Source organism: Lysinibacillus sp. NPDC092081, from assembly GCF_044755845.1.
Lineage (GTDB): Bacteria > Bacillota > Bacilli > Bacillales_A > Planococcaceae > Lysinibacillus.
The window spans coordinates 55,222-103,132 of the sequence record NZ_JBIVRU010000015.1 but is presented as its reverse complement, the minus strand read 5'-3'; the positions used below and the strand labels follow the sequence as shown (position 1 = coordinate 103,132).

Annotated in this window: 54 protein-coding genes and 2 pseudogenes (1 of these 56 cut by a window edge); 16 read left to right on the top strand and 40 right to left on the bottom strand. The window is 35.4% G+C overall.

Going from position 1 to position 47,911, the window contains the following annotated elements:
- Positions 1-397: 397 nt before the first annotated feature.
- Genes ACIQLB_RS18880 through ACIQLB_RS18870 form a run of 3 tightly spaced genes read right to left on the bottom strand, consistent with a single transcriptional unit; the run spans position 398 to position 1,728 of the window.
- Positions 398-778 (bottom strand): VOC family protein, encoded by a 381-nt coding sequence (locus tag ACIQLB_RS18880; RefSeq protein WP_400729193.1) that lies wholly within the window; start codon positions 776-778, stop codon positions 398-400.
- A 57-nt stretch (positions 779-835) separates the two neighbouring features.
- Positions 836-1,354: an SRPBCC family protein gene (locus ACIQLB_RS18875; RefSeq protein ID WP_400729190.1), complete on the bottom strand. Its 519-nt coding sequence runs from the start codon at positions 1,352-1,354 to the stop codon at positions 836-838.
- 29 nt (positions 1,355-1,383) lie between these two features.
- Positions 1,384-1,728: an ArsR/SmtB family transcription factor gene (locus ACIQLB_RS18870; RefSeq protein WP_400729187.1), complete on the bottom strand. Its 345-nt coding sequence runs from the start codon at positions 1,726-1,728 to the stop codon at positions 1,384-1,386.
- A 581-nt stretch (positions 1,729-2,309) separates the two neighbouring features.
- On the opposite strand from ACIQLB_RS18870, the gene ACIQLB_RS18865 reads away from it, so the two are divergent.
- Entirely contained in the window at positions 2,310-3,224 is a 915-nt protein-coding gene (locus ACIQLB_RS18865; RefSeq protein ID WP_400729184.1) for an alpha/beta fold hydrolase, read from the top strand.
- 158 nt (positions 3,225-3,382) lie between these two features.
- On the opposite strand, the gene ACIQLB_RS18860 is transcribed toward ACIQLB_RS18865, so the two are convergent.
- Positions 3,383-3,598, bottom strand: coding sequence for a hypothetical protein (locus ACIQLB_RS18860; protein WP_400729181.1), 216 nt, complete (start codon positions 3,596-3,598; stop codon positions 3,383-3,385).
- A gap of 568 nt (positions 3,599-4,166) precedes the next feature.
- On the opposite strand from ACIQLB_RS18860, the gene ACIQLB_RS18855 reads away from it, so the two are divergent.
- Positions 4,167-5,420, top strand: coding sequence for a nucleoside permease (locus ACIQLB_RS18855; RefSeq protein WP_400729178.1), 1,254 nt, complete (start codon positions 4,167-4,169; stop codon positions 5,418-5,420).
- Between the two features lie 235 nt (positions 5,421-5,655).
- Here ACIQLB_RS18855 and ACIQLB_RS18850 read toward each other — a convergent pair whose 3' ends face one another.
- Both ACIQLB_RS18850 and ACIQLB_RS18845 read right to left on the bottom strand, forming a co-directional pair.
- Positions 5,656-6,117, bottom strand: a complete 462-nt coding sequence (locus tag ACIQLB_RS18850) for a VOC family protein (RefSeq protein ID WP_400729175.1) — start codon at positions 6,115-6,117, stop codon at positions 5,656-5,658.
- A gap of 602 nt (positions 6,118-6,719) precedes the next feature.
- Positions 6,720-8,207 carry a methyl-accepting chemotaxis protein gene (locus ACIQLB_RS18845; protein ID WP_400729172.1) on the bottom strand — a complete coding sequence of 496 codons (1,488 nt, stop codon included), beginning with the start codon at positions 8,205-8,207 and terminating at the stop codon, positions 6,720-6,722.
- Between the two features lie 140 nt (positions 8,208-8,347).
- On the opposite strand from ACIQLB_RS18845, the gene ACIQLB_RS18840 reads away from it, so the two are divergent.
- Positions 8,348-9,304, top strand: a complete 957-nt coding sequence (locus ACIQLB_RS18840; protein WP_400729169.1) for an MBL fold metallo-hydrolase — start codon at positions 8,348-8,350, stop codon at positions 9,302-9,304.
- 41 nt (positions 9,305-9,345) lie between these two features.
- Here the strand turns inward: ACIQLB_RS18840 and ACIQLB_RS18835 are convergent, their stop codons facing one another.
- Positions 9,346-9,846, bottom strand: a complete 501-nt coding sequence (locus ACIQLB_RS18835; protein ID WP_400729166.1) for an NUDIX hydrolase — start codon at positions 9,844-9,846, stop codon at positions 9,346-9,348.
- A 329-nt stretch (positions 9,847-10,175) separates the two neighbouring features.
- Here ACIQLB_RS18835 and ACIQLB_RS18830 point away from each other — a divergent pair, with 329 nt between their 5' ends.
- The gene (locus ACIQLB_RS18830) at positions 10,176-11,096 is read left to right on the top strand and encodes an MBL fold metallo-hydrolase (protein WP_400729163.1); all 921 of its coding nucleotides are present in this window, start codon (positions 10,176-10,178) and stop codon (positions 11,094-11,096) included.
- 156 nt (positions 11,097-11,252) lie between these two features.
- On the opposite strand, the gene ACIQLB_RS18825 is transcribed toward ACIQLB_RS18830, so the two are convergent.
- A complete protein-coding gene (locus ACIQLB_RS18825; RefSeq protein WP_400729161.1) occupies positions 11,253-11,696 on the bottom strand; it encodes a PH domain-containing protein in 444 nt (147 codons plus the stop codon).
- 255 nt (positions 11,697-11,951) lie between these two features.
- Complete coding sequence (locus ACIQLB_RS18820) at positions 11,952-13,775, bottom strand: DNA ligase D (protein ID WP_400729158.1); 1,824 nt, start codon at positions 13,773-13,775, stop codon at positions 11,952-11,954.
- A gap of 104 nt (positions 13,776-13,879) precedes the next feature.
- Here ACIQLB_RS18820 and ku point away from each other — a divergent pair, with 104 nt between their 5' ends.
- Entirely contained in the window at positions 13,880-14,698 is an 819-nt protein-coding gene (ku, locus tag ACIQLB_RS18815) for a non-homologous end joining protein Ku (protein WP_400729155.1), read from the top strand.
- Between the two features lie 44 nt (positions 14,699-14,742).
- Here the strand turns inward: ku and ACIQLB_RS18810 are convergent, their stop codons facing one another.
- Positions 14,743-15,246, bottom strand: coding sequence for a P-loop NTPase family protein (locus tag ACIQLB_RS18810; protein WP_400729152.1), 504 nt, complete (start codon positions 15,244-15,246; stop codon positions 14,743-14,745).
- Between the two features lie 401 nt (positions 15,247-15,647).
- Here ACIQLB_RS18810 and ACIQLB_RS18805 point away from each other — a divergent pair, with 401 nt between their 5' ends.
- Entirely contained in the window at positions 15,648-16,691 is a 1,044-nt protein-coding gene (locus ACIQLB_RS18805) for an ArsR family transcriptional regulator (RefSeq protein ID WP_400729149.1), read from the top strand.
- On the top strand, positions 16,688-17,914 hold the full coding sequence (locus tag ACIQLB_RS18800) for an MFS transporter (RefSeq protein WP_400729147.1): 1,227 nt from the start codon (positions 16,688-16,690) through the stop codon (positions 17,912-17,914). The genes ACIQLB_RS18805 and ACIQLB_RS18800 overlap by 4 nt, the downstream gene beginning before the upstream one ends.
- 251 nt (positions 17,915-18,165) lie before the next feature.
- On the opposite strand, the gene ACIQLB_RS18795 is transcribed toward ACIQLB_RS18800, so the two are convergent.
- Positions 18,166-18,699, bottom strand: coding sequence for a dihydrofolate reductase family protein (locus tag ACIQLB_RS18795; RefSeq protein WP_400729144.1), 534 nt, complete (start codon positions 18,697-18,699; stop codon positions 18,166-18,168).
- Between the two features lie 100 nt (positions 18,700-18,799).
- On the opposite strand from ACIQLB_RS18795, the gene ACIQLB_RS18790 reads away from it, so the two are divergent.
- Both ACIQLB_RS18790 and ACIQLB_RS18785 read left to right on the top strand, forming a co-directional pair.
- Positions 18,800-19,744: a helix-turn-helix transcriptional regulator gene (locus ACIQLB_RS18790; RefSeq protein WP_400729141.1), complete on the top strand. Its 945-nt coding sequence runs from the start codon at positions 18,800-18,802 to the stop codon at positions 19,742-19,744.
- A 93-nt stretch (positions 19,745-19,837) separates the two neighbouring features.
- Positions 19,838-20,890: a DUF418 domain-containing protein gene (locus tag ACIQLB_RS18785; protein ID WP_400729138.1), complete on the top strand. Its 1,053-nt coding sequence runs from the start codon at positions 19,838-19,840 to the stop codon at positions 20,888-20,890.
- Between the two features lie 244 nt (positions 20,891-21,134).
- On the opposite strand, the gene ACIQLB_RS18780 is transcribed toward ACIQLB_RS18785, so the two are convergent.
- The 6 genes from ACIQLB_RS18780 to ACIQLB_RS18755 all read right to left on the bottom strand — a co-directional run bounded on the left by ACIQLB_RS18780 (position 21,135) and on the right by ACIQLB_RS18755 (position 25,846).
- Positions 21,135-21,527 carry a RidA family protein gene (locus ACIQLB_RS18780; protein WP_400729135.1) on the bottom strand — a complete coding sequence of 131 codons (393 nt, stop codon included), beginning with the start codon at positions 21,525-21,527 and terminating at the stop codon, positions 21,135-21,137.
- 193 nt (positions 21,528-21,720) lie between these two features.
- Positions 21,721-23,232 carry a serine hydrolase domain-containing protein gene (locus ACIQLB_RS18775; protein ID WP_400729132.1) on the bottom strand — a complete coding sequence of 504 codons (1,512 nt, stop codon included), beginning with the start codon at positions 23,230-23,232 and terminating at the stop codon, positions 21,721-21,723.
- 198 nt (positions 23,233-23,430) lie between these two features.
- On the bottom strand, positions 23,431-24,042 hold the full coding sequence (locus ACIQLB_RS18770; RefSeq protein ID WP_400729130.1) for a flavin reductase family protein: 612 nt from the start codon (positions 24,040-24,042) through the stop codon (positions 23,431-23,433).
- A 253-nt stretch (positions 24,043-24,295) separates the two neighbouring features.
- Complete coding sequence (locus ACIQLB_RS18765) at positions 24,296-24,598, bottom strand: YciI family protein (RefSeq protein WP_400729127.1); 303 nt, start codon at positions 24,596-24,598, stop codon at positions 24,296-24,298.
- 24 nt (positions 24,599-24,622) lie between these two features.
- On the bottom strand, positions 24,623-25,315 hold the full coding sequence (locus tag ACIQLB_RS18760) for an SDR family oxidoreductase (protein ID WP_400729124.1): 693 nt from the start codon (positions 25,313-25,315) through the stop codon (positions 24,623-24,625).
- 192 nt (positions 25,316-25,507) lie between these two features.
- Positions 25,508-25,846 carry a hypothetical protein gene (locus ACIQLB_RS18755; RefSeq protein ID WP_400729122.1) on the bottom strand — a complete coding sequence of 113 codons (339 nt, stop codon included), beginning with the start codon at positions 25,844-25,846 and terminating at the stop codon, positions 25,508-25,510.
- 208 nt (positions 25,847-26,054) lie between these two features.
- On the opposite strand from ACIQLB_RS18755, the pseudogene ACIQLB_RS18750 reads away from it, so the two are divergent.
- The 5 genes and pseudogenes from ACIQLB_RS18750 to ACIQLB_RS24650 form a co-directional block, all read left to right on the top strand.
- Positions 26,055-26,392: pseudogene (locus tag ACIQLB_RS18750) on the top strand (ATPase).
- Positions 26,393-26,879: 487 nt separating this feature from the next.
- Positions 26,880-27,968, top strand: a complete 1,089-nt coding sequence (locus ACIQLB_RS18745; protein WP_400729120.1) for a hypothetical protein — start codon at positions 26,880-26,882, stop codon at positions 27,966-27,968.
- 5 nt (positions 27,969-27,973) lie between these two features.
- Positions 27,974-28,363 (top strand): hypothetical protein, encoded by a 390-nt coding sequence (locus ACIQLB_RS18740; RefSeq protein ID WP_400729117.1) that lies wholly within the window; start codon positions 27,974-27,976, stop codon positions 28,361-28,363.
- A gap of 125 nt (positions 28,364-28,488) precedes the next feature.
- The gene (locus ACIQLB_RS18735) at positions 28,489-28,821 is read left to right on the top strand and encodes a hypothetical protein (protein ID WP_400729114.1); all 333 of its coding nucleotides are present in this window, start codon (positions 28,489-28,491) and stop codon (positions 28,819-28,821) included.
- 56 nt (positions 28,822-28,877) lie between these two features.
- Positions 28,878-29,068 (top strand): annotated as a pseudogene (locus ACIQLB_RS24650) (IS5/IS1182 family transposase); the annotation flags it as partial.
- A 554-nt stretch (positions 29,069-29,622) separates the two neighbouring features.
- On the opposite strand, the gene ACIQLB_RS18730 reads toward ACIQLB_RS24650, so the two are convergent.
- From ACIQLB_RS18730 to ACIQLB_RS18690, 9 genes are all read right to left on the bottom strand, one after another.
- Entirely contained in the window at positions 29,623-30,828 is a 1,206-nt protein-coding gene (locus ACIQLB_RS18730) for an EAL domain-containing protein (protein ID WP_400729111.1), read from the bottom strand.
- A gap of 592 nt (positions 30,829-31,420) precedes the next feature.
- Positions 31,421-32,524, bottom strand: coding sequence for a TFIIB-type zinc ribbon-containing protein (locus ACIQLB_RS18725; RefSeq protein WP_400729208.1), 1,104 nt, complete (start codon positions 32,522-32,524; stop codon positions 31,421-31,423).
- A 14-nt stretch (positions 32,525-32,538) separates the two neighbouring features.
- Positions 32,539-33,855, bottom strand: coding sequence for an SPFH domain-containing protein (locus ACIQLB_RS18720; RefSeq protein WP_400729109.1), 1,317 nt, complete (start codon positions 33,853-33,855; stop codon positions 32,539-32,541).
- 1,206 nt (positions 33,856-35,061) lie between these two features.
- Entirely contained in the window at positions 35,062-35,436 is a 375-nt protein-coding gene (locus tag ACIQLB_RS18715) for a DUF423 domain-containing protein (protein ID WP_400729106.1), read from the bottom strand.
- Between the two features lie 11 nt (positions 35,437-35,447).
- A complete protein-coding gene (locus ACIQLB_RS18710) occupies positions 35,448-35,873 on the bottom strand; it encodes an acyl-CoA thioesterase (protein ID WP_400729104.1) in 426 nt (141 codons plus the stop codon).
- 337 nt (positions 35,874-36,210) lie between these two features.
- Positions 36,211-36,507, bottom strand: a complete 297-nt coding sequence (locus ACIQLB_RS18705) for a hypothetical protein (RefSeq protein ID WP_400729101.1) — start codon at positions 36,505-36,507, stop codon at positions 36,211-36,213.
- 614 nt (positions 36,508-37,121) lie between these two features.
- Positions 37,122-37,613, bottom strand: a complete 492-nt coding sequence (locus tag ACIQLB_RS18700; RefSeq protein ID WP_400729099.1) for a hypothetical protein — start codon at positions 37,611-37,613, stop codon at positions 37,122-37,124.
- Positions 37,614-37,736: 123 nt separating this feature from the next.
- Complete coding sequence (locus ACIQLB_RS18695) at positions 37,737-38,021, bottom strand: YolD-like family protein (protein WP_400729096.1); 285 nt, start codon at positions 38,019-38,021, stop codon at positions 37,737-37,739.
- Positions 38,022-38,096: 75 nt separating this feature from the next.
- On the bottom strand, positions 38,097-38,372 hold the full coding sequence (locus ACIQLB_RS18690; RefSeq protein WP_400729094.1) for a YolD-like family protein: 276 nt from the start codon (positions 38,370-38,372) through the stop codon (positions 38,097-38,099).
- A gap of 160 nt (positions 38,373-38,532) precedes the next feature.
- Between ACIQLB_RS18690 and ACIQLB_RS18685 the strand changes: the two genes are divergently transcribed.
- Positions 38,533-38,679 (top strand): hypothetical protein, encoded by a 147-nt coding sequence (locus ACIQLB_RS18685; protein WP_400729092.1) that lies wholly within the window; start codon positions 38,533-38,535, stop codon positions 38,677-38,679.
- Positions 38,680-38,911: 232 nt separating this feature from the next.
- The gene (locus ACIQLB_RS18680; RefSeq protein ID WP_400729089.1) at positions 38,912-39,115 is read left to right on the top strand and encodes a hypothetical protein; all 204 of its coding nucleotides are present in this window, start codon (positions 38,912-38,914) and stop codon (positions 39,113-39,115) included.
- 20 nt (positions 39,116-39,135) lie between these two features.
- On the opposite strand, the gene ACIQLB_RS18675 is transcribed toward ACIQLB_RS18680, so the two are convergent.
- The 14 genes from ACIQLB_RS18675 to ACIQLB_RS18610 form a co-directional block, all read right to left on the bottom strand.
- Positions 39,136-39,882, bottom strand: coding sequence for a lysozyme (locus ACIQLB_RS18675; protein WP_400729086.1), 747 nt, complete (start codon positions 39,880-39,882; stop codon positions 39,136-39,138).
- A complete protein-coding gene (locus tag ACIQLB_RS18670; protein WP_400729083.1) occupies positions 39,869-40,147 on the bottom strand; it encodes a hypothetical protein in 279 nt (92 codons plus the stop codon). The genes ACIQLB_RS18675 and ACIQLB_RS18670 overlap by 14 nt, the downstream gene beginning before the upstream one ends.
- Positions 40,148-40,149: 2 nt before the next feature.
- Positions 40,150-40,524 (bottom strand): hypothetical protein, encoded by a 375-nt coding sequence (locus ACIQLB_RS18665; RefSeq protein ID WP_400729080.1) that lies wholly within the window; start codon positions 40,522-40,524, stop codon positions 40,150-40,152.
- A 130-nt stretch (positions 40,525-40,654) separates the two neighbouring features.
- The gene (locus tag ACIQLB_RS18660) at positions 40,655-40,864 is read right to left on the bottom strand and encodes a hypothetical protein (protein ID WP_400729077.1); all 210 of its coding nucleotides are present in this window, start codon (positions 40,862-40,864) and stop codon (positions 40,655-40,657) included.
- Between the two features lie 76 nt (positions 40,865-40,940).
- The gene (locus tag ACIQLB_RS18655) at positions 40,941-41,096 is read right to left on the bottom strand and encodes an XkdX family protein (protein WP_400729205.1); all 156 of its coding nucleotides are present in this window, start codon (positions 41,094-41,096) and stop codon (positions 40,941-40,943) included.
- Positions 41,096-41,311, bottom strand: coding sequence for an XkdW family protein (locus ACIQLB_RS18650; protein ID WP_400729074.1), 216 nt, complete (start codon positions 41,309-41,311; stop codon positions 41,096-41,098). Before ACIQLB_RS18650 ends, ACIQLB_RS18655 begins: the two co-directional genes overlap by 1 nt.
- Positions 41,311-43,806 carry a sialidase family protein gene (locus ACIQLB_RS18645; RefSeq protein ID WP_400729071.1) on the bottom strand — a complete coding sequence of 832 codons (2,496 nt, stop codon included), beginning with the start codon at positions 43,804-43,806 and terminating at the stop codon, positions 41,311-41,313. The genes ACIQLB_RS18650 and ACIQLB_RS18645 overlap by 1 nt, the downstream gene beginning before the upstream one ends.
- Positions 43,807-43,808: 2 nt before the next feature.
- Positions 43,809-44,408: a hypothetical protein gene (locus ACIQLB_RS18640; protein ID WP_400729068.1), complete on the bottom strand. Its 600-nt coding sequence runs from the start codon at positions 44,406-44,408 to the stop codon at positions 43,809-43,811.
- A complete protein-coding gene (locus tag ACIQLB_RS18635; protein WP_400729065.1) occupies positions 44,401-44,709 on the bottom strand; it encodes a hypothetical protein in 309 nt (102 codons plus the stop codon). The genes ACIQLB_RS18640 and ACIQLB_RS18635 overlap by 8 nt, the downstream gene beginning before the upstream one ends.
- On the bottom strand, positions 44,706-45,374 hold the full coding sequence (locus tag ACIQLB_RS18630) for a hypothetical protein (RefSeq protein ID WP_400729062.1): 669 nt from the start codon (positions 45,372-45,374) through the stop codon (positions 44,706-44,708). Before ACIQLB_RS18630 ends, ACIQLB_RS18635 begins: the two co-directional genes overlap by 4 nt.
- The gene (locus ACIQLB_RS18625) at positions 45,367-46,545 is read right to left on the bottom strand and encodes a baseplate J/gp47 family protein (protein ID WP_400729059.1); all 1,179 of its coding nucleotides are present in this window, start codon (positions 46,543-46,545) and stop codon (positions 45,367-45,369) included. Before ACIQLB_RS18625 ends, ACIQLB_RS18630 begins: the two co-directional genes overlap by 8 nt.
- The gene (locus ACIQLB_RS18620) at positions 46,523-46,879 is read right to left on the bottom strand and encodes a contractile injection system sheath initiator (protein WP_400729056.1); all 357 of its coding nucleotides are present in this window, start codon (positions 46,877-46,879) and stop codon (positions 46,523-46,525) included. Before ACIQLB_RS18620 ends, ACIQLB_RS18625 begins: the two co-directional genes overlap by 23 nt.
- 10 nt (positions 46,880-46,889) lie before the next feature.
- On the bottom strand, positions 46,890-47,429 hold the full coding sequence (locus ACIQLB_RS18615; protein ID WP_400729053.1) for a Gp138 family membrane-puncturing spike protein: 540 nt from the start codon (positions 47,427-47,429) through the stop codon (positions 46,890-46,892).
- Positions 47,426-47,911, bottom strand: partial view of a phage protein gene (locus tag ACIQLB_RS18610; RefSeq protein WP_400729050.1) — the 3' portion only. Its footprint extends 351 nt past the window's final position; 486 of the gene's 837 nt are visible here — the last part of the coding sequence; the start codon falls outside the window, past its right edge; the stop codon is at positions 47,426-47,428. Before ACIQLB_RS18610 ends, ACIQLB_RS18615 begins: the two co-directional genes overlap by 4 nt.

Genomic DNA, 47,911 nt, shown 5'->3' with positions numbered 1-47,911 from the left:
TATCTGGAGACAACATAAAAAAATAGAGAAATCCGAATTTGAATTCATTCAAATTCGGATTTCTCACTAATTGAAGCTAGTTATGTCCCAGCCTCGGCTTATTTATCTTTTATTTGAAGTTTTTTGCACTAGAACCTCTTTTGCTAGCACCCCTTCTTTTCCTATCTCCCCCTCTTTTTCTTATATTTCTCCTTTTGTATCGTTTTCAAAAGTATCATACATTTTCTCTTCAAAGAATAGAGCAGGAAATGAATATAGTCATCAATCGCTTGTTTTAACTTTCCATTTGAATCGGTACTTATATAACCTAAAATGCTTTAATCGATCCGTTATCAATACATCAGCCAACACAGAAAAAGTGGGATGCTTTTATTCAAGCATCGCACTCATAAATTATTTATTTTGCTTCCATTACTGCATAGTAATTGTTTTCATTATCCGCAAAATTAAATACCCTACCTGAAGGCATATTTACGATTTCTCCGACAGTAACGTTTTTGTTTAATAAGTTATTATATAATTTATCGAAATCTTCCGAGAAAAACATCAAAGAAGGTGTACCCAGATTCATTTCAGGTTGCATTTTAGCAATTAATTCCTTGTTGTGGAGATTAATTCTTGTCTCAGCTTCTTTAGTTGGAGCAATTTCAATCCATTTCATTCCTTGGCCGTTATCTTCTTCTGAAATTACACTAAACCCTACTTTTTCTGTCCAAAACTCTTTTGCTTCATTTTGGTTATTAACATACAACATGATTTGACCGATTTTATTAATCATTGATTTTTACACTCCCTTAAAAATGTTCTTAAATTTTACTTATCTAAGAAGGCTTTACTATTGCTTTAGAGATTGCACATGCTCATTCAAACGGTCCCAAGTTTCTGTGATGCCTTGTAGCATGCCCATATCCATAACGGTCTTAAGGGCTTCTGCAGATACATATTCTGCACGGTTTATCAGCTTAGTTTTTCCTCCCAAATCGACGAATTCCAATGTAATATCGGTCGACGGCATTGAGTCATCCGAATTACCTTCAGCATCCGAAAAGTAATCAGTATAGCTGATCTTCTCAGGCTCGATAATCTCCTTATAAACCCCTTTTCCCCACGCTTCCATACCAAAAAAGTCACCTAGGTTTTCATCCACGCACTTCATACAGTAGTGCCAAACGCCTCCCGGACGGAAATCAACGGTGCAGACTGGAATTTCCCATCCTCTAGGCCCCCACCAATGTTTCAGATGCTCTGGCTCTTTAAACATATTGAATAATAAATCTCGTGGAGCTTCGAAAACGCGCTCCAGGATAAGTACGCGATCGTTTTCTACTCTTGATACCATTGAATTGTTTGACATTGTAATTCCTCCTTGATGCTGAAATGGTTTTATGATTTTTCTTTTTTCTGCAATTCCTTCAAATATTCATCTAAATTATCGAATCTTTCTTGCATTACACTCTGGAATGACTGTATCCATGAATCCAGCGCTTGGAATGGCTCTGGCCGGAGTTTGTAGATTCGACGGTTAGCTTCAGCCTGCACTTCCACAATCCCGTTGTCGCTTAGTACTTTTAGATGCTTTGAAGTTTGAGGCTGCCTCAATCCCAGTTGGTCGGCAATCTCACCCACGGTTAGAGGACCCTGGCGCAGGAGTTCAACGATATTCATACGATTTGGTTCAGACAAAGCGCTCAACGTCGTTATGTTTACTCTTGGAATTTTCCCTGACATGTCGCTCACCTCGTAAAATGATGGTTGCCGGTAAAATATCATCTACATCAGCACAGGTTTTATGATCCTGTTAATCACAATATAACTAAAGGAGAATATTCTTGTCAAGGAATATTGAAAAGTATCTTTTTGAATAATTCATCATTTGAACCAAAATATTGTTTCTCACTCTAAGTTGTACTAGAAAGCTTCATGTGCTTGCCAATAGCTCGCATACTATTCCAATTAAAGAGTATACGAAGTACTTCAATTTCTCTATCCATGTACCACTTGTATCTACAAACCACACTAGGGTTACCTAATCAGAGCGGTAGCATCGTCACATATGACTTGATATCGACAACTAGCTATATAGTTAATGAAGTAGACTATCCATTCCTAATTATTTTTATATACAATCCTTGTTCTATTTCCTAAAATAGGAATATAGAGGGGCTATCTCTACTTTATTACTTTCTCTTTAAGGTGTAGAAATAGTAGAAGTTTTCAAGGGTTCAGGAACATGCTCAAAATTCTCTGCTGTCTAGACCCATATTCTTTACTAGAGTGTTCCAATACTTTTATATGATGGAGAGGATAAGATGGCGTTCAAAACACCGGAAGGCGAGGAACTTTTTCAGCAAGCCTATAGCAATAATTTAAAACGTTGGAATGTTTCATATGAAATATTAAATATACCGACAACATACGGAAATACGTATGTCATAGCATCTGGAGAAAAGGAACTTCCGCCAGTTATTATGCTACACGGGGCTGGAATGGGATCAACCATTTGGTATGCAAACATTAAAGCGTTGTGCAAGATTCGACGCGTTTATGCAGTTGATGCAATCGGGGATATAAACAAAAGTGAACCTCTTCGTTCCATCAGCAATCCTGAGGACATGGGGAAATGGATGACAGAAATTCTGGATTATCTTGATATTGAAAAAACAGATTTTATCGGACATTCTGCAGGTGGGTATTTAACATTGAATATCGCGACATCCATACAAAGCAGGATAAACAAGATGGTCCTCTTAGCCCCTGCTGCTTCATTTGTCCCGTTTCATAAACAATTTTTCCTTCGTCTTGCTTTTATAAACGCCATAAGACGTAAGGGATTCATCCAGCGATTTTTTTGTGATTGGTTCATCGCAAAAGGGAATACCATCGATAACGAAGTCTTTGATCAATTCATTTACGGGGTGTTGCATTACAAATGGAAGGTAAAGCCAGTCATCCCGAAAGTGATACCAAAAGAGAATCTGGAGACTATTAAAGTTCCAACCTTATTATTGATGGGTGACAAAGAGGTCATCTACAATCCTAGACGTGCTCTAAAGCAAGCAAAAGCCTGCATTCCCCATATAGAAACCATGATGTTGCCAAATACAAGTCATTGCTTATTTATAGAGGATGCTAAAAAGGTAAACGAGTCAATCATTATTTTTTTACATAAAGATCCGCCATGTGAACTCTATTTAGTAACTGGTGCTAAGGTTCAAGAAGTATAAGCAATTTAATCATTTTTGATCTTCTAAAATCGACCGCTTTTCTGGAGTAAAAAAAGCCCGATTTCTCAATTTTAATACTGAGAAATTGGGCTATTTGATATTGCTGAAGCTGCCACAATATTTGTCCTAGCTAAGCTGTTTTATTTTTTGTTATAGCATTAAATTGTTCCCGCAACGATTTGAATTGCATGTGTAATAATAACTAAAAATCCTAAAACAATGCAGCAAGTTGCTAGCGTACTCTTTTTATGATTTTTTTGCTTTACAAGACCAAAAATAATCAGACATAATCCAATCGCGATAGATACTATTGATAAAAATAAATAAAATGGTGTATCTGATGATGTTAAAGAAAAAATACTCTCTAATTGCATGTCAACTTCTCCCTTATTCAGACTCTAAAATTAAATAAAGTTTTTCACCAAAATATGTACTTTCCTGCTCATTTCACTTAGGGAGGACGCTTAACGAGGACGTTGCCTAAACCACTTCGTCCCACAAACTTCATTCCTACTATTCCTACGGAGTCACCTTCCCCGCTCGATATGCTTTTAGCAGGCAGTGCAACCACTCATTTAATTTCCCTTATATTTTCATTGTACGAATCAATTTTCTCTTTTTTCTTACTCAGTCCTTACAAATTTATAAATTTCAAAGAGATTTTCACAATATAACCTCCTTTGTAGCCAAAACCAAATTTCACCATAATGGCAACACAATTAAAATTCGTATGAATCTGACATTAGGAGCAAATGCTTTAGTTATGTCACCATTTCTAGAGTCCAATGTAGCGATTTTGGTTCTTATTTCCTCATATAAGAGAAAAAAATTTTTAATTGAATGATTAATGCATAATGAAATTATTAAAACAGACATTATAGTATTACCCTAGTTATTTTTCACCAAAATAAAAATAACTCCAACATCTTCTAGGAGGAAAAAATGAATATAAAATTACGTCTTAAAACAATGATTTTTCTTCAGTTTTTTATTTGGGGATCTTGGCTTGTGACATTTGGTTCTTATATGATTAATACGTTGCATTTTACAGGCGCACAAGTTGGAATCGTATATAGTTCTAACGGTCTTGCAGCCATTATTATGCCAAGTCTGATAGGCATTATTGCGGATCGTTGGGTAAAAGCAAATGTTTTATATGGAATATTACACTTCCTCGGTGCAATTACCCTTTTTACAGCTGCTCAAATTTCAGATCCTACCATGATGTTTTGGGTAATGCTCTTTAACTCAATCGTTTATATGCCAACACTTGCTTTATCGAATACAATTTCTTATTATTACCTGGAAAACAAAGGCTTTGATGTTGTTAAGGACTTCCCACCTATTCGTGTCTATGGGACAATTGGATTTATTCTTGCGATGTGGATTATTAGTCTTGCCAAAATTGAATTAAGTAATATTCAGCTATTTATAGCTAGCGGCTCTTCGTTGTTACTTGCACTATACACAATTTCTCTTCCTGCCTGCCCTACTTCTAATGCAATTAAGGACAAGTCGTTAGTAAGCCTTTTGGGACTAGACGCTTTTGTTCTTTTTAAAAATAAAAAAATGGCTTTGTTTTTAATTTTTTCAATGCTATTAGGTGTTGCGCTTCAAATTACCAATACATTTGGAGATCCATTTTTACACGACTTTGCATTGAACCCTGATTATAAAAATAGCTTTGCTGTTAAATATCCAGCTATTTTATTATCAGTGTCACAAATTTCAGAGGTATTCTTTATTCTGACCATTCCATTTTTTTTAAGTAAGTATGGCATTAAAAAAGTAATACTAATTAGTATGGTGGGATGGACATTACGTTTTGTTTTCTTTGGGTATGGCAGCCCGATTGGCGGAGGATTTTTACTATTGTTGTTATCAATGATTGTTTACGGCTGCGCCTTTGATTTCTTTAATATTTCGGGAGCCATTTTTATGGAAAAAGAAGTCGACCACCGCATTCGCGGTAGCGCTCAAGGTTTATTTAGTACAATGGTCAATGGCGTAGGCGCCTATTTAGGAGCTATCATTAGTGGAAAAGTAGTTGATTATTTCACAGTTGACGGAATAAGAAATTGGCAAAACATTTGGTTGGTTTTCGGGGCGTATACGCTTGTTTTGGCATTCATTTTTGCAATTACTTTTAAATATAATCATGACAGTAATGCAATGAAAAATGTAACAACGAAATAGTGATTTAATGGAGATTATACTTTCTAGTAATAGAAAGAGGCTGGGACAAAAGTGTTTCAGCCAACAAAAATACCGAACTATCCAATGAAACGCTCATGAAGTGTTTCGGAATAGTTCGGTTTTTCTATTTATCGTGTTTTGTTAATTTAGAGATTATTCGGCTTTATGAAGGAACCATTTAGTTATGTCCCAGGCTCTTTTGCTGAAGTAATACTTGTCCAAAAGAATTTAAAGGTTAAAAGGATTGACGTTTTCTCCACTCTTCAAGAGACATCTCATTAAAACTCTCAACATCATCTAGTCTCAATGGTGTAATGAATTCTAATGAATTACCATCTGGGTCCGAAAAATAGATTGCTGCATGTGCATGAGGATTATTTGATAATACTAAAGGTTGTTGTTCGGAAGTATGGCCAAATTCAGTTCGAACTTCAATGTCAATTGAGGACAACCACTCTTTTACATGCTCAAGATCTTCTTCGTCAATTTTAAACGCCAAATGTCGGATAGATGGATGGTATTTTAAGTGAACACTATCGCTCTCCCATAATCCTAACCAGCTTTCTCCTTTAACGATCCAAAAGAAAGCAACTTTTCCTTTTTGATAGGCGAGTTCTAACCCTAATTTTTTATAAAATACAATCGAGTTTTCTAAATTACTAACTGGTAAATGTGCTTCATATAAACCTTTTATCATGTCAACATTCTCCTATTTCATCATTATTTATGAAATAGTATATTAAAAGCACAACCCATTTACATCAATCATTCGTCTGAAATATCAATAATTTCTAAATAAAATTAAATTTCTTCATAGCTCCAGCTCAAATTCGATAGAACAATTCACTAGGAAGATAACTGTGTGAACAAATTAAGTATCAAGGCCTAAATGTATCAATTGCCACAACAATAAGATAGATTGTGAAAACAATCATCGCGACCGCTACCGATTCTAATCAATTTGATTTGAATATCTGATAACTCAGGGATTTCTTTGTATCGCCATCGATCAAAGAAGAAATAGCTTTCCTCCGGCTGATACAAACTCCAAATACAAAAGCCGTATATAGGTATGGATAATACGATACTTATGAATAACACCTCTTCATCCCCTTTTAAAACCTTTTCTATTTATTACGACTCTCTACAGTGCGCTTAACTAAGAATCTATGAAGAGAGTGGAACCTATAAGTTGACAGTATGTGTCCATGCTAAGGAATATCGATTATACCAAAGCCAATGTTTGATTCATACACAAAGGCCTACAATCAAGTACATTGACTGTAGGCTTCTCGTTTATTAAAATGATTCCGTTTCGTTTTTCATAACAAGCGACTTTAATGTATTGCTTAATTCCTGAATACGACTTGTTGTGTTCGTCATCATTTCTAGCATATTATTTTCGTCCTCCACCGAGTGCACAATCTCTCCTGTGGAAGTTGCATTTTGTTCGGTCATGTCATTCAGTTTTTCAATCTGTACTTGGATGGTTCCAAACTGGGTAATGGCGCTACTTAATTCATTCATCCCTCTAGTTAAATCAATATTGGCCTTCGTAAATGAATCTTTCAAAACATTGAAGAAGTTGCTCACATCTTGTAAAAGCATTTCACCTTTTTGTAATGCTTTTTCTCCGTCATCAGAGCGTTGATGAGCTTCTGTTGATTTTTCGAACAAATTTCTAGTTACATTCGTAATACTTACCGTAATAGCAGCACTTTCTTCTGCTAATTTCCGCACTTCATCTGCAACGATGGCAAATCCTTTACCATGCTCCCCTGCTCTTGCCGCTTCAATTGCAGCATTAAGAGCAAGTAGATTCGTCTGTTCTGCAATATGCTGTATGCCCTTTAATAAGCTATCTACAGTTTTCAAGCTATTCTGTAGCTCATTCACAGTTTCGGCTGTAGAACTCATCGCTTGATTCATCACGCCCATCTGCACCATCGCATCCTGCATTTTCTCCCACCCTACTAAAATCTCCTGCTGCAAATCAGTAGATTTAGAAACAGTATCCTTAGAAATAGCGAATGTTTCGGTAACAAAATACACAGATTCCTTCATCGTGCCATGAATCATTTGTAGGCTAGATGACTCCTGCTGAATACTTGCGGAAATATCCTCAGTAGCTAAAAGAATTTGTTTACTCGTTCCTGTTATACTCTGCATATTTTGTTGGAATTGTGTAACGTGCTCATCCAATTCTTGACTACTTTTTTCAATTTCATGAAACGTATTCTCTAGATGATTTAATGACGCCTTCACTTCATTTTGCTGAATGGCAGCATGCTCAATTAGTTCATTGCCCCATTTTGCGATTAAATACAATGCAATAATAACGCCATTCATGATTGCTAGAAGCGTAATGAATACTGTTAGATCATCAAATGGACCTAATAATGATTCAGACTTAGTAATATAAAGTATCAGGAAGCTGATGTTTGTTAGCACACCAAAAAATAATAGTAGTTCTTTCTTAAAATAAAGGGCAATAATGGCCACCGAACAAAGTAAAATATAATGTTTATTTAATGAGAAGCTATCGACTAAAAATAACGTAAAGACAACATTCGAAGGAATCATTCCAAAAATAAAGCCTTTAACGTATGTATTAATAGGTAAAAAATAATTACAAACTGCTAATGCCATAACGGCAAGTCCAACGAATAAGAACATAATGCCCTTTGAAAGTATCAACGGTCCACAAATTAGCACTGCCAAAATTGAAATGATAGCTAAATTAACACGATGGACTTTTCGTGTATCGTAGCGAATTTTTTTCTCCATTAATAGATCCCCCTAAAAAAATGAATGGACATTCAGTATATTTTTCTATTATTATAAAGTATAACCACTACTTTTTGTAGATAAAAATTGTATATAAGAGAATATTTCACGCTCAACAGAAACAAAGGGGGATTATTTACATGGGGAGAGTCCAACAACTTGCACCAAATTTTTATTGTATTGATACACATGATTTAAATCGGGAACAGCGTACAAGCTCTTATTTGCTTATCGATGAAAAAATTACATTAGTCGAGACTTCTGCTAGTCCTTCTATGCCATATATTGTAGAAGGTTTAGATGAGTTACATATTGATCTAGAGGATATTCAATATGTAATTGTTACGCATATCCATTTAGACCATGCTGGAGGTGCAGGCTTGTTTTTACAAAGCTGCCCAAATGCAACATTCGTTGTTCATCCACGAGGTGTATCTCATATGGTGGATCCTAGTCGCCTAATCGCAAGTGCAAAGAGTGTTTACGGGACAGAGTTTGATCGTCTATTTGATCCGATTTTACCTATCGATGCTGAACGTATTATAGAAATTGGACATGAGGAAGTACTATCTTTAGGTCAACATCAGCTAACGTTTTATCATACAGAAGGTCATGCAAAACATCATGTATCCATACTTTATTCTGCTACGAATGGATTGTTTGTTGGAGATACAACTGGTGTACGTTATCCAGAAATGGAGAGCGAATCAATTGATCTAATTATTCCCTCCACTTCACCGAATCAGTATGACCCAGATACAATGGAGCAATCTATTCAGCTTTACGAAAAATTAAATGCTACAGAATTGTATTTCGGTCATTTCGGCGCTTATAAAAACCCAGCTGAAGCTTACAGACAAGTGCGCTACTGGACACCACTATTTCTAGCTGAAGGAAAAAAAGCGTTATTGGTATCTAGTGATTTTAAAGAACAAGTACAATTTTTAGATAGTCGCTTAAAGGCACTTTTGTACAACTATTTACAGGAAAATGACATCGCAGAAAATCATCCGGTTTATCAAACAATCCCATTCGATACAATTGTTTCGTCTATGGGGATTCTGGATTACTTAGAGAAAAAGAATGCCCAAAATTAAAGCAGACTTAACTGGAGAGGAGTAATCCTCTCTGTTTTCTTTTATGTTCGTTTTTCTTCAACGGTTACGAAATGTTTGATTTCAGCAGGCAAGCAAGTGAGTTCTGATTTAAAGAACTCTGGGAATAGAAAGGCATCCTGAAGATTCGAAATAGGTAACCATTCTAAACTTTCTACAATACCATCACTTGTATAGCTTTCACTCATGACTTCGACTTCATTTGATTTCATTAAATAAAAGAATGATATTTCATGAAATTGCGTTTCTCCATATGTACCACTCTGAAGGGGAAAAAAGTTTTCATGAATAAACACTAAACGATCAACTTCAAAATGCACTTTTGTTTCTTCAAAACATTCACGGATAACGGCTTCTTCCAACGTTTCCTGTAATTTCACTCTTCCCCCAACGGAGTAGTAGTAAGAGTCACGATTATTTTTAACCATCAGCACTTTACCATCTCGGAGAATGATTGCGCCGACCCTCATATTGAACACACCATCTTTAGTTGGGAATGTGATGTCTTGCTTTTGTTTATCCATCAAAATCTCCTGCCTTTCAAATGTTAATTCTATCACTCTATATAGCCATCTTTTCTCGATATTGCACTGGACTACATTTGCGTTTATTTTGGTTTGCTTTTTACGAGCCTTAAAGATTCAAAACTAGAGCAAGCTGTCCTCTCTCCCCTGATAAACATTTGGCTAAACTTATGAAATTTCATCACATTTTACCATATAAAAATACCATGTATTACTGGGCAAGACGAATACATATACAGATGTAGTAACTTTTGAATCTTAAAGGTATTGTTTTAATCATTATAGAATATAGAAAATATAGGAAACAAAATAAATAAGAGGTGAGTTAATTGAACAATCCATTTTGTAGTAAACACTTTCAGCTAGAACAAATTGGTAAAGGTGTTTATGCAGCAATAGCTAAAGGAGGTGGCGGGGCTGTAGCAAATGCGGGTTTTGTCGATTTAGGCGATAAAGTTATCGTTTTTGATACATTTAACACCCAACAAGCATCTGAAGACTTAAGGCTAATTGCTGAAAAAATAACAAACCACACTGTTACATGGGTTGTTAACAGTCATTGGCATGGCGACCATATTCGGGGCAACCAAACATTTAAAGAAGCTATTATTATTTCAAGCCATATTACATACTCAAAAATAAGAGACGTTCACCCCTCAAGATTTAGTAAACAGAAAAATGATATTCAAGGCTTAAAAGACTATATTCAATCCTTAAAAGAACAGCTACATCAAACTAACGATCCCACAATACAATACCAAATAAATTCTCTAAATGAATTAAAAGAATCATTACCAACTTTGGAATTAGTCTTACCGAACCAAATGTTTAACAATGAAATGACCTTTCAAGGAACGGAACGCAGTGCAAAGCTCTTTACGTTAGGAGGAGGCCATTCCTATTGTGATGCAATGCTTTATATTCCTGACGAGAAAGTAATATTTATGGGTGATTTATTATTTGTGAATTGTCACCCAACATTTTTTGAAGAGTCTGACCTTGTGAAATGGAGCAATATTTTAAAAAAAGTTGGACGACTAGAAATTGACGTAGCTGTACCCGGACACGGTCCAACAGGTACAAAAGAAGATATCTCAAAAATTATAAATTACATTTCAGAATTAACTTTCATTGCAGAAAAGAGCAATCAAAACGAGGTTCCAGAAATACCTGAAATCTTTAAAGATTGGAGTTCACCGGAGATTTACCAGCAAAATATAGAACGACTAAGGGAATTGGCAAATCCTTAAAATTTAAGCTGTTGTTGATATAAATTAAAGAGAGGGCTTATTAATTTGACCCTCTCTTTCATCCATTTAAATGATCCAAGACATATTGAAAATCCTACTCCATCCCTTTCAATCAGAATAAAAAGTAGGGATTACTGATAAAACAAATTTAACCAATTACTCGAATTGTTGATTCTGAGGAATCTGTGCATTGGGACATCGTTTTTTTAATTCTAAAATAAACTTCATTTTATCTTCTGGTAAAATTTTTATACTACCGTGAGCTGCTGTTTTATAAAATATTTCCAGACCCTTATCAGATGATGAAATTAGATAACCAGTATACTTCTCTGTCGTTGGCAAAACCCTTGTTATACTTTGATACGGAATCTTACTTTTGAATGGGCCACCTTTAACTAATAGATAATTTTCACAGAAAATAAACCGAATAGAATTTGCGTACCACCAAAAATAAACTACTGAAACAATAAAGGACGTTGACATAATAATAACAGTTGATAAAGATGTGATGAACACCAACAGTGATATAGCCCCAAAGATCCAAACCAATAAAAACATAGTTATTCCTAAAATAATATCTGTTTTTGCATGATAAACCATAAGAGTTATCCCACCTTTCTTATTAATTTTCGCTAAATAATCCCCAATTTAACGAACAGAAATAATAAGTAGATCAAGTCAACCTTATAAGTAATTTAACATTAATTTTTGATCAAATAAAACTAAAAACTATTCAGAGACATAGATTACAAAAAGAAATAATAAGTTTGTTAAAAAGCACCGACACTAAAATCGACGCTTTTTACTTTTATCGAAGTTTTGCTCCTATCAGCCTGTTCATACAAAGTAAGCACATCATTGCTCTTTTAAACGCTCTAAAGCTGATTGAAAATCCTGTCTCTCCCCTACCTGACGGAAATCTTTAAATGGGTTGCTCACATTTTTCATTCGCTCTAGTACAGCGGGAATAGTAAAGAGGTCTGGTGTTAAATGCTCATTGACTTCCTCCCAGTGTAATGGCGTTGCCACTAAGCCCTTTTCGTTGCCACGAGTTGAATATGGAGCAATAATCGTCTTGCCTTCTGCATGCTGCACATAATCTAAATATAATTTTTGATGTCTATTCTTCTTTAAACGCTCAATTGTATACAATTCCGGTTTTTGCTCACATAAAAAACGACAGACAAATTCAGTAAATACTCGCACCTCTTCATAAGTAAAGGCATTTTCAGGTAACGGTATATAAAGCTGTATTCCCTTACCTCCCGACGTTTTAACAAAAGATTGTAGCTTAAAATAATCGATAATTTCTTTTAAATCCAGTGCTCCGGTAACAGCAAGTGGAAATTGCTCAACAGAAGGAGGATCTAGATCGAAAACAATCTCAGTCGGACGCTCTGTTTGTAACGTTTGGAATGGAATATGCAGCTCTAGTGCAAGCTGATTGCCTAGCCACAATAAAGTTTCAAGATTGTTACATACTAGATAATGAATATCGTCCATCCATCCAGTTGCAACAAACGCAGGTATGTTCTCTGGACTACTTTTTTGATAAAAGCTTTCACCTGGGACTCCATGAGGAAATCGAATTAACGTAAGTGGTCGATCTCGCAAAAAAGGTAATAAATACGGAGAGATCATTTGCAAATAGTGTAAATAACCATCCTTCGTAATACCGATTTCAGGCCAAACAGGCTTATCAGGGTGCGTAATCTGAACAGTATCTGGGATAGGAAAAAGTTGTCGCTGCATATGCTGCCAATGACAATCCTCTGGCAACATCTCCAGTCGAAATGCATGGAAACGAGGTTCTCGACATTTGCTTCCATCGAAATCAATACAGGCGATATCAAGACAAATGGATGGCTCCATCTCCCAAGTTTCATTATTCCTCTGTCCATTTGCTTGAAAAAAAGCAATGAGTGTTTTCCGCTCTTCCTCTGACATTCCATGTTTAAAAATAACTACTTCAACTAGCTCCCCCTGTTTACAAATACTGCCATGAAAATAACCATTTCCATGATCATATTTCGTCACTATGACCGTGACATATCTCCAATTCTTTATTTTCAACCAATGTGTCGAGCGTTTATCGCCAATCCATTTACTTGTTATCTTCTTTGCAACCATTCCCTCTCCATCGTAAACCTTAATAGCCTGCCAAAGAGGCTCACTATGCTCCACACTGCTAATCGCTTGCAAAGGACATGGATCCTCATAACTGACGGTCACAGGGAGCTTTAAAGTCGAAAAAAGCTTAGAAAGTTGCTGTTTGCGTGTTTTTAAATATTTATTTGTCAGCGACTCCCCTTTATAGCTCAGTAAATCAAAAGCAATATAATGACAAGGAAAGGCTTTTGCGTGAGTAGCAATAACTTCTTTGTTTTGCATGCGCCCTCTTTTTTGGACAAGCGAAAAATCGCTTTTAAAGTTATTCGTTAAACAAACTAATTCACCATCAAATGTTAATGGTAAAAACTTTTTAATTTTAGTAAATAAGCTCTTACAAAAATCAAGTATCTCTGGAAACAAGTGAGTTAAGTTATTGCCATTTCTGCTTATTAACATCGGCTGTTCGTCCCATACTAACATACATCTAAATCCATCATATTTTGTTTCGTATATCCATTCCTCACCAATAGGCGTTTCGAGCACTTCCGTTAATAGCATTGGTTTCATTTGAATTCCTACTTTGCTTTTTACCTTCAGTTTTTGACGATTTCACTTTACGATACATAAAAATAAGCAAAATATATCATAGTAAGAAAAACGAGGTGATACAAATGCATACAGTTTGGAAAGGCAGTATCTCATTTGGTCTTGTCAATATACCGGTAAAACTTCATGCCGCAACAGAAAATAAAGATATTAAATTGCGACAGCTCCATAAAGAATGTCATACACCTATTAGCTATAAAAAAGTTTGTGAAGGCTGTAACCAAGAAGTAAAAGATGAGGATATTGTCAAGGCTTATGAATATGCCAAAAATAAGTTTGTCGTATTAGATCAAGAAGAATTAGAGAACTTGCGTAAGGAAAATGAAGATAAGGCCGTTGAAATCATTGATTTTGTGAAATTAACTGAAATCGATCCTATTTATTTTGAACGCACTTATTTTTTATCCCCTGATTCGACTGGCGGAAAGGCTTACTCCCTGTTACGTCAAACGTTAGAGCAATCTGGAAAAATAGGCGTTGCTAAAATTATTATCCGTTCCAAAGAGCAATTAGCGATTGTCCGCGTTTATCAAAATGCTTTAGTGATGGAAACGATTCATTACCCAGATGAAGTAAGAAGTGTTGGTGATGTTCCAAATATTCCAAGCGAACAAAACATTGTTCCAAAAGAGCTAGAAACTGCATTGATGCTAGTCGATCAATTAACAACCGAATTTAATCCTGAAAAATATACAGACGATTATCGCAATGCTTTAATGGAGCTTATAGAGGAGAAAAAAGCTACGAATACAATTTCAGCTAGCGATAAACGGCCAGTACCTGATAATGTCACGGACTTAATGACAGCACTTCAAGCTTCCTTAGAAAAAACGAAAAAGCCTGCAACACGAAAACGAGCAACGAAAACAAAGAAAAATGCTTAATAAATACAAGTAAGAAGCGTATCCATTGGTTTTGGATACGCTTTTTAAAATAATTCTCTTTTATTTGTTATAACTAATAGCTTGTCACTATACATTCCATATTTGTGATAAAAATTAAGTTTGCCAATCTCCTCAAAATGCCGGTTCCATTTAAACATTTTAATAAATATCGCAAAAGATGGTGTGTAATTGGACTTTTCCAAACCAAGTTTTTGTAATGTAAATCTCTTTATTATTCGAAAGGTTCGTATGAAATAATGTGTATCTAAGAAAATAATTAAGTCAGCATTCGAAAAACTTTGCGCTACCCAGTCTTCATTATGAACACCCTCAATAATCCATGCATTCGTAAGAATAATATTATTCAAATAATCTACTTTTTGTGGATCGGTTCTTCTAATATCACCAGAATTTTGTCTTATCCAAACAACATTATCTAGTTCATAATAAGGAATATTTAATGTCGCGGATAATTCTTTCGCTAAAGTTGTTTTCCCACTTCCAACAGAGCCTATGATATGTATTCTTCGAGGAAATTTATTACTCAAATGAACCCTCCTATTCATCTTTATAGATTTAATATTACGGATCATTACTCAAATTTTAAAGAACATTTGTTAAAAGAGCCATTAAAGTTGATTAGAGTGAAGGCTGAGGACTCCTAGGGGATCAGTAAGGCTAAAAACATCACACGTTCTGTGATAACGCCTTCGTGTCCAACATCCATTTGGCCGAAGCGGCTCATCGGATGACCCCAGGAAAGCTCCCAGCCGGAATGGAAATCAACCCAACGCGTCACTTTAGGTTCATCAGATGGTATTCACTTCCAAGGGTCGATATATATAGATACAAACTTTGTTACAAGAGAATCTATTTATATTTCCAAATTAGTTGAATTTAATATTCGATTTATTTAGAATAAAAGAAATACATAATGAGGAGGTTTTTTATGAAACATCTTTATACCCCACAGCCAATTGAAACCATTTCCTTACAAGTAGAATCCTCACCTGTTTGGGAAGTGATTCTTGGTATTGCAGGATACACACATGCACAACTTCGACATACATTCGATTATGATGAAAAGTGGACATCAGAGCAAGATTCAATGCCTTCATCATTATTAAAGCATTTGAAGGTGATTGAGGAGACCAATTTATGGTATGGGTTGATTATGCTTCAAGACAAACTATCTGCATCGTCTGTTCAAGATTTTTCGAATCAGCTTTCAAAAATTCCAATCGATTGTTTTTATGACATACTTTTGCCTTACAAAGATCGGAATACAGAGTCGATAAGAAAAGCGACAGCCACAGAACATCATCAAGGTGAATTGTTTGAGAAGTATGCTACATATTTTGAAGACCACGATTATTTAGGTGGATATGTGCGTAATCTTAGTCACTATTCACAACAAGAAATTTGCGACCTATTCAACAATACATTGGATGAGTGGTATAAGTGGGTAAGCCAACAAGAAGAATGGGAAAAATGGACTCAGGCACTTGCTTTCGAGCAGAGGCAATACAGATTATTGGATATTACAAATCCTACTGAGGAAATCGAACGAATTACGGGTGGAATCAAATATTTCCCTGAACCTTCTGTCTGGAATGTCAAATTAATTCCGCATGTATCTTACCGTCCGTGGGTCTTAGAAAAACGCACACCTGATACTAAACTTTTCTTTTATCCTTTGAAGGAAGAATATTTGTTGGAGCCAGGTGTTCCATCGAATGAATTAATCCGTGGTCACAAGGCGTTAGGCGATGAACTTCGATTGAAATTGCTTTATCAGCTTCTAAAGGGACCTTTATCACTGCAAGAGATGAGTGTGCAGTTTAATACTTCTAAAACAACACTGCATCACCAACTATCTATATTAAAAGCAGCAAAGTTTATTCGCGTTGATAAAGGCATCTATTCGGCAAACCTAACGCAGATTAACACTTTTTCTGGACAGCTCACTCAGTACCTTGGAGTTCATATATGAAGAAGTTCTCTAAGTCATTTAAAGCACTTTGGATAGGTGAAGTCATATCAGAATTTGGTGGAGCAGCTGGGGGAATCATTAATGGATTGTTACTGTATGAATTGACAGGATCAAAGGAATGGATGGGTGTACTCTGGCTTGTTTATTTTATCCCTTCTTTAATTTTGCAAGGTATCAGTGCACCGCTCCTAAACCATGTTGTGAAGGAAAAAGTGCTTCGAAACATACAGCTGATTCGTGCTGGAGCCTACATTCTACCACTAGTTGGTTATTTATTTGGTTCAGACGTGGGAACTATTTTAGGATTAGTCGCTTTGCAGTGTTTATTAGGTTTGATGCAACCGATTTACGCAAGTCTATCTTTTTCACTTTTACCTGACCTTTGTAAAGAGAATGAACTTATTGAAGCAAATGCATTACTAGATGGAACTATTCGACTTATGAGTTTTATCGCTCCTGGGGCAACTTCATTATTTCTGATGGTCAGTCCTATACATTACATATATGGATTTTCATCTGTTATGTTCCTTGCTAGCTTTCTCGCACTTTCACGTATCCCTCAATCAAGTACGAAGAAAGTGGCAACTTGGACAAAGAAATTTTGGTTGGCAGAAATGAAGGAAGGCTATCGAACATTCTTTAAATATCCGCAACTTTTGCGACTCACCATTCTTTCTTCTACGGTACAATTTGCGGTTGGAGCAACGATGGTTTTAAGTATTCCTTTCATACGTGGAGACCTTAATGGTCACTCGTGGGAATATGCAATCTTTTCTGGGTCTTTCCCAGTCGGTTATGCCGTAGGTACGGTACTACTTACGAAATTACCGAAAACCTATCAAACGATGTATCTCGGTTTAATCGGAGGAGGCCTTTCATTCGTACTCTTGTTTTTTGTAAATTCAATTCCTATTGCATGGATGTGTGAATTGTTTGGGGGAATGATATTTCCTTTATTCAATGCCCAAAGTACAGCAATTTTTCAGCGTGAGGCTCCTAGAGATCGTTTAACCCAACTAAGTGCAGTTCGATTACTATTCCTTCGAGTTACCATGCCTTTAGGGATATTGTTTGCTTCCTCAACATTTTTAGATTTAAGTACGCGTCAAATATATGCGATTGTTGGTATGGTGATTGTTTTACCTGGATTATTTCACTTCTTTGCTTCATTTTCTCAATCTGATAATGATTTACTCGCAAATAAAAAACAAAAAACAAGTTAACGAAAAAGCGTATGTTCAAAATCTGTAACATACGCTTTTTTTTGAAAATATAATCTGTTTAACTCTATCAGACTGTCAAAGGCTCCTTCATTAGGTGATTTTAGCCCATTGAATTGTTATATTTATTCCCCTAAAGTATGAAAAATCGTCTTTCTTCATTTCGAGTTAAACACTTGAAATATACGCAATTTATCGATCAAAGTGATACGGGAACGGAAATCAACCCCAGGTTCATGGTATAATCTAATTAATCATTTAGCCTCTTTCTTCACCTTATAATGCATTTGCACCATTTGTCCATAGCGTTGTGTATTGACTAACTTCAAATCTTGATATGGATTTTCACCCTTAAACAATGGAATTCCAGAGCCTAATAGGTGCGGTGTAACTGTAATAATTAATTCATCTATTAACTTCTCTTTCATATAGGTATCGAGAATTCCTGCCCCGCCAACCATCCAAATTTTCGAGCCTTCCTGTTCCCTTAATTTTTTCGTAAACGCTACAACATCTTCATTTACAAACTCAACATGTTCGTTTTTTCCATTTTGTGACGTTGTGAATACATAACATTTCTTATCGGGATATGGAAAAGACTCAATATGGTCTACAACCCAATCATACGTTCTTTTACCCATAATAATGGTATCAATGGATTGATACATGTCGGAATAGCCAGCATCCCCTTCCCCTTCTGTTTCTTCTAGCCATTGTAAATCATCATTCTCTTTCGCAATAAATCCATCCAAACTAGTCGCAATATATAAAATGATTTCTCGTGACATAACGTCATCTCCTTTTCTCTTTTGTAAAACTCATGAACAATATCTATAATATACATAAAACGTGACAACTACTGTCATGATTAAAAGAAAAGGTGAGAAAATGTCAAAAGCAAAACGTTTATTAGATATCCTTCTGTTTGTTAGTGCAAAAAAGAAATTTACTGCACAGGAAGTTGCTGATGAATTCAATATTTCGATTCGCACAGTTCATCGATATATTTTAGATTTAAGTGATATGGGCTTGCCTATTTACGCTGAACAAGGACGAAACGGTGGCTATTCTGTCCTAACGAGCCGACTTCTTCCCCCTATTTTATTTACAGAAGATGAGGCGGTTTCGATTTTCTTTGCGTTCCAATCACTGCATTATTACCGTGATTTACCTTTTAATACGGAAATGAAGTCCGCTTCTCATAAGCTTTATAGCTCACTTCAGGAGGAGGAGAAGCGGAAAGTGGATAAACTTCAATCCTATATCGCGTTTTGGAATCCTAAACGAGCGATTGAAACACCTTTATTGAAAGCTGTTTTAGAGGTAGCTATTGAAAACAAAAATCTACATATTCAATATGAATCCAAATCAGGTACAACAACGAAATATATTCACCCTATTGGTGTTTATGCTCATGATGGATTATGGTATATGCCAGCTTTCGATCTCACTAAACAAAAAATATTATTGTTTCGTGTAGATCGTATTCTTTCTATCGTAGAAAGCGAAGAAAACAAAGAGGAATTTATAAATTTGGAAGAGTGGTTTGGCAACACCTATGAGATTAAACAACCCATTCGTTTACATGTACTATTATCAAGGGAAGGTGTACGACAATGCAGAAGTGAACCAAGCCTTCAAGACTTAGTCGTCATAAAAGAAGATGGCACAGGTTATATTGATTCCATTGTAGACAAAGGTGAACTACATTTTATTAGCCCCCTCTTCTATCGACTTGGTATGCATGCTCAAATTGTAGAACCGAATGAATTAATCAATATTTTACGACAGCAGGCAAAAGATATTTTATCTATGTATCCAGAAAATGAATAATGTTATATGACGATTTTGTAAGATTGGCGTAACATTCATCGTTACTACTTTATGGACAATTTTCTTATACTTTGTAAGGGAGGAGGAGATAACATGCAACCAATTGAATTAAACAAACGAATTGATACACTAGATTATTTAAGAGGATTTGCTTTATTAGGAATTATTTTAGTAAATATTCCGGCATTATTATGGATAAATACACCGGACACATCTATAGATATTGCATACAATAGATTTTTAATATTATTTGTGGAAGGTAAGTTTTTCTCGATTTTTTCATTTTTATTCGGTGTAGGCTTTTATATTTTTATTTCCCGTGCAATGGCTAAAAATAATAACGCCTATCTTTTATTTATTAGAAGAATGATTATTTTATTGTTAATCGGGCTTGTACATTTTTATTTCCAACCTGGAGAAGCATTAACCGTCTATGCAATTTTCGGGCTAATTGCTTTACCATTTTACAAAGTCCGAAAAGAAATAAACGTTACTATAGGACTTATACTATTAGCGGTAACTGCTTATTATGGCATCAAAATTGCTATGCCGTTTCCACTTATTTTACTAGGATTAGCTGCTGGGCAGTATCGAATTTTCGAAAAGATCCATGACAATCGTAAAAACATATTTATCTTTACAGTGATAATGTTCTTTTTTAGCATAGTGGGCTTGCTGTATCAATGGCATTATGTCCCAGAGGCAATGGCGAACGTTAACAATATGACAAAAGATGAATTTACAGAACATGTGACAAACATTGAAAAATTTTCATTAATCGGGCTTCAATTTAGCCCATTTGTATCTGCATTTTATGTAGGTTTATTAATGTTATTACTCAAACATCCTTTATGCCAGGCCTTGCTTTCACCATTAAAAGACTATGGCCGAATGGCATTAACAAATTATTTAGGGCAAACAGCGCTAATCTTACTAATTGGCAATGCCTTTGACCTTATTGGCAATATTCGTTTTATCCAATCTCTTTGGATTTGCATAGGCATTTACATTTTCCAATTACTGTTTAGCAAGATTTGGCTGCAATTCTTTAAATTTGGACCATTTGAATGGTTGTGGCGCATGGGTACTTATTGGACTATACCTTCATTGCTTAAAGCTTCTACTAATTCTAAGGAACGTTCCTAACCCAAAAAACTTTAAAATGACAAATACCTAACAAAAAGCTTTTTTCCTTCATAAAATAGTAGTGTACTCAATTCGCTTCCAGCTTGCTCATACCTTGAGCAAGAAACACACCCCCATCATTAAATCTTTATTTTTTGGTCACTTTCCGCTTAGGAAAAGTGACCATTTTTCTCTTATCATATACCCTAAAATTTACTTTATAAAAAAAACGACAAGATCATTTAAGATTTTGTCGGTTACTCTCTTATTTAGCAGCCCAAATATCTATTTCCAATTTAATATCATGGAGTCCTAAAGCAGTAATATAAGCTATCGTCATAGAAGGATAAGGATTTCCAAACATCGTTTCCCATTGTTGATCGAAGTCATCCCAATCTATTTCTTCAGTTGCCCAAATATTAGCTTTCACCACATTGTCTGCGTTAAGTCCCTCTGCCTCCAATATTAATTGGATATTTTTTAAAGTATTCTTAACCTGCTCTGTAAGTGATGATGGCATTTCCCCGTTTACCCCAACTCCAATTTGTCCAGATAATGCGTATATTGTTGCATCCTTTGGAAGTATTGTAAGATGGCTATAATTGCCAACAGGGCTAGGTACTTGGATTGGATTTTTACGTGTTATTTTATTGTTCATGGTTAATCTCCTCTAGGTTTTTATTTATTTTTCTAAAAAAGGGCAGACTCGTCCCTATAAACTTAATTTTAGAAAAAAACAGCAGTTGAGAACCCAATACCCCTACTTAAAAAACGTAATGATCTTTTTTTCATTTGGATTCTCCCCTTTCACCTAAAGTTATTTTCGTATTACCATGTTTTTCATAAAATAATCAAATCTCTACATTTTTATTTCTTTTTCCTTTTTTGGTTAATATCTTCACTAATCCCAATAAACAATAAATCACACCTGACACTATAACACTATAAAATAGCACAGTGATTGAGGTTGGACCCCATACTTTAATAAACTCCCAATTTGATTCCTCTGGTAATAGTTTCGGGAACATAATGATAAGTGCAAAAATTATTGCAACACTTAAAGAATGAACGATTAATAAAAAAGTTCTTTTTATATTTAAAGATACTCTAATTCGTTGTTTTTTAACAATTTCCCTTAAGGTTGTAAGCAATAGAATACTTAAAAACATCCCCAAGCCTACAACAATAACACATATAAGTGAAATAATTTTATCCAAATTCTGAAAGATGTCAGAATGAATAGTATTTACCGTTTTCCCTTCCCACAAATCTATCACACCTCGCCCTATCGCAGTTGTATAGCTCGAGTTCATATTGGATAATACGGCTACTCCTAATTGTTCATCGGGATGCATGATGAAATAAGATGAGAATGTTGGATTTTCACCAGCATGGGATATATATTGTTCTTCTTTCCCCATAACTCCCCATCCACTTGCATAATATGTGTCCTTATCGAAAGGCTCTACAGATTGATCTGGGATATGCGATTCTTGAATAATTTTATGATCAATCGAATCAATTTGGCTAGTTCCTAACTGTAGCTTTAACCATTTTGCTATATCGCTTGTGTTACTTATTACATAACCCGCAGGTACATTTCCACGGTAGATCGGTGGAGTATATTCCTGCCCTCTCATCAGTCCTATTTTATATCCCGTGGCCATCTCATTAGATTTAACTTGATGAATCCCAACAAATGTATCATTCATAGAGAGTGGCTTTAATATTTGCTGTTTGATATACGTATCAAAGGGTTGTTTTGAAACCTTTTCAATAACGAGTCCCAAAACATCATAATTGACTGTTGCGTATTCAAATGAGCTACCTGGTTGTCTATTTAATGGCTGATCAAGCAATTTTTTCACAGTTAACTCAAGAGCATTCGGTTCGTTACTTTTTGGGATATTAGATATTGTGTTAGTAGCTATTCCACTTGTATGATACAGTAATTGATTAATAGTAATTGACTGAGGCTTCCCATTATATTTTAACTTTAACCATGGGATATACTTTTGGACATCATCAGAACGTTTTAGTAAGCCTTCCCGCTCCAATTTTAGAATGGCTAGTCCCGTGAATGCTTTCGATGTAGATCCTAGTTCAAATAATGTATTAGAGGTAACAGGTGTTTTTGACTGAACATCAGCGTATCCAAAGCCTTTTTCATAAACCGTTTTCCCCTTTTCTACAATTACTAACGATATTCCTGGAATTTTACTAATCTCCTTTTGCTCTTTAACAAATTGTTCAATCTTTTGAATTTTTTCATTTGAGTCTGCATGTACGATTGTTGGCGTTAAACTATAAAAGGCAACAATCATAGCAATTAGAAGCGTATAGATTTTTAATGATGGCTTCATTTTCATTTCTCCTTTAAGCTGGTACAAGGTTATTAAGTTCCTTAATTTAACTATAACAAGGAATTAATACCACAACCATCGTTTTACATTAATAAAAACAGCTCAATATGACAGTTTTGTAACTTAGAATCTTAATAAACACAAAAAGACCAGATTCCCATTCTAAAAAGAGAACTGATCTTTGTTAAAGATAGCAAATTAAATTTCTGCCCTAAAAGCTTTCCCCAGTTGATGTCCAAGTCCAAAATAATGGCGGAAATTATAAATAAGTGGGCTCCATTTATTTGGATCAATATAATTTTCTTCAACTATAATTTCCTTATGAGCATGTACATGTATTACTTGTGTCTCAACAATGGCAAAAAAGGGAGCATATTCAGGGATTCGAATATGTTTTACTCTTGCCTCAAGTTGAATTGGACACTCTGCAATTCTTGTAGGCTTTACTGATTTAGACTCGGTTGGCGTTAAATTACTAATTTCATATTTTTCTTTTTCAAATGTAAATCCATTTGCTCTCTTATATTCAGGGACGGGGCTTTTTCCTGTAAAAGGAGCTAACTTTTCTACATTCTCCCATAATGAAGGACCTGGGACATTGATTACACATTCAGGATGTCGTTCTAAATTTTCAATAGCCTTTCCCCCAAGCCCAATCCCTAATATAATACAATCCCCTAACGCCCATGATGATGAAAGTGGACTAATATTTACTGTGCCATCTTCATTTTGCGTAGTTAATAAAATCACAGGTGTCCCGTAGTATAGAATTTTTGGATTAATCATTTCTGTGTTAGCAATTTGAGTCATTTAGTCTCCTCCTATCCGTACTTTCAATTTTTATAGTACAAGATAAATATTTCAATTTTCATCGAAATATGGATTGCATTTCATTTTTCTTTATAGATGTACTTTGTCACGGAGAAAAAGACAATGTTCGGCCAATATGAACTAAGTTTTTGATGCAATAAAAAATGACCAGGCTCAAAAACGAGTTGAGTATCTGGTCATTGCCTATTAACGCACCTTATGGGAGTATATTTATGAAAAATCTATACTTTTTCTAATTAATTGGAACATTTTTTATAAATGTTGAAAACTTCTCATCAAATTTAGTTGGTGAAAACTTAATTAATTCGTATTCAGCAATTTTATTTATATGAAAAGGATCTTCTTCTATGATTCCTTTTACAGTGTCTTCTTCATGACAATTTACTAGAATAACACCACCGACTCTAGGCTCGCGACGTCCAGAAAAGATAAAATGGCCTTCTTTATAATGTTTATCTAAAAAGTCAATGTGCTGTTGCATAAAAGCATCTACTACACTTAATGGTTGTACATATTTTACAAGAACAATGAACATTATTATAACTCCCTTTGTTAACGTTTATCTTCGATTTTTAATAACAACCTCAGTTACAGCTAACGCTTTTCTTGGTTTAATATTATTCATAATAATATCCGCAATGTCATTAGGATCCATTAATGTCTTAGTTTTTTCCTCAGTAAATATCCCGTCCCAAAATTCTGTGCTCATACCACCCATGTATACAGCACATACATTAATAGATGTATCGCTTAATTCTAGTGCTAGACTCTCTGTAAATCCTCGTACACCAAATTTACTAGCACAATAAACAGACTCCGTTACTTTTCCTTCTAGACCAGCTGTAGAAACGATATTGACGATTGTTCCTTCATTTCGTTCTTTCATACCGTTTAGCACTTCTTGTGTGCAAAAAATGGTTCCCTTTAGGTTAATGTCAATCATTTGATGAACTGAATCCTCATTCAAGTTTTCAGCATTCTCAAAATAGCCGACACCTGCATTATTAATTAATAACTGAATTGATCCAAAATCCTCGTGTATAGAATGAATTACTTGAGCGACCATTTGTTTCGAAGTAACATCAACCTCGTAAATAGAATAGCCATTGGTTAAAGTTTTAGCCGTATTCTCAAGCTTTGATTTCGTTCGACCGAGTAAACAAATGTGATTGCCTAAAGACGAATATTTTTTAGCAAGTGCTGCACCTAAACCACTGCCAGCCCCTGTTATAACAACGATATTTTTGCTCATACTGATCATCCTCTCTCTCAGCTAATTATACCAGAATAGGAACTCTTATCAATAAGAGGATCGTTGGGTATCATCACTCCTGCCCAATTTAATAAAGCATCGAGAAGTGTTGCGCGTATTGTTATCGATTTCAGTCACTCTTATAACTCGCAATAACTTAGACCTAAACTAAGAGGTCTATTTCAAGTGAAATTAACATATTGAGGTTTCACCATTTATTATTTTGCCGTTTTCGTCATTAATATAGTCCGTTCCGTTCTCACAGTTTTCTTTATTTTCCCATTTAACAATATACTCGTTTCCTTTATGACTAACTGACTTAATTTCAACTTTACCAATGTTTTTTGCGTGGCTTTTTAACACAACTGATTTTGCCTGTTCTTCAGAAATTTTTGGTATCGAATTATGATTACATCCGCTCATTATCAAAATCAAGGATATACACAATATTGTAACTATCTTCCTCAAAATATTTTCACCTCCATATTTCCTTAGACGCGAAGTTATTCTTGAAGTTTCAAATATATCCATAATACACCATCATTAAAATAGTAGAGAGAATATAGGAGATACTCCGAAAGGTTGAATGTAATAGTTCAATCGCTTGCTAAAGCAGAAATATTTTAAATAGTTCTATTAATCAATTTCTACATTTTTATAGAAAATTGATTAAAGCGTTTAGAGCATTTGTGTTATCTGCAGATTATAAATCTTTTACTTTGAAGGAGGTGAATATTAATTGCCTTTAAATACTGGTCCAATTGAAAATACAGGAAATCACCAGCTAATGCAGCTAGCGTTCATGTCAAAATTCTCAATCTAACTGGAGGTTTACTAACTGGAGTAGTAAGAGTTTTTAGACTTAACGGTTCAAGACAATTACTATCCCAACTGCATTTAGCGCAAATGCCAATGCCTCTAATTTTGTAACTCCAAGTAGGAAATTCGGCTCAATATGAAGTTGAAATCGTTCCTAATCAAACTGGCGGATTATATAGTGTATACGGAAGAACAGCTTCAGGAGTTCTTATTACTGCACAAAGGTTTGTGAATTCAGAATTAACAGAGATTCTTTAATAGTAGGAACAAATCTTTACTTACATTTCTTCATTTAAAGTATTTAAAGGAAAATCAACTGGGGTACATTTGAGATTAAACTTCTCCTTTGTATCCCCATTTACACAATGCTGAATAATTAAGTAACAAGTTGAGGATCTTAATTCAATTTCTTTGTTCTCTCCTGATCAAGACACTTCTCAATTTAATAATTCCCCCCGCTCTATTCACTTTTCACAAAAAGAATTGAAGATGATACCTAATAAAAGCTCAATACTCCCTAATAAGTAGTATATATTTCTTTCAAAAACCGTTGACAACACACAGGAACAAAGAATTATACTGTTTTTTGTTCATTTCGACGCATATAAGTTCCAATTCATTCATACTTCCATGTCAATCAACACTTTTATGTTATTTTCTGGGTATTACAAACATATACTATTATATTTATTAATAAAACGACATAATTTCTTCGAATACAGAATATAATTCTGGAGGGTGTTAAATGAATACAATTAAATCTTTAATTTTCCCCCAAGACTTGAATAAATTAAACAAAACTCAACTCAAAGAGATTTGTAATAAAATGACTTTAGAATCTACCGGCAATGTAAATGAATTAGCAAGTAGAGTGTGGGACGCTTTTGAGCATATAGATGGCGAAGTACTTAAAATGATCAGCAATAATATTTTCTCTGGAGCAGTTTCTTTAGCTTGGTACCAGGCGACAAATAGTACTGGTTTAATAGGATTTAAACAGAGTATTATTGGTACAATGCCATTTAACCCGTTCGAAACAGTAGTTACTCCAATTAGCGAAAGTGTCCCTATTGATCCTACAATTATTGCTGCTGCTGAAATTGAAGGTTCTCAAGCTTATTATTTAAGATTTATTCATAGAACTGGTGTTAATGTTGATTACTTTTTAACTAATCGAAGGGAATACATTAAGCACGAAATTACAACAGTTTATATTGATGAAGACATGGGAATAATTGAAGTACGAGCAAGTTCAGCTGTTGCCAAAAAAATTATTGCTTGGTTAACTAAAATTGTCGATGAAAAATATGAATTCAAACAGTATGATTTGTTAGAGAAATATGGTGGTACACTTGAGTCTTTAGCTGATACCCTTCAAGGAAGGCTTATTGATGCTACAGGTAGACCATCAGGATCAGTCAATACATTTGAAGAAACACAGGGTCAATCAATTGTGAGTATACTTTCTGCAATTGACGAATACTATACTAATGGTGAATTATCAGTTCTAGAGCAAAATTTAAATAGCGAAGATATTACAGGCATTTTAGAAACAACACCTTTTACTTTGTTACTGTTAAGTGGTCTTGAAACAATAGGATTAGGTAGTATTAGAGAACTACGAGGTTTACCATTATACAATTATTTAGAACCTTATCTATCCAAACAAAAAGGGTCCATATTATTTGAACATAGTGTTGATGGTGTGAAACAAGAATATTCTATTCGAATCGGCGTAAATACAAAGACATTTAAGTTCAATGTATTTGCGTCTGAGCCTGTATTGGATTATATTAGAGAAAAATTGATTTACCAAATTTATTCTGCGAGGTAAAAGTATTGAGCAATTTAAAGCCATGGGAAATTTCTCAAAAAATAGATAATGCACTTGAGGCAATTGCTATTAGTAAAATAGGAAAATTTTACCATAGTTATATTGCAAAAATAACTAACTTACCTCTTGGAGTAGTTATTGATACATTATCGGAATTAGAAAAAAAAGAAGCGCTCGTTATAAAATTAGAATTTCACTGCGAGGAATGTAGTAGAAGTATTTTAACTGCTAATAAATCTGAACTCGAAAATATTGATTCCATTCCCTGCAAGTATTGTGGTACGGAAAATTGTTTTGATCCTTTAAACGCTATTCCAATAATCGAATTAAGTGATGATTTCAGACAAAGTTTTTCAAAAAAAAAATTAATAACAAAAAAGAAAATGTCGGGTTAAGGTATCAAAATAAACCTGAGAGTTTAAGAGAAATTATCGATATTTTAGCCAAAGAAAATTCTGATCAATTATTAGATAAAGTATCAAAGCTTGGGAAAGTTACTATTATCTTAGGAGATGGTTATATGGGTGATTCTAGTAAATATGGTGGTTTAACTTTTGGAGAAAACAAAGGTAATATAACTATTGAAAACAATGGTACACTCAATCAAGGGATAGCTAGCTTACCTAATGACATTATTAATGCTTTACAACAACTTCACGAAGAAATTCAACACCTATCAGATGAACAACGTGATATTGCAGAAGCTAATTTTGAACTTCTTCAAACTCATATAGAAAATGGAGATAAAGAGAAAGCTAAAAAACCATTAGAGAAATTAACTAGTATACTAGGTGTTATTAGCTCTATTGTATCCATCGCTTCTGCCTTAGGACTTGGAATTCCTTTAAAATAATAAATAGAGAACAAATCGGGGGTACAAATTATTTTTGTACCCCTGTAATATTATGTGTAAGAACAAAGCTTTCAGAAGAAAAACGGGTGCCATCTATCGACAACGAAAAATCGATGTAGAACCAGTTTTTCGATTACTCGATTTTCTGTCCGAGGAAAATTGTTCGAAGGTAGAAAACGAATTGGGCTTTGCGTTAAGAGCAGGACATCTTCGTAAATACACGGCCATTAACAGAAAAATAGGATAGAGTAAATAAAGAGTAAATAAAGAGTAAATAGAGTAACTTAATGAATTCAAGAAAAAAGAGAACTCGAAAGACATCGATTTCTCTTTTTTCTTGGATATCAGCTAGTTATGTCCTTTGAAAAAATTAAGTTTTTATTTGATATTCCCTTAGATAGGGTAAGTATCTCATTAAAAATTTTTATATCACAATTTAATTACCTATTGGATTGGACATGGCTTGCCAGGAATACACTTAGGTGGAGGGGTACCACCACTACCTGCTCCTTCAACATTCGTAGCGCTTGTCCCCGAACCAAATGACAAAGTAGAACTGCAGTAGCAACTGACCTGTCAAAAGTAGCGATAATCTCGTACTTTTCAACATCTAATTCACACTAAATATTCCCTGCTGTGCAAAAGCACTAAAAAACGCTGATTCGGTTATTACTAGCCGAGCAGCGTTGGAACGTGATGTATTCATTTTTTAGCTATAGAACTAATCATTTCTACACAATTTTTGGGTACAAGTTTTTTCTCTTGTACCCATTAAACATTGAAATATAAGCATTAATAGAACTATCTAAATATATTATGTTCATATAGGTAATCATACGAAAGATCGACGAACAAATACTCATGCTCGTTAATAGCAATTGAAAATGTTCTTGTAATTTCCCCTGTCTCGATATCTCGATAAAGCTCTGAGATTTCTCCGTTTTGATCGTTGCGCATTTTTATGATTGTTTGTAAGAAGTACGGACGCCAACTCCAGTTTTTATTGATGGCTCTTGGCTGCAACTCCCACTGTCCATCTATACGCATTACGTTTGGAGATAGTTGGAAACCATCTTCATTACAAATATATACTCGGAACGAATAAGTATCCAATAGCTGCGCTAAATGCTCTAAATGTGTGATGTTGTCACTAGAAGGTTTAACACGATGGACAATCGCTTCTAGCTCCTCCCTCAACTTCTTTAACTCAAAATATTGCGCCTCTAATATCTTCTTTTCGGAGGTAATAAACTGCTGGCACTCCTCCTTAAAACGCTCCTTTAAAATATCCTTCTCTACAAATGCTAATGCAGGGTTTGCCAAGTATCGCCCCTGATAAAATCGGCCTCCATTCTTCCAAGCAAACTGTAATTGATAAACAGTTTCGATTCCTTCAAATAAGAGATTTGCGCCAATTTTATAAGCGAGGCTACCTATTGCGGATATCATATCTGACTGTGCAGACCAAGAATCATAATTTAAGTCTCGAATATTGACCTTTAATATTTGTGGTGATAATAGAGCAATATGCTCTAAATGACTCTCCGCTCCTACTTCCTGAACGGCAATTTTGACACCAAAAGTCGTAAAGTATCGTACTGCATGGTGCAACTTATGAATGTCGCCTAAAAAACGATGCTCAGAAACAACTAATACAATACGATGTAAATCCTCTTCACTTATATATTGTTGAATAATATTAAAATGACTTTCACCGAAATCCTGCATCAGTAAGTTCGGGTTACTTGGAATATAAATATCAATATCCTGTCCGATTTCTTCTACTTTGGCTAATGCAGCATGTAAAATTTTATGTTCCATGTCAATACGATATTCTTCTGGAATATCTTCGTTATTCACAAAATCTTTCAAATTAATTTGTTGACCCTCAATTTGTAACTGTCCGGAAATTTCGTAGGCAATCACCGTATGCGCATCCGCGCTAAATATAGGTTGAAAATACCCATGTATTTGATCTAAATTTGTTAACACTTCTATTGCATCCATTGTCGAAACCTCCATACACGATGTTATCCAAGAATAACATTACATTCACAGCTCATTACATGAAAAAAAGCTCTCTGACTGTATAATAATTTGTTTAAAGTAAATTGGCAACTTCACATGACGTTATTTTATGGAATAAATCTGTCCTGAAATTTAACAAACTTCTACCTAACTGATTTATTAATAAAATTACAAGCTTTCTACTCAATCCTTCTAGGACACTAAATAAGGATGAAAATAATCTTTTTTTGATAACACACTAGTACATTAGAACATATGGTTATGTTTAAGCCCATTTTTCTGACAATTCATCAGTAATAACGACTTTCCCATATAATAGGTTGCTTAAATACGTATTTATTTGTTTATCCTCATTCTAAAACATGGATTTGTTGAACTTTTCATGTATTGCTGTATAAAAAAACTCCCTCAGAATTCCTTATCTCTATAAATTATGCAACAATCCAAAGCGAATGCCGTGATACTAAAGATTTTCATCCTATACCCTAAAATTATTCAGCCTTTCACCCATTCCAGTAAAAAAACAGTATTCCAAAGTATGGATTTTACCCTACAGGAATACTGCTCATGACTATTCTGACATAAAGAAATACCAAATAATCGCAATCGCAATTAATGATAAGATGACAGCAATTGTTACACGAAGTGGTGAAATTGGAGCATCCCCACCTACTCGACCTGTTTGTCCATTTACCATAAATCGATAAATTTTCTCTTTATAGCGGAATGAAGAAAGCCAAATTGGTAACATTAGATATTTGTATGTAATATCATCATGTGTTGTTGAGAAATGTAAATTGGATACTACATCCGCATTATGTTCCCAACGTATTTTTGAAGTAATTTGTGCATTCAAATGATCAGTAATTTCTCGCTTCGCCTGACTCCACCCGTCCTGTAATCCAATACTGTAGCGTTCTGATAAAAATCCTGATACATATTCTGGTTTATAGGCTTTATTATTGAGTAAATTAAAGGGTTCTATTTTTCGCATCATATTACGATCATAACGGGTTGTTGCACTTATTAAATGATCATCAATAAATTCCTGATAAAAACCACTTGTAGAATACCAATCTGTTTCAGTTCGAGTATTCCCCTCTTTATCTGTCACTGTGCGATGTCTACCGTATCTTGCGGAATACCTTGAGCTTGTTTTCGTGTCAAAAGTCCAATAAGGAAGATAAACCCCTTTAAATGAATCTGGCTTTGCACTATCTTTTGCTGCTCTCGGTGTAAACCATTTTCCCTTAATCCAACTTTGGAAGTTCTCTCCGGCCTGCTTATCTGTTATTTCAAATGCGCATACCCCGTTTGGTGCTAGTGTATTTTCAGCACTAGCCTCCATAACCTGATTAGAACCACAGTATGGGCAACTATCAGCTACCTGTAATGCATCATAAATCGTTTCTGCCGCACAGGATTTACAAATGACTGTTTTTTTCTCAACACCCCAGTTAAAATTCCCACGTTCTTCAGCCATTGCAAAATCCATTTCCTGAGCTACTTTTTCCTCTTGCTTTTCTGGGGCTGCAATTTCAGTCTCATAGCCACAATAAGGACATGTTAGCTTTCCAGTTGCTGGGTTAAATTCAATGGATGCACTACATGATGGACACTCAGCGTCAAAATCAAGCTTTACTTGTTTAGCATTTTCAGCATCTTGCGTTGGCATCATTAGTCATCCCCTTACTTAACATCATTCTCATCAAACACATCGCCACATTCTGGACAGAATTTTGGTGGATTTGCAGGATCTTCTGGCTGCCAACCACATTTATCGCAAACGTATTGTAATGCTTCTGAAGGTTTTTTAGCGCCACATTCGCTACAGAATTTGCCTTTGTTGACAGCACCACATGTACAAGTCCATCCTTCTTCTGCAGGTTTTGGCGTCCCACAATTTGAACAGAATTTACCCGTGTTTTCGTTGCCACATGCACATTTCCATGCACCCGAGTTGGTCGCCGGTTGACCTTGCTGGGCTGCCTGTTTATTTTGCTCATTCATTTGGTAAAGCTGTCCTGCATTAACACCGCCTGCTTGTGTCGCCATGTTCATGCCCATAAATCCTGCCATTGCTCCACCATCATTATTAGCTGCTGCAATCATTGCTTCCGCCTGAGCACCTGTTAATTGTGCCGCAGCCATACCTGGATCACGCATCACTGCATTTCGTTGTAGTTGTTTAATCATTGCTTCATCTTCTTCAGATGCTTTTAAAGAGCTAATGCCAAAGGATACAACTGCTAAACCACGAGTTGCTAGCCATTTCTCTGATAACACTTTATTAAGGGCATCTGCAAGAGCAACCGTATGTGCAGGAATTTCGCTATAACGTACCCCGCCTGCCGAAATATGTGCGAAAGCCGGCTGTAACGCAGTCATCAGCTCCGTTTTTAATTGGCTATCGATTGCATCTCTTGTAAATTCACGCTCTACGTTTCCACATACATTTGTATAGAATAATAATGGATCGACAATTTTATATGAATATTCGCCATGACAACGAATTGCAATATCAATATCTAGGCCGATATTACGGTCGATAACACGGAAAGGAACCGGTGCCGGTGTCCCATATTTATTGCCTACGATTTCTTTTTTATTAAAATAGTAAACACGCTGATCCTTTGCAGGTTCTCCTCCAAATGTGAAGCGTTTACCAATCTGCTTGAATGTTTCCATAATGCCTTCAGACAAATCATTGCCATACATAATCGAAGGCTCTGTTGATGTATCATAAACATACTCTCCAGACTCCGCAGAGAACTCCACTACTTTCCCTTGCTCGACAATCATCATACATTGCCCTTCATTGATAGCAATAATAGAGCCATTACTAATAATGTTGTCATTGCCTTTATTGGACCCTCGTTTTGACGTACGTTTATGACCCTTTTCCACAAGAACATCCGCTGAGAGTGACTCACAATAGAAATATTCACGCCATTGATCTTCTAGAACACCTGCTAATGCCCCAACTCCTGCTTTTAATAAACCCATATTTATTCCCACCTTCAACTTATATACTTAACTCTTATTTTACCATATCAATTATGCCTCGGCATAATTGCGTCCAGAATCGGCTTTGTGCTTAGACCTGCACGAGGGTCGACACGATGTCGGTCATTTCGGTAATGCCACAGGACGTGGCGTTCTTACCGATGCAGGTCAGTTAGCCGTTATCGCATGGATGCGATGACTTTAGGCTAACATCCTATGTGGACTCCTTTCCGATTCCGTGACATCCGCCGGAGGCTTTGGGCCAACGTGATGTTGGTCACTCAGTCGTTGCCACAGGACGTGGCGTTCTTAGACTGAGTTCATCTATTTCAGTAGGTGTTTAGAAACCCGCTGAATGAAGTTAAAATAATCTAATCAATATGTAGTACGCATAAAAAGGACAATTTGTTTCATTTTTTTAAACTTCTTTATAAAAAGCTGTTTTCGTATAGATTGTTGCTCCGTTGATTAAGTTGAATAAAATCTAATGCAGATGTTTATTAATGTGGAGATATTTATATGAAGAGTTCAGCGGAAGGTATACCAACTGGGCTTATTTATACCTCCAGTACAAAATAAAGGATATGGAACAGAGGCAGTAAAAGAAATTATAGAATGAGCGTTTTCAGTTAAGAATGTTAATAAAGTAATTGCTGGATGCTTGGTTGATAATTTCCCATCAACTTGAGACTTGAGTGTTAAAAAAGCTAAAGATGAATAAAATTGAGTAGTAGATCATATGTTAAAACGGCAATTCTAAGAGGAAATTTTTATATAAAAAAACCAAAAGCGTACCAATAAGAGAATTAAGAGGTGATGAAATGCTGTTAAAAAGCAAATATTTTAGGCAGTTTATCTTTTCATTTATAGCAATTATTGTAATTGCTATATACAATCCTTCATATCTTAATAGAGTCTTGCAGGTTTGTTTAGTAGCTTTTCTATTTTCCATAATTTCTGATCTTGCTTTTCAAAATAAAAAATTCCGAGACTTTTCATTATTACAGAAAATTTCCCTTTTTGTAATGGTTGTGGGCATATTTATATTAGTTTTCAGTTCCGTTAAATACAGCTATTAGTTCTTTCTTCGGTCAAAAAAGCAACAATTTTCAAGAAAAGAGCCTTATAAAAAAGAGATAGCTCCATAGGAACTACCTCTCTCGTATTGTAAGTACTATATCATTTTTTAGTGGATCTTAGCGTTTCTTAAGAACATGCGGAAATAGCCACAAGCACCCAGGCAACGATAAATAACATACCGCCGATTGGGGTAATCGCTCCAAGCTTTTTCACACCTGTAACGGCCAATACATATAAACTACCGGAGAAAAACACAATACCTGCCAACATGAAGTAGCCTGCCCAAGAAAGCATACTAGAAGCTCCTAAAAGGGCATCACTCGATAAAATACCGAGCCCTAGTAAACCTAATGCATGATACATATGATATTGCACCGCAGTTTCCCAAATGGCTGCATAGTGTGGTGACGCAAATTTATCTTTTAGTGCATGTGCTCCAAAAGCGCCTAGCACGACACCTAAACAAGCCATAATTGCTCCTGTCGCTAATAAAAGTTCCATGTATGATTCTCCTATTTCGTCTCGCGTGCGATTTCTTTGTATTTCGCATCCCATGCCGGATCGATTTTACTTAAAGATACCGGGCGTAACGTTTCTTTGTGCGCTAGAATATGTACAGACTGAGCAGTCGCTGCAATCGTGCCATTTTCATGTAAAATTTCATAGCCATATGTTGTACGTAGACGATCGTGTTTTTCCACCCATGTACGTACCGTTGCCACTTGGCCATAATGCATAGCTGCCTTGTAAGAAATGGATAAATCCATCACCGGCGATACATAACCATCGTTTTCTAATGCTGCATACTCAAAGCCTGCATCATTTACTAACTGCGAGCGACCTATTTCCATCCAAATGATGTAGTTCGCATGATACACCACGCCCATTTGGTCGGTCTCAGCATATCGAATTTCGATTTGTTTCTCACTAACAAACATTTTCTTCACCTCGTCCTACATTATAGCGTAAAAATATTGATTTAGCGGGGTTTTTGTTTTTTTGATTTTTGTGAGGTGAAAATAATGACTCAATTAAAAGTAATAATTAATTTTAAAATAAATTTATTTTATATTTTCCTTTACCTCATATAACATCGTATAAAATCTTTTAATTGGGGTACTTTCTGGGGTACCATGGGGTACCATTATTTTAAATATAAATATAAAAGCATTGAGCAGGTACGATACTAAAAAAATATCCAATCATAAAAACACTCATTTTATTTCTTAAATGAGTGTTTTTAAAAGGTAATATTCTATAAAATAGTATTTATACTTATTTTTGTAACATCAAAACCGAAAGTTTCTTATGAATCATTTGGCTATCTTCGATTCCTTGACGATAACAGTACTCCAAAAAGATTGATTCTGCTATGTAAAATGCATTTTCTAAATCGTTTAATATTATTCTTTGTTCATCATTAGATAATGCTCTTTTTAACATATCCATTAAAGTAATTGCTTTTGTATTAGCAATTCGGTATTCATGATCATTAATGCATTTTCTGTACGCAATTTGATGAATTTGTTCATCTAAAATTTCATCGAATGCTACTTTAATTGTGTTTTCCATCATTTGCCTCCCTAAAATGAAGACATTCACTTTTACAAAACAATTGTTTTGAATTATAATTAATGTTGGTTAATGAGTGAATGTCGCTCGAATATTACCACATCTCAAGTTGCGCCTTGAGATGTGGTTTTTTGTTTTCATTTGTTATTTTTATGGTAGCACTGGAATCATAAGAATGGAATGGCTTACAAGCCCAATTGAAAAATTTTGTCGAAGTATCTGCATTTTTCGACAAAATCCCACATTTTAAAGCGAGAAAATGTCCACTAAATCGCCGTCATGAGTTAAAATAACTCTCTTTAAGCCTATCCCTCGTTTACATTTATAAAAGCCGTAAAATACATAATTTCCTTTCTCTTCTTTATAATGGATGATTTTTATAAAATCACAATTAGTTTTAATTTTTTCAAAGTAGTAAATTGCTATAGCGTGTAATGTCTCAATGTCCATGCTTTAGTATTTGTGTAAATAATTAAATCTAATCCTCTGAGAACAGTAAAAAATCACTCATTATTTTTCTAATGAGTGATTCTTTAAGCGTTCCATTATTAGTTCTTCCGTATCCGTTTTAAGTGCTTAAAAAAGGACTTCCCAAAAGTCCTTTTAATTATTTGCTATTTAGTTAAGTCAATTGTTACAGTTTCGCTATCTTCTGTTTCTGTTTTTGGTGTAAATGTTAAATCGATTGGTGTATCTTTATTTTCTAACTCATACGTTAAATCGATTGACCATTCACCTCCTAAAGCATTTGGAAAAAATACATCACTCGTTAGTTTGTTTTCTGGATTCCAAGCATCATTTATTTCAACTAATTCTTTATCACCTTGTTTTACATCTAAGAAACTAGCAACGAAAAATGATGTCTTGTCTGGTAACACTTTGTTTGTCCAATCTAATTTAATATCAACTAACAGTTTACCTTTTTTCTCGTAAACCTTAGCTTTATTTACTGTTACTTTGTACTTTACGAATATAAGTTCTTTATCGATTTTGATATTATTAGATATCGAAATTTCTTTCTCTTTTGTTTTATCTGTATTGTCTGTTCCGTTGCATGCTGTTAACAATATAGAGAAAAATGCCAACAACGCTATTAATTTCTTCATTTTCAGTAATCCTCCAATTAATGTTTTCTATTCACATTATACTATTGATTACCTTTTAACGCATAAGAATTTTTTAATCCTATTCACTTTATGCGAAACGCCAATATGCTGCGGTCCTCAGCTTTAATCATCGTCGTCAACCAACTTTGCATTTTGGATTTTATCAAATGTGATACGTTTTATAGCTGCGTCAGTATCTAACAACAATTCCTTTTTATACGGATCCATTCCAGTGACTAAACCTGTTTCATCACGTAAATTATGATGTTGCCACAGCGTTAATGTAACTAGTTGTCGTAATTTAAAGGCCCGTTGTATCGTTTGTTCAATCTCTTCAAGTTCCCATTCAGTTAATTCTCGCTTTTTATCATGAAATTGTTCATCTTTCCATTTTCTAATCTCAACCAAATGCTATGGTAGCATCATCGCTGTCCACTTCATATTCCCACGGTCTTTTAACATCACATTCACTCTCCATTAACATTAATAATCACATTCAGAGACACTCAGAATATCCAAGAAATGTACTTTATGAATGTTCATATATTTATCTTTGATATGTATTAATTTAGTGTTTGCATCCATTTTAGTGACCATACCTGTAAGTGGTTCATCCTTTTTATAGATGGTGAATATTTTAGTTTTATTTTCTTCATGTGCTTCAGATAATGTGTATGCGATTTCTTCTAAGTCAAATTCATCACGGTCTAGGTGCTTTGGTTCTTTCTTTTTTGTTGGTGTTTTTGTTTTAGCAGCCATATTACCTCTCCTCAACAGAACGTTTGTTTGTACATATTATAGAACTAGCGTTCTGTTTTAGCAATAAAAATATTTAATTTTAATGGAAATAATTGAAGGAAAGTATTGACTTTTTATACTAGCACTAGTATAATTAAAGTATAGAAAGGAGGTGAACAAAGTGGATTACGATAAGATTCTAGCTTACCTAGTAACTATCGCAACAATCGCAAACTTGGTAACAAGTACAGCGAAAAACATAAGCGATATGAAAAGTAAGAAAAAACAAAAGCGACGCCCTCCCGCAAAGAAGAAACGTCGCAAATAACTTGTAGAAGGAGGTTAACGCCTCCTTCCCTATAATCTTATCACATCCATCTCATTATGAAAAACATTGGATATGTTGCTGCTTTAGCATTCGCCATTTATATTTTGACAGATATGGTTAATTGGAAAGAACCTAAGTTTTTTGATTACTTTATGATTGTCACTTATTCTCTTTGTTTAATATTAGTGATATTAAACATCGTAGTGTATTTCAAAAGAAGGAAGGGTTAAGTTTGGAAAAAAATTCTCAGACAGAAGCAAATAAACGCTGGCAGGAAAAGAATAAAGAACGTGCAAAGTACATTAGCGCACGATCTAGAGCACGTAGTTTTATAAAAAATCACGCTTTAGAGGAAGATTTAGATGAGTTTATGGAATTGATATTGGAGCGTAAGCAAGTGTTAAATGAAATGAAAATAGACCAAGATGGCATTTAGCTATCTTGGTCATTAACATTTTACTTTGATGTTCCACGAATTGTTGCATAACTTAATTTATTTGCTAAAATAGCACGTTCGGCAATTCGTTTGGCTTCTGACAATGTATTACTCCAACCAGAAATAAAGCGCCATCCATTTTCAATTGAATTGCCTTGCGCTGACTCTGCATAAGTTAAATACCCTTGTTGTACAGCCACATTCATAGCTGCTATCATTGCCTCACGATTTCCGTAATTTCCACTCAGAATGCGGAACTTTTTTGGCTCTTTATCAATTTCAAGGTATTCAATTTTCTTACTAACATCAACACTCACATCAACGGTCGGCTTTTTAAATAAAGCGACTTCATCTTTTCTGCGATTAACTAGACCTTGAAGTGGTTTACCTCCGGCATTACAATATAGCAACATTTCAGCACACGCTTTATCCCACTGTCGAGCATTTAAGTAATTTAAAAGTGCACTGTTTCTCAAGATATTACGTCCAAGATTGTACTGGAAAGAAGCAAGCGCATCATACTGATTTTGGTTTAGAGACACTTTAACATACTGTTCGATTGTATCTGCATGTTCTTGTGTTTGTTTTCGTAGTAATTCAAGTGCATCTACTTTCCTGATTGTTTCACCTTGCTTTACTGCCTGTCCGTTTGGCCATTTTGTTGTACCGTATCCAATTGTCCATATGTTCACTGGATCACGATAAGCTTTATCATAAAACCCTTCCCATTTCGATATTAGATTAATTGCTGTGTTAGAAATTTTCATTTGAATCACCTTCCTTTTTAGCAGCCTTTAATACATCGAATGTTCCTGATGCCGTTAACCCGGCAATAAATCCGGAGATCACCATGACATACACTGGATAATCTGCTAACGGCCAGAATACAAAGCCAATAAAAATACCAATCACAACTGAAGTGATTGGCATGTATTGAGTATTAATGTTAAATGTTCTTTTAAGAACCTCTGCTACTGCTAAAACAATAGCCACCATGACCATTGCAATCATAAAAATGTTTGTTAAATCCATACTTACGCACCTTCCTTTTGTACAATTTTTTCAAGATTATCGATTCGTTTTCCCATAGTTGTTTTAAGCGAATGTAAATTATTCTGCACACCATTTAGCGCAGTTATCATTTCTTTTTGTGTATCTACAAAACATGCATTTGCCTCAATAGATTTTTCTAGCTGTTCATTGAGTCGTTTTTCACGTTCAAGAGATTCTTCTCGATGTTTTTGATCTAGAGACTCTAGACGACTTCTACCATCCTTCATATCCATCCACACACGTCTCGCTGCAAATGCTAATCCTATTAATAACAACCCAACTAAAAATACCCAAGGATTGCTACTTGTGGCCATTTCCTGTGCCAACTTAGTCCCTACGATTGCTGCTAATGTCACATAGCTTCACCTCTGCCCAAAATTCAATAATATAAAAATCCTTGAGAAGCATCGAGAATCAGTAACGTGTACTGTTGCCCATCTCGATTGCTCTCACAGCGCATAAAAAAACACCCTCAATTGAGAGTGCCTACAGTTCTGAAAAACTCGTTACTTTAACGCTATAATATCCGTATTGTCCTTTTAATGATTTAATGATCAAATCGATTAATTCTCTTTCTTCCAAAGTACCATCTTCGATATCTTCATAAGAGTAATCATCAAAATACATTATTTCTAATCCATTTTCAATTGGAGAATTACTTCTCTCGTTATATAAATACCTTACTGATATTTTCATTTTATCATCTCCCTTAAGGTTACCTAATTCGACAAAACAGAAAGGTTTCCTTCTGATTTAGACAATAAAAATAACACTAAGCCTTAGCTTGCGTTTCAAAATCTTGCTTTGTAATTTCTTTGTACTCCTCTGGTGAAATCTCACCGAATGGATTAGCTTCAGTTTTCACAGCAATTCGTAGTTGTTCTGCTGTTACCCATTTTGAGATAAATGCGATTTGCCAAAACCCCATCATTCCCCACCACCTTTCATTGTTATAATATCAAGTTTTAATTGTGTTAATTGTGAACCAAGACTATTAATTAAGAGGTCTTTTTGAATATTTTTTACTTTCTCTTGAGCCAACTCTTCACCCAAAGATAGGACTTGACCTTCGGCTGTAGGTAGCGAGCCAACTTTTTCAAGTTCACTCCAAGAGCCATCAGGCAATCTTCTACGTCTAAGCATTATTCAACTACCCCCATGATTAAATAGATTTTATGATCAATGTTAACGTTAGCCCTAGTTGTAGTTAATTTAAGAATGATATTATCCTTTGGTTCTAAAGTTTCATGATAATATTCATCTTCTACAATTCCAACTGCAACGGGTAAGATGTTTTTTGGGTCTACTTCGAGTAATGAATACTGCTCCTGTTCTCCCTTTAAAGTCATTGATAATTCAACTTTTAAATCAAGTTCCTCGTCTCGTTGAACCCACAATAAAACGCCTCTTGCAGAACCTTTAGGTGGCTCGATTTTATAACGAGCGACAGATTGCAAAACAGGCGTTTTCACAGCATTTTTATTAAGTTTTATTGTCTTGCTAGCTTTAGCGCCATAATTGTCGATTACCTCGACAACAATCGTATTTTCACCTACGACTAATTGTGCAAGCGAAACTTCAAACTCCCAATCTCCACCTGTACCACTATAGATTTCTACAGGATCATTAGCGTTAATACGTCTAGTTACTTTAACGCTTGAATTAGCATCTTCATCCCACGCTTTACCACTGACTTTAAACTTGTCTAAATCGATGATTCCACTTGGTACAACTGTATCTACTGAAAGTAATGGTGCTCGGTTGGGCACAACGTAGAATGAACGCTCTACTACTGTTGACGTTGCGTTCTCGCTATCAACCGCCCATACTTTTAATTTGTGCGCTACGCCTTCTGCGAGTGCTCCTGTGATAGCCGTGTCTCCATCGTATAGCTTTCCACCTTTAAACATAAGCTGCTTAGATAAAGGTATTTGAGTCTGGCTGAGGTTAGTCGCTAAAACCTTTCGCGATTCACTGTTGATTTGGTAATATGCAGTTACTGACTGATCTTTGTCAGGATCATACATGTCACCTGAGATATTCATTACATCATTTTCGTATAATGTTTGATTATCTGTTGGTGATGCAATTGCTATTGTCGGGTTGTTGTTTGTTATTATTTTGCCTTTGAATTGTATGCCGCTTGTAGTTTCTAGGATAAATGGCGGTGGATACTCTATACTCTCACCGAATTTAAAACGACGTTCAGGATCATATAAAACATGTGCGTATGCACCTAGGGCAATTTCACTGCTAATAGAAGTCCATATATCGCCTCTATCTTTAGAAACAAACATAATGATACCTTTAGCTGTCTGCCCTAACACGATCATCGTGCCGTTTTTGTCTATCGTCATATCGGCAAATGAAGCATTGTTATATAAATTGATAGGTGTACTAGGTACTTTCCAATTAGTACCTAAATCGTCAGAATAGCGAGTGTCTAAGTGCGATGTTGCATTTGCTGTAGTTGAACAATGAAACGCTATATTTATACGACCTTTATCATCCACCCTGATAATAGGCATGTCCACTGATTTATCACCGCTGTTATACACTGTTCTAAATGTATTGTTGAAATTAGCGCCACCATCTGCGCTATACATGAACTGTAAAACAGTTGTTCCTCCTGACACCTCTCTAAATACTAGATAAACTTTATTATTTAATACCACCATATCAGGTGAATAGCTACCAAGTCCTGAACTGTTAGCGCCTGTTAACATTTTAGTTGCTGAGAACGAATTCCCTTTATCAGATGAGTAAACATACGCTATGTTGTACGAAGCGCCTGGATTTTTAACGGACATTGTGATATGCACTTTGTTAGTAGCTTTGTCGTACACCATAGACGGCGCTGTGTCTACTTGCATTGCGTTACCGTTAATTTGTTTATTCAAAACTGTCCATGTCTTACTGATTGGATTCCATAAACTATACATCGCTGTTGATGCTGTCGTATATAATATTGCTATATCGTTCCCAACAGCTGCTATAGTGACGTTTTTTATAGTCGACGAAACATATATTGTTTGTTCCCAATTTTCACCTTCGTCTTTAGATACCCAAATCCTAGCGAAATAATCAGTTACATAGGTTGCTGCAACCCACCAACCGTTATCCAGGATAACTAATTTACGGCCGTTGTTCGGTCTTATTCTAGCACTTGTTTCCGTTGTTACTGTTCCTGGCGGTAATGCTCCAACTGCCGTTTTCTTCACATACCAACTACCGTCGCTATGTCGTCCGTTTGCCGGATATGCGCCGTCCTCTGCAATGATGTCACTTTGTACCAACGAGCCTTTTGTGTAGTATGTGCCGCCGCCACCTGTTTGTGTAAGTTCCGCTGTACACGTTGATTCTGCAAGCATTGTTACGCTTAGGCTAGCTACTGCCCTATAAAGGGTATTACCACTAACGCTGTATATAGTTCCGGCATTAAAACTACCTTGTATAGTAATGTAACTACCAGAAACAGCAAACTTACCTGTAGTCTTGTCGAATGTATACGAACTGTAGCCAGACCCCATGTAATTTTGACCACTATATGATTCACTCGACCATTTCTGTGTATATTCGTTAACAACAGGATATGTGTTTTGTATTGCTGTAAACTTGTCATAATAAAATAAAGCCATCCTTAAACCACCTCCACTAATTCAACATTGAATGTTTGCCAATTCCCTACGCCCATTTCAGCGTTGACCATATCAATCAAGACATTACTACGAGCCACTTTAGCACCTTTTTTATAAGCGTTTTTCAGTGCTTGTACTTTAATGAAATCTTTACCTACATCAGTGATAACAACATCCTCATGAGCCACATCATCAAAAATAGTGACTTGTGTAAAAGCTGTAAATCCTTCTACACTCTCCACTTTTAAAGTAGTTGTTCCTATTGCAACAGCCTCAATAATATCCGTTAAGGCTTTGTCTAATGTAATTTTATTCGTGCTGCCATCCAATGTGTCTGCAAATGTACCGCTGTTACCAGGGACACGACCATCAAGCTCTAGTTGTACACGCATACGTTCCTGTCGTCGATATATTTCAATCAAAAAACGATACGCATTATAGATTCCCCACTCGAAATTATTTGCGAATTCTGACATGAACGGTGTACCATCATCGATGACTTCACCAGTAACAGGATCTTCAACATCATCGTGCCATTGTGTACGTTCATACGGATTCTTTTTAAAATTTAAAGGTATTTCACCATTCATTAGTTTATTCACTTACTTTCACTTCCTTCGACTCGAGTTGCAGAGGAAAAGCAATTACATATCCCTGCGAACCTTTTTGATAGTTCATTGTTTTCACATACAATTCACGCCCATAACTATCGACTAAAGCAGCACGTGTTACTAATCCTTGTTCCATTGACAATTTTACATACTTTCTTAGTCCATATTTTGTGCTAGTATGATAGATTTCTTTGTCATAAACGACACCATCAATAGTAACCTTTGCACCTACTGCAAGATTACTTAAAAATTGCTGTACTAAATCTATCATCAACGGTTGTATTTCATTCAATTCCTCACACCTCCTGCTCTAAATCTGCCACAAATTCGATTGTTCATAATGAAACCATAAGATTCGCTTGGTATACGTAATATTTCATTTCCTAACGCACCGTGAGTTTTTGCAGTTTTAAAACGGCCGCATATTTTATAGTTGATTTGCCATGCGTAAGTACCGGCATGTAGTATTAAAAATTCATTTAATTCATTTAAGAAAATATATATACCAACACCAGCTGTCTTGATTCTTTTGATTAATGTATCAGGGATGCTTTTAGCTGAAGATCTGATGTTTAATAGTAATGTAGCTGGTTCAAATTCTCTCCAACCTTCCTCAAACCCAATGAAATCATTATCCATATAGGCATCCATAATTAGATTCATCGTGTCTAAATCACCTTCAGAAAGGTTAAGGATGCACTGGATTTTAATCATTTTGCGGTATTCCTCATCATCCCAACTATCACGTGCTATCCCTTCATCTTTCCCTAGACGATCTAAGCCATATCCTTCAGCCTGATCCACATCCCAATACTTTAAAATCGTTTGCTGTATAGCAAGATTTTCTACACCATTTTCAGCAATGATTTTTAGGAGCCTATAGTTATTACTATCCTCATCTCTAGCGTACTGGCGAGGCATACGGTCCAATAATGTTTGTAATCGTTGATTAGACAAGGCTCAACACCTCGATTTTGGATTCATCAGTTTCAGCTACTTCAGGAAAAGCAATGGTTACGTTATGCGGTTCAAAAGTAAATCCATCAGTTGAAAACTCAATCCTAACATCCTCAACACCATCAATTGATAAAGCACGTGCCTCTGCTTTTGTACAAACGACATCTTTACTCATTCCTACACCTGGATAAAGTGTGTCATTGTATGTGCCACCAATATATTTGACTACTTGAGCAATAACCAATTCATCGCCATTTAACGGATACTGTTTACCCTTTTCGATATATACTTTTACAAACACTCTGACTGTTGTTGCCCTTGTAAAGCCAATTTCATGTATAATTCCTCGACTATCTTTATAGGTATATACCTTTTGTCCGTAAGCCTGTATGCCTCCGCCTTTCTTCTTGAAGATAGCCATTGCTATATCTTCATCTAAGCCTCCTAAAACAACGGTTTCGACTGAATGAGGTGGACGTCCTTCTGCATCTTCAACGTTCGTGTCATTTTCTATCGCAATGGCAGCACGTACACCTTCCACTTCATCGAGCACATTTGCTTCAATTGATTCGACACGTCTTGCTCCTACTTTACCAAGGGAATCATAATAACGATCCTGCAATTCTTCATCTGTCTCCTCATCTTGCCCATTAAAAAAAGCATCTGGATTCATTACTGAATTGATGCCACTCTGTGGATTAACTATTATTGAAATATCTCCCGGTTCTACATTGCCAATAGCGCCATATTCAAGCGCTTCTACATCCAAACGATAGTTTCCATCTTCTACCGCATCAACAGCCTCTAACGCTTTAAAATACACGTTGTAACGTGTTCTAAATAAATCACCTATATTAATCTTTGCGCCTTTGTCTAAATTAACGATGACTTCACCAGTTGCTTTAAGCCAACGCTTACGTGTAATTAATGCGCGCATAACATTTGCTTCTAATGGAGATCCTTCACTTGTGTCAACAAATCGTGCATTATATACATGTTCAAGTCCTTCGTTGTCCTCAGCACGTTGTTGCGCTTGTAAATGAATGAATTTACCTAAAGGTGTGCGATCTGATAAGTCTGCATCCTCTCCAAACAACTCACGTGCTTGTTCCTCAATGATTGGTAAATAATCAACTGTACGCATTCGTTTAAACCCAAATTTGGTTAACAACAGCTTCACCCCCTACCTCGTCACCATTTGTAGTGCGAGCACTAAAATTAATGGATAAAAACCGTTTAATGCGATTAAATTCGTAATCTACACTTAGCACTTCTGCTACTCGTGGCTCCTGATACAAACAGTCATGCATAGCTTGAACAATCTGCTTTTTGTTGGGTAGCTTCTGTTCAATCACTGATCTGCGGAAACCGTGATTATCATTAAATAACCATTCACCTACTCGAGTACGTAACAACTGTTTCAAGTTTTGAATAAGTTGCTCATCACCATGTACTAGCTCGTTAAGTATCCAATCACCGTTGTCATCATATTTAAGTGTATGCATGTCTTACCTCCTACACTAAATCTACGGTCAAATCCTCACCGTTAGCTGTGATAGTTTCTCCGATAAATTGAATATCATCGGCTTCAACTATAAATTTTGTTGATTTTACATTAATTTCTCCGGAATCATTTAAAACAATTTTGGTTTGAAAATCCTTAGTGCCTATAACCACATCATCAGGATGCTCGTTTTGAATTGGATTTGTAAAACGATTAACACCACCAACTATTAGAGCATCATTGGCACTGAACGAGCGACTAGCAGCTTCTCCTCCACCGAACAATAGAGGATCTATGTCAGCTTGAGAGCAGACAACTAGCACAGTATCTCCTTTTTTGAAGGGCACTTGAATGACAAATTGCTCTGTCTGCCAAAAAACAATTGGTACATCCAAAATAGGTGTTGCTTCTGAATCATTTAAAGGTAGAACATCAGCTTTATAAAGGTTCATATCAACTTCAATCACTTCACATATAAGGCACGTATTCATATTCATCAAGCTTTCCTCAATTGAACTGCTTACTAGTTGAGTCATTGATGTTTTTGTCATAATGGCACCACCTCGCATTCTGTGTAGTACTCTGTTCCTGACGTATCTCCTTTATGCTCACCTTTCGATACACGGAACACTCCGCTAACCTTTCTAGAAGTTAGTTTAATAATGACATCTGTTGTAACTCGATGATTTAATAACATTTTTATTTTGTAACCTTTAGTTTTTTTCTTGTCATTTTTCAAATTTGAGCCTTTTTCATCTTTTGTTTCTTCCTCAACTTCTTCTGGCTCATCTATCAAGCCAGTTTCCTTTGATATATCAAGACCTAAGTTATCACCTTTTTTACTGTCACGGACAAATAGTCGTCCTTTGTTAATATGCAACTTCGCCTTACAATCCTTGGCAATTTCAGATACAAGGAACTTTATTTTGCCGTTGAGCGCTTTGCCTGAACGATAAATAAAGTCAACAGGTAAATCAATGTCTCCGATTGCAAGACCTGCATCACGTGCTAGTTCATGCAAAATGAGCGATGC

Coding starts and splice junctions, on each gene's coding strand:
- ACIQLB_RS18715 (WP_400729106.1), bottom strand. CDS start 35,436: ATGGAACTTTTATTAGCGACAGGAGCAATTATGGCTTGTTTAGGTGTC.
- ACIQLB_RS18655 (WP_400729205.1), bottom strand. CDS start 41,096: ATGGGGTTTTGGCAAATCGCATTTATCTCAAAATGGGTAACAGCAGAA.
- ACIQLB_RS18735 (WP_400729114.1), top strand. CDS start 28,489: ATGGGTGATTCTAGTAAATATGGTGGTTTAACTTTTGGAGAAAACAAA.
- ACIQLB_RS18870 (WP_400729187.1), bottom strand. CDS start 1,728: ATGTCAGGGAAAATTCCAAGAGTAAACATAACGACGTTGAGCGCTTTG.
- ACIQLB_RS18745 (WP_400729120.1), top strand. CDS start 26,880: ATGAATACAATTAAATCTTTAATTTTCCCCCAAGACTTGAATAAATTA.
- ACIQLB_RS18720 (WP_400729109.1), bottom strand. CDS start 33,855: ATGGGTTTATTAAAAGCAGGAGTTGGGGCATTAGCAGGTGTTCTAGAA.
- ACIQLB_RS18755 (WP_400729122.1), bottom strand. CDS start 25,846: ATGGATATATTTGAAACTTCAAGAATAACTTCGCGTCTAAGGAAATAT.
- ACIQLB_RS18705 (WP_400729101.1), bottom strand. CDS start 36,507: ATGGAAAACACAATTAAAGTAGCATTCGATGAAATTTTAGATGAACAA.
- ACIQLB_RS18855 (WP_400729178.1), top strand. CDS start 4,167: ATGAATATAAAATTACGTCTTAAAACAATGATTTTTCTTCAGTTTTTT.
- ACIQLB_RS18780 (WP_400729135.1), bottom strand. CDS start 21,527: ATGAACAATAAAATAACACGTAAAAATCCAATCCAAGTACCTAGCCCT.
- ACIQLB_RS18825 (WP_400729161.1), bottom strand. CDS start 11,696: ATGGTTTATCATGCAAAAACAGATATTATTTTAGGAATAACTATGTTT.
- ACIQLB_RS18800 (WP_400729147.1), top strand. CDS start 16,688: ATGAAGAAGTTCTCTAAGTCATTTAAAGCACTTTGGATAGGTGAAGTC.
- ACIQLB_RS18690 (WP_400729094.1), bottom strand. CDS start 38,372: ATGGCTGCTAAAACAAAAACACCAACAAAAAAGAAAGAACCAAAGCAC.
- ACIQLB_RS18760 (WP_400729124.1), bottom strand. CDS start 25,315: ATGAGCAAAAATATCGTTGTTATAACAGGGGCTGGCAGTGGTTTAGGT.
- ACIQLB_RS18805 (WP_400729149.1), top strand. CDS start 15,648: ATGAAACATCTTTATACCCCACAGCCAATTGAAACCATTTCCTTACAA.
- ACIQLB_RS18670 (WP_400729083.1), bottom strand. CDS start 40,147: ATGGATTTAACAAACATTTTTATGATTGCAATGGTCATGGTGGCTATT.
- ku (WP_400729155.1), top strand. CDS start 13,880: ATGCATACAGTTTGGAAAGGCAGTATCTCATTTGGTCTTGTCAATATA.
- ACIQLB_RS18770 (WP_400729130.1), bottom strand. CDS start 24,042: ATGACTCAAATTGCTAACACAGAAATGATTAATCCAAAAATTCTATAC.
- ACIQLB_RS18660 (WP_400729077.1), bottom strand. CDS start 40,864: ATGAAAATATCAGTAAGGTATTTATATAACGAGAGAAGTAATTCTCCA.
- ACIQLB_RS18875 (WP_400729190.1), bottom strand. CDS start 1,354: ATGTCAAACAATTCAATGGTATCAAGAGTAGAAAACGATCGCGTACTT.
- ACIQLB_RS18840 (WP_400729169.1), top strand. CDS start 8,348: ATGGGGAGAGTCCAACAACTTGCACCAAATTTTTATTGTATTGATACA.
- ACIQLB_RS18820 (WP_400729158.1), bottom strand. CDS start 13,775: ATGAAACCAATGCTATTAACGGAAGTGCTCGAAACGCCTATTGGTGAG.
- ACIQLB_RS18845 (WP_400729172.1), bottom strand. CDS start 8,207: ATGGAGAAAAAAATTCGCTACGATACACGAAAAGTCCATCGTGTTAAT.
- ACIQLB_RS18775 (WP_400729132.1), bottom strand. CDS start 23,232: ATGAAGCCATCATTAAAAATCTATACGCTTCTAATTGCTATGATTGTT.
- ACIQLB_RS18765 (WP_400729127.1), bottom strand. CDS start 24,598: ATGTTCATTGTTCTTGTAAAATATGTACAACCATTAAGTGTAGTAGAT.
- ACIQLB_RS18700 (WP_400729099.1), bottom strand. CDS start 37,613: ATGAAGAAATTAATAGCGTTGTTGGCATTTTTCTCTATATTGTTAACA.
- ACIQLB_RS18650 (WP_400729074.1), bottom strand. CDS start 41,311: ATGCTTAGACGTAGAAGATTGCCTGATGGCTCTTGGAGTGAACTTGAA.
- ACIQLB_RS18725 (WP_400729208.1), bottom strand. CDS start 32,524: ATGCCAACGCAAGATGCTGAAAATGCTAAACAAGTAAAGCTTGATTTT.
- ACIQLB_RS18675 (WP_400729086.1), bottom strand. CDS start 39,882: ATGAAAATTTCTAACACAGCAATTAATCTAATATCGAAATGGGAAGGG.
- ACIQLB_RS18790 (WP_400729141.1), top strand. CDS start 18,800: ATGTCAAAAGCAAAACGTTTATTAGATATCCTTCTGTTTGTTAGTGCA.
- ACIQLB_RS18620 (WP_400729056.1), bottom strand. CDS start 46,879: ATGCATACACTTAAATATGATGACAACGGTGATTGGATACTTAACGAG.
- ACIQLB_RS18850 (WP_400729175.1), bottom strand. CDS start 6,117: ATGATAAAAGGTTTATATGAAGCACATTTACCAGTTAGTAATTTAGAA.
- ACIQLB_RS18835 (WP_400729166.1), bottom strand. CDS start 9,846: ATGGATAAACAAAAGCAAGACATCACATTCCCAACTAAAGATGGTGTG.
- ACIQLB_RS18860 (WP_400729181.1), bottom strand. CDS start 3,598: ATGCAATTAGAGAGTATTTTTTCTTTAACATCATCAGATACACCATTT.
- ACIQLB_RS18710 (WP_400729104.1), bottom strand. CDS start 35,873: ATGTTTGTTAGTGAGAAACAAATCGAAATTCGATATGCTGAGACCGAC.
- ACIQLB_RS18615 (WP_400729053.1), bottom strand. CDS start 47,429: ATGACAAAAACATCAATGACTCAACTAGTAAGCAGTTCAATTGAGGAA.
- ACIQLB_RS18865 (WP_400729184.1), top strand. CDS start 2,310: ATGGCGTTCAAAACACCGGAAGGCGAGGAACTTTTTCAGCAAGCCTAT.
- ACIQLB_RS18645 (WP_400729071.1), bottom strand. CDS start 43,806: ATGGCTTTATTTTATTATGACAAGTTTACAGCAATACAAAACACATAT.
- ACIQLB_RS18795 (WP_400729144.1), bottom strand. CDS start 18,699: ATGTCACGAGAAATCATTTTATATATTGCGACTAGTTTGGATGGATTT.
- ACIQLB_RS18880 (WP_400729193.1), bottom strand. CDS start 778: ATGATTAATAAAATCGGTCAAATCATGTTGTATGTTAATAACCAAAAT.
- ACIQLB_RS18785 (WP_400729138.1), top strand. CDS start 19,838: ATGCAACCAATTGAATTAAACAAACGAATTGATACACTAGATTATTTA.
- ACIQLB_RS18730 (WP_400729111.1), bottom strand. CDS start 30,828: ATGGATGCAATAGAAGTGTTAACAAATTTAGATCAAATACATGGGTAT.